The sequence below is a fragment of the Variovorax sp. AB1(2024) genome (assembly GCF_037482385.2).
Classification (GTDB): Bacteria; Pseudomonadota; Gammaproteobacteria; order Burkholderiales; family Burkholderiaceae_C; genus Variovorax.
In genome coordinates this window covers 511,517-566,935 of the sequence record NZ_JBBHKP020000002.1, presented here as the reverse complement: position 1 = coordinate 566,935, position 55,419 = coordinate 511,517, and the positions used below count along the sequence as shown (strand labels likewise).

Below are 55,419 nucleotides of genomic sequence, written 5' to 3'. Positions count from 1 at the left end.
CAACCTCTGGGGCGGCGTGAAGGAAGGAATGATCCGCGTGGGCGACTTCGGCACCAAGGTGCCCAAGTCCGTGCAGGACGAAGTGCTGGCGCGCCAGAACGACATCGCCGCGGGCAGGCTGCAGCCGTTCCGTGCGGTGGCGGCCGATGTGCGCGACAACGAGGGCCACGTCGTGATCGCCAAGGGCGCTCAGCTGGGCGACGAGCAGATCCTGAAGATGAACTGGCTGGTGGAGGGCGTGCAGGGGCGGGTGGGGCGCTGAAACACGTCGGCCCGGTGGCGCGACCACCGGTGGCCGCCGGTGCTGGATCGCACCATCATTCCCAACGGCGCAGCACCTGGTCCAGGCCTTGGGCCTGCGACGGCGCCGGTCCTTGAATGTTCGATGGTGTCCGCGAAAAACGCGGCGCTGGTGCGGGGTGTGCCACGCCGTCCACATCGACGAACGCATCGCGCGCGACCTGATGCGGGTGAGCGCGCGCCTCGCCGAGTGCGAGCACCGGCGCGAAGCAGGCGTCGCTTCCTTCCAGCAACGCAGTCCATTCGTCGCGCGTACGGCTCAGGAAGATGCGCTCCAGCTCCGCGCGCAATGCGGGCCAGCGCGCCCGGTCGTTCTGCGCATCGCGCAGGGCGGGGTCAACGCCGAGGCGTTCGCACAGGTCCGCAAAGAACTGGGGCTCGATGGGGCCTATGCACACATGCTGCGCGTCGGCCGTCGCGTAGGTGCCGTAGTACGGTGCCCCGCCGTCCAGCGTGTTGCGGCCGCGCTGCTCGACGAAGGTCCCGCGCAGTGCGCTGCTGGCGAACAGGCTCATCAGCGAGTTCACTCCGTCGGTGATGGCCGCATCGACCACCTGCCCCCGTCCCGAGCGCTTCGTCTCGTGCAGCGCCGCCAGGATGCCCACGACCAGATACAGGCTGCCGCCCCCGTAGTCCCCGACCAGATTGAGCGGCGGCACCGGCGCGCCACCCGGGGCGCCGATGGCGTGCAGGGCTCCGGTCAGCGCGATGTAGTTGATGTCGTGGCCGGCCGACTGCGCCAGCGGTCCGTATTGGCCCCAGCCGGTCATGCGGCCGTAGACCAGGCGCGGGTTGCGCGCCGCGATCACGTCGGGTCCCAGGCCCAGGCGCTCCATCACCCCGGGGCGAAAGCCTTCGACCAGCACGTCCGCGCGGTCCACGAGTTGCAGCACCTGCGCGCGGGCCTCGGGGCTCTTCAGGTCGGCGAGCACCACGCTGCGGCCCCGGCCGGTGATGTCGCTGCGGTCGCCGAGCTTGCGGCCCGGCCGGTCGATGGTGACCACGTCGGCGCCCATGTCGCTCAGCAGCATGCAAGCGAAAGGACCGGGTCCGAGCCCTGCGAACTCGACCACCTTCAAGCCTTCGAGAGGCCCGCTCATGACGCACCCCTCAGCCGCCATTGGAGCAACGAGAACGCCGGTTGCGCTTGCGGGTGATGCTCGTACACACCCTCGACCTCGGCGCCCATGGCCACTGTCTGCATCGGGTCGCCCAGCAGGTTGCCGACCATTCGCACATGGCCGGCGTCGGGCAGCTCGACGAGCACCACCAGGTAGGCGCCCCGCCCTTTCAGGGCCGCATGCGCCGGGTGCCATACACGCTCCCAGCTGAAGATGCGCCCGCGCGGCGCCACCTCTTCCCAGGCCGGGTCGAATGCGTGGCAGCGGTGGCACAGCCACTCGGGGCCGAATTGCCAGGTGCTGCATGCGGCGCAATGCTGCACGCGCAACCGGCCCTCGCGAAGGCCCGACCAATAAGGCGCCGAGAGGCCGTCGGGCTCCGGCACCGGAACCGGCAAGCCGGGCGGCAGGTAGTGCGTGGTCGTCGTGTCGTTCACAGCACGTTCTCCGATGCCAGCAGCAGGTCGCTCACGGGCGTGACCATCGGCCCGCCGATCACCAGGGCCACGTCGCTGCGCCGGGCCTGGCTGGTGGAGGTGCCGCGCACCTGACGCACGGCCTCCAGCACCAGCTCGAAGCCGTGCATGTAGCACTCCGCCAGGTTGCCGCCGCTGGTGTTCAGCGGCAGCCGGCCCGCGGGCGCGAGCAGGTTGTCGAGCGTGAGGAATTCGTTCGCCTCGTCGGGGCGGAAGAATCCGTGTTCGGCCAGCGCCATCGCCACGCCACCGGTGAAGTTCTCGTAGCTTTGCACCACGCCGACATCGGCGGGCGTGATGCCGGCCATGGCGTACAGCTCGGGTGCCACCGTGGTGAAGCTCGCGCTCGCGTAGTCCGGCGCATTGTGGGGAATGGCGCCTGCGCGGTAGCCCGAGCCGGTCGCCGCGCCGAGCAGGTAGGCAGGCTTGCACGCGAAGTCTTTTGCGCGCTCGGCGGCCACCAGCACGATGGCTGCGGCGCCGTCGTTTTCCATGCAGCAGTCGTACAGGTGGAAGGGCTCGCAGATCCAGCGGGAGGCGTCGTAGGTGGCTGCGTCCAGCGGCTTGCCGTGCATCACGGCACGTGGGTTGGCTTGCGCATGATGGTAGGAGGCCATGGCGATGGCGCGCATCGCTTCCTGCCGCACACCGTGCTCGTGCATGAAGCGTTGCACGCGCATGGCGAAGCGTTGCGGCGGCGAGAGCACGCCGTAGGGCATCAGGTAGGCCTTCTCGCCGGAGATGGTGTCCACGCCCTGCACCTGGCCGAAGCGGCCGTTCTGCCCTTGTGCCAGCGCGCGGAACACCACCACGCAATCGGCCAGCCCGGCGGCAATGGCTGCCGCGCCGTTGGCCACGGCCGCGCAGCACCCGCCGCCGCCGCCGCCCCATTGCATGGTCGCGCTGCGCAGGCGGTGTGTGCCCAGCGCTGCCGCCAGGCGCGATGCGTCGCTGCGGTCGTCGCTGTACGAGGCGAAGCCGTCAATGTCCCTCGGGTCGATGCCCGCGTCCGCGCAGGCCGCGATGATCGCCTTCAGCGCGAGCTTGAACTCGGCGTCGGGCGACTGCCCGTGCTTGTAGTAGGGCGTCTCGCCGATGCCGACGATGGCGACACGGCCGCGCAGCGACCTTGGCGTCATGCTGGCGCGCCAGCGGTCTCGTGCCGCACGGCTGGTGGACCGAAGGCGCCGGCCTGGGCCAGCCCTGCCAGCCGGACATCGTCGTAGCCGAGCGCCTCGCGCAGCACTTCATGCGTGTGCTGCCCGACGGTGGGAGCGGCCACCGGGTCGGCGATGGGCGTGCGGCCAAAGCGAATGGGCAGCGCCATGTTGGGCACCCAGCCGACGCCCGGGTGCGGAATGCGCGTGACCAGCCGCCGCTCGCGCGCTTCCGGAGAGCGAATCGCCTCGCCCACCGAGCGCACCTCTCCGCACGGCACGCCGGCCGCGCGCATGCGCGCCTGCCAGTGCGACCACGGCTGCAGCGCAAAGGCTTCGCCCAGGAGCGCAAAAAGTTCTTCGCGCCGCGCGGAGCGCTCGCGTCCGTTGGCGAAGCGCGGGTCGTCGGCCACGTCGGGCCGCTCGATCACTTGTGTCATCAGCCGCTGGAAGATCTTGTTGTTGCCGCAGTTGATGTAGAACGAACGGTCTTGCGCTTCGAACACGCCCGAAGGGCAGGTGTCGGGGCTGGTGTTGCCATGGCGCTGGGGCTCGGCGCCGCTGAACACATGCTGCAGCGTGGCGTAGCCCGTCATCAGCACGGCGTTGTCGAACAGCGCCACTTCCATCGACTGGCCGCGTCCGGTGCGCTCGCGCGCCACCAGTGCGCCGAGTATGGCGTTGGACGCCATCATCGCGGTGCTGATGTCCATCACCGGTGACAACGCGCGCACGCCCTGCCGGTCGGCATAGCCGTTCATCGACACGAAGCCGCTCTCGGCCTGGGCAATGGGGTCGAAGCCCAGGCGGTCGGCAAAGGCACCTTCGCGTCCATAGGCCGAGACCGAGCAATAGACCACCTCCGGGTTGGTCCTGCGGATGCTCTCGTAGTCCAGGCCGAAGCGCTCCATCACGCCGGTGGAGAAATTCTCGACCACCACATCGGCCGTGGCCACCAGCGCGCGCGCCACTTCCAGCCCTTCGGGTGTCTTCAGGTCGAGCGCCACGCTGCGCTTGTTGCGGTTCGACCAGAGAAAGGGCGCGCCCTGGGCGAGCTCGGGGTGTACCGGCGGGTATTGGCGAAAGTCGTCGCCCCGCCCGGGGGCCTCGATCTTCAACACGTCCGCGCCCATGTCGGCCAGCATCATGGTGGCGAACGGGCCCGCGATGAAGTGCGTGAAGTCGACCACCTTGATGCCTTCGAGCGCCTGCGGCGCGCCCGCGGGGCGGGGCGTGTGTTCGGGGAAATCGGTTTCGAGGTTTTCAAGCATGAAGGTGGTTCTCACATCTGTATGTTGGCTTTGCGCACGACCGGGCCCCACTGCGCCATTTCGTCGCGGATGAGCTTCTCGAGTTCCTGCGGCGTGCTGCTGCGCGCCTCGACGTTGCGCTCGGAGAACATCTTTCGCACTTCGGGTCGCGCGACAGCGGTGCTTACCGCGGCCTGCAGCCTGGCGATGACGTCCTGGGGGGTGTCCTTGGGCGCGAGCACGCCGAACCATGCCGAGCTCCTGAAGCCTGGCAGGTCGTCCGCGATGGCCGGCAGGCCCGGCACCGTTTCGGTGGGCTTGAGCGTGCCCACCGCGAGGTAGCGCACCTTGCCCGAATTGACGAGCGTGGCGCCGTCCAGGCCGGTGACGAAGGCGGCCTGAAGCTGGCCGCCGGCAAAGGCCGTCATCATCGGCGCGCCGCCGTTGTACGGAATGTGCTGCAGCTTCAGGCCCGCGGCCTCGTTGAAGTATTCGGCCGTGAGGTGCGACAGCGAACCGTTGCCGACCGAGCCGATGTTCAAGGACGTGCCGTTCTTCTTCGCGTACGCGAGGAACTCCTTCATCGTCCTGGCGGGGCTGTCGGCGGGCACGGCCAGGATCATCGGCGTGATGGCCACGGTGGAGACGGGCCGCAGGTCCTTCAGCTCGTCGTACGGCACCTTGCGCATCAGCCCGACCACGGCGTTGGGGCCGGTGTTGCCGAACACCAGCGTGTAGCCGTCGGCCGGGGCCTTCGCGACGTAGTCCACCCCGATGGTGCCCCCCGCCCCGGGTTTGTTCTCGACGATGACGGTCTGGCCCAGCGTCTCGCTCATCGACTGCTGGATGGTGCGCGCGAGCTGGTCGGTGCTGCCGCCGGCGGCATACGGCACGATCATGCGAATCGGCTTGCTCGGGTAGTTGCCTTGGGCGAATGCGGGCGACACGCCGGCCGCGAGCCACATGCACGCGGTGCACAGCAGGGTGCGTCGGGGGAGGAATGCGGGTTTCATGGTGAGGTCTCCTTGTTTTCGTGAATGCGTGGGCCGTTCGGGTCAGATCGATTCAGTTGCCGAGCACGGTCGACCAATAGCTGCGGGCGCGGCCCATGTGCTGCAGGATGAGCAGCTGCGCTTTGGCCGAATCTCTTGCGCGGATGTGCTCGAACAGCCGGCGGTGGTCGCGCAGCGAGGCCTTGCCTTGTGCCGTGTCCTCGAACATGGCCTGGCGGCGCTCGCCCGTGAACCGGTAGAAGGCATGCAGTACACGCACCAGCACCGAGTTGTGCGTGGCGTCGACCAGCGCGATATGGAACTCGGTGTCGGCGGCGGCGATGTTTCCGTGTTGCAACAGCACTTCTTCGGTACGTCGCAGCACGGCTTCCATGCACTCCAGGTCGGCGTCGGTGCGGCGCTGGCAGGCGAGGCCGGCGGCCAGCACTTCCAGGTGACCGCGCACTTCCATCGTCTCCGCCACCTCCACCGGTGTGGGCGTGCCGCCCATGTCGGTGAGCATCACCAGCGCTTCGAAGCTGGCTTCGCGCTCCACGTGCCGCAGATAGATGCCCGAGTTGGGCCGCGACTCGACGATGCGCAGCGTGACCAGCGTGGCGAGCGCCTCGCGCACGGCGTTGCGGCCCACGCCCAGGCGCTCGGCCAGGTCGCGCTCCGAGGGCAGCCGGTCGCCGGGTTGCAGGCGGCGGTCGCGCAGGTACGCCAGGATGCCGGCAATGGCGCCCTGGCCGGCGTGGCTGCCGGCAGGTTCCTGCGCATCGGCGGAGTGGGCGAGCTTGGTGGCCATGGTGTGCCTGCCGCTCAAAGGTCGAGCACCAGCGTCTTCGAGCGCGCGCCGGAGCAGCAGATCATGATGCTGTCGTTGGCCTGCTTTTCCTCGGCGCTCAGGAAGTCGTCGCGATGGTCGGGCTCGCCCGCGATCACCTTGGTGCGGCAGGTGCCGCACACGCCGGCGGTGCAGGCGTACGGAACGTCGACGGCGTGGTCGAGCAGCGTGTCGAGAATGGTCTTGCCCGGCGCCACGGCAAGGCGCTGGCCGCTGCGCTCCAGCACCACGTCATAGCCGCCTTCGGTGGCCGCCTCGCTGGCGGCGGCGAAGCGCTCGAAGTGCACCGTGGCCGCGGGCCGCGAACCACAGGCTGCGAGGAAGGCGTCGATCATGCGCGCCGGGCCGCAGCAGTACAGGTGCGTGCCCTGTGGCGCCTCGCGCACGATGGCGGCGATGTCGAGCCGGTCAGTGCGCGAAGAGCCGAAGCAGAAATCGACCTCGCGTCCGTCGCCCGCCATGGCGCGCAGTGCGTCGGCGTAGGCGGTCTCGCGCGGCGAGCGGCTCGCGTAGTGCAGGCGCCACGGCCGGCCGAGTTCGCGCAGCCGGCGCAGCATCGACATGATCGGGGTGATGCCGATGCCGCCCGCGATGAACACGGAATGCGCCGCGTCTTCCACCAGGGCGAAGTCGTTGCTCGGCGGCGTGGCGCGCAGGCGGTCGCCCACGCGCGGCGTGGCGTGCATCCACGCAGAGCCGCCCTGGCCTTCGGCGTCGCGCTGCACCGCCACCACGTAGCGGCCGCCGTCGGAGGGTGCGTTGACCAGCGAATAGCTGCGCACCATGCCGTGCGGCAGGTGCAGGTCGATGTGCGCGCCGGCGGTGAAGGCGGGCAGCGCGCAGTCGTTGGCCGAAACGAACTCGTACGACGCGATGCCCTCCGCCTCCAGCCGGATCTGGCGCAGGCGCAGGTCGATGGGAGCGGGCATGTTCATGGCGTGTAGCCGAAGTCGGCGCCCAGCCGCGCGGTCATTGCCTCGCGCCCCGAATCGTTCCACGACTCGCTGGCAGGCAGTGTGAGAGACACCGCGCGCACCATCGGCAGGTCGGGGTCTTCGATGCGCGGCGGGCGCTGCTGGCGCACCGAGAGGTTGCGCACGGTTTCCAGCAGCAGCCGGCGCGTCATGGCGATGCCGGTGTCGCTCATGCCCAGGTGCTCTTTCGATCGGTCGTAGATCGGCGCGACGCCCGACTGGCAGGCCGCGTCCTGCACCCACAACCCGGGCAGGCCGGAGAACCACGTCTTGGTCTGCGCGTCGTAGTTGAAGAGGAACGCGCTCTGCAGGTTGAATTTGGTCCAGTACTTCGCGTAGGGCTCGGTGGGCGGGCGCGGCGCATAGGCGTTGACGCTCGGGTGGCCGGTCTCCCGGCCCGCGTGGCCGTTGTCGAAGATCTTGCGGGTCTTCTCGTAGAACGGCTGCGTCGGGTGGTACGAGAACATGATGCACAGCGTGTGGTGATCGTCCAGCGGCACCCAGGCGTGGCCGCTGAGCTCGGGGTACTGCGACTGCGGCGGTACCAGCGTGTAGAAGGGCAGAAGGAACTGGTTCACGCGCCAGTAGTGCGTGCGCTCGTCGAGCACGCGCTTCGAAGCCACGCTCATGCCGAAGTCCTGCCGCTTGCATTCGAAGGTGGGACGCAGGTCTTTCTTGGCGGTCCAGTCGCTGATGGCGCCCTGCTGGTCGATGCGCCCGTGCAGGATGGGGGCGTGCGCCGAGTCGATCTCGCCTTCCACCGCCTGCAGCCAGTTGCACTCCTGCACGCGGAAGCTCACGTACACGTTCTCCTCAGGCACCAGGTTCCACTCCAGGTTGGGCAGCGGCGGCAGGTTGTCGCGGTCGGGCCCCATGTAGGTCCAGGCGATGCCGTTGCGCTCGCGGCAGGGGTAGTTCTTGATCTGGACCGTGTCCTTCAACCGGCTCTGCGCGGGCTCGGCCGGCGTATCGAGCACATGGCCGTCCACGCCGAACTTCCAGCCGTGGTAGATGCAGCGCACGCCGCAGTCTTCGTTGCGCCCGAAGACCAGCGGCGCGCCGCGGTGCGGGCAGGCATGGTCGATCAGGCCGACGCGGCCTTCGCTGTCGCGAAACGCCAGCAGCTCTTCGCCCAGCAGGCGCACGCGCTGGGGCTGCCCGTCGGCCTGGAGATCGCGGCTGGGCAGGAAGGGAATCCAGTAGAGGCGCATCAGTTGCCCCATCGGGGTGCCGGCGCCGACGCGGACCAGGGTTTCGTTGTCTTCGTGGGAGAGCATGGAAGCAGATTCCTTATGGAGCAGGTGCGGGGCGGACACGGGCCCTGGTTCTGGTGTGTCCACTTTGGAGAACCAAATTGGTAGAACCAATGCTAGCTTTCGGCAACGGGGCCTGTAAAGCTGGAAGATCAATAACCTTTAGAATGGATCAACCATAGGAGTTTTTATCGATGGACCCTGAGACAAGGAATGCGCACGACGCCGCCAATGCCGCGCAGGCCGCCGCCTTCGACGCCGTGCTCGACGCCCGCTACAGCTGCCGCGGCTATCTCGCGGAGCCTGTGCCGCGCGAGGTGATCGACGCCATCCTGCGGGCCGCGCAGCGCACCGCCTCGTGGTGCAACTCGCAGCCCTGGCAGATCGCGGTGACCAGCGCGGCCGCCACCGAGCGCTTGCGCCTGGCCATGGCCACCCCGGAGGCATCGGCCGACCCGTCCTTCGACATCGCGCCCCCCGCCGAATACCGCGGCGTGTACCGCGACCGGCGGCGGGAATGCGGCTTCCAGCTGTACGAAAGCGTGGGCATCGCGCATGGCGACCGCGAAGCCTCGGCACGGCAGGCTGCGTTGAACTTCGGCTTCTTCGGTGCGCCGCACATGGCGCTGGTCACCACCGAGGCGGTTCTGGGCACCTACGGCGTGCTCGACTGCGGCGCATACGTGAGCAACTTCATGCTGGCAGCCCGCGCGCGGGGCGTCGCGAGCATTGCGCAGGCGGCCATCGCTTCGCGCGCGAAGTTCCTGCACCGCTGGTTCGACGTTCCGGAAGATCGCCAGGTGGTCTGCGGAATTTCTTTCGGCTACGAAGATGCGGCACACCCCGCGAACCAGTTCCGCACCTCGCGCGCCACCCTCGGCGAAGCGAGCCGCTGGGTCGACTGAGCGAGGCGGTGGCCCGGCGGCGCGGGCTCTGGAATGACGCTCAGAGCTTGATGCGACCGGAAGCCACCAGCTTCTTGGTCAGCTCCAGCTGCTCGGCGAGAAAGGCCGAGAGCTTGGCCGGGCCCCACCCTGCGGGCTCGAAGCCCAGTTCGAGCAGCTTGGGAGCCACGTCAGGCAACTTGACGATGCGCGCCATCTCGGTCGAGAGCTTGTCGATGATCGCCTTCGGTGTGCCCGCCGGTGCAAACAGCGCGCCGAAACCCGGCATCACGACCTCGGGGTATCCGGCCTCCGCGAAGGTCGGCACGTCGGGATACAGCGGAAACCGGCTCGGGCTTGCGACTGCCAGCGCACGGATTTTTCCGGGGTAGCGGGAAACGCCCCCCAGCGACACGACTGCCGTGTCGATCTGGCCGCCGATGAGGTCCTGCAGCGCGGGCGCTTCACCCTTGTAGGGCACATGCACCGTCTCGATGCCCGCCGTCATGTTGAGCAACTCGCCGACGAAGTTGCCGCCCGATCCGGGTCCGTACGAGCCGTAGGAAATCTTGCCGGGCTTGCTCCTGGCGAGGTCCACCAGTTGCTTCAGCGTCTTGATGTTCAGCGATTCGCGTACCCCGATGGCAATGGGCGTGAGCGCCAGCATGCTGATGGGCGCGAGCTCCGACATTTTGTAGGTCTGGGTGGGTTGGAGCACCAGGTTGCTGATCAGCGCGCTGTAGTTGACCAGCAGCGTGTAGCCGTCGGGTGTGGCACGTGCCACGGTGGCGGCCGCAATGGCACCGCTCGCGCCGGCCCTCGATTCGACGATGCTCGGCTGGCCCCAGGCCTCGGTGAGCTTCTGCCCGATGACCCGCATCATGGTGTCGTGCCCCCCGCCGGCCGCCGTCGGGATGATGAACTTGATGACGTTGTTCGGATAGGCCGGGTCGGCCCAGGCGAACGAGGGCAGGGAGGCGGCCCCCGCGATGGCGAGGCCGGTGGCGAGGGTATGGCGGCGCGCTGGGTTCATCGGATGTCTCCTGGTTTGTCTTTGATTTGCATTGGTTGAACCATAATTAGTTCTGCGACAATGGTCAATCCGCACCTGCCCGGGCAGGCACACTGTCGGCTCCGAGCCCAGCGCTTTCATCGTTCGTGACCTAGAGGAGGAAAAAGCCATGTCGGAAACCACCCCCGTTTTTGCGCCCGTGCGCATGCGCCGCGCATTCGAAGCCATCTGCGACCAGATCCGCCAGCAGCTGGCGGACGGCCAGCTCGCCGCGGGTGACAGGCTGCCCAGCGAAAAGGAACTGTCGGAGCAGTTCGGCGTGAGCCGCAGCGGCGTGCGCGAGGCATTGCGAAGCCTCGAGATGGCGGGCATGGTGGAGGCGCTGACCGGCATCAACGGCGGCTTCTACATCAAGCAATCGCATCCCGACGGCATCACGCAGGCGGTGCGCGACATGGTGGCCCTCAACCAGGTTCCGGTGTCCGACGTGACCGAGGCGCGCATCCTGCTGTGCGACCTGGCGATCAAGCTGGCCTGCGAGCGCGCCACCGACGAAGATTTCGCGGCCATCGAGGCCGACATCGACCGCTTCGCGGAGCTGGTCAGGCAAGGCAAGCCGGTGCGCGACAGCGCGCTGATCACCGAGTTCTACCGGCTCATCGGCCGCGCGACGCACAACGAGGTGATCGTGATGCTGATCGACGCGCTGTCGGAGATATTGCGCGGGCTCATCGCGCAGCTGCAGGCGCCGCACAGCAACGTGGTGCAGGTGCGCCGCAAGGTGCTGCGCCTCATGCGCGATCGCGATGCGGCCAAGGCCAGCGCGGCGTTGGCCAAGCACCTGACTGCGCTGCACCTCCTGCTGGAAGACATGGAGCGCAAGAAGGCGCAGCGCTGAGCCGGTTCAGCGGGGCAGGCCGAGCCCGCGCTGGGCGATCAAGGTTCGCTGGATCTCGTTGGTGCCGATGCTGATCACCCACATCAGCGAATGGCGCAGGTTCTGCTCGATGCGGCCCTGGAGCAGGGCGCCGGGACTGCCTTCCGACAAGGTGCCTTCCATGCCGAGAATGTCGAGTGCCACCTCGCCGAAGCGCTCCATCAGTTCACCCGAGTACACCTTGCTGGCGGCCGCGTCGTGCAACGGTGTTTCGCCGGCGTCCACACGCTCGGCGCAATGCATCATCATCTGGCGCCCCACCTCGATCTGCGACGCCAGTTTGCCGATCTGTTCCCGTACCAGCGGATCCAGCCGCATCGCACGCCCATCCAGCTGCGCGCCGCGGATGTAGTCGCACAGCAGCTCGAAGGCGTGCGCAACCTTCATCACGATGCCCCCGCCGATGAAGCCGCGCTCCGTGGCCAGAGCACCCACCAGCACCTTCCAGCCGCCGTTCAGCTCGCCGACCATCGCGTCGGCGGGAACGCGCACGTTGTCGTAGAACACGTTGGCGAAACTGCCGCCGTACATGGTGGTCGAGGTCTTGACGGTGATGCCGGGCGTGTCCATCGGCACGATGAACAGGCTCAGCCCGGCGTGCGGTGGGCTGGCGTCGGGGTCGGTGCGGGTGGCCAGCAGCATGTATTCGCCCCAATAGGTGGTGGTCCAGATCTTCTGGCCATTGATGACGTAGTGATCGCCGTCGCGCACGGCGCGCGTGCGCATGGAGGCAAGGTCGGAGCCTGAGTCGGGTTCGCTGTATCCCATGCCGTAGATGGCCTCGCCGCGCAGGATCTGCGGGAGGTAGCGCTCCTGCTGCGCCGGCGTGCCGTGCACCTGCAGCATGGCCGCCTGCACGGGGGCGCCGGCACGCGGCGCTTCGGCGCGCTCCATTTCCTCGACGAACGCGAGCTGTTCGAACGCACCCCGCGCCTGGCCGCCGAAGCGCTCGGGCCAGCCCAGTCCGATCCAGCCGGTCTTCCCCAGGTCGCGCGCGAAGTCGCGGTCGTACTCTCGCTGCTTGAATCCCAGGCGGTCGTGCGCTGCCTTGCGTTCACCCGACCAATGCACCTTCAGCCATGCGCGCACCTCTTCGCGGAAGGCGTTGCCCTGGACCCCGAGGTCGTATTCGGGCAGCGCGTGGGGCACCTCGCCCAGGAAGTAGTCGGCAAGGTCCTCCTTGGCACGGCGCATGCCGCCGTGGCGCAGGACGTCGAGATGGACCTGCTTGAAATGCCGCGGCGCTTCGTGCTCTTCGCTGTAGCCGATGGCTCCGAAAGTGTGCTGGGTCTCGAGCGCCACCTGGCGAAGGGTGTCGCCGGCGACGGCGCAGGCGGCGTGCGCGAAGACGCGCCAGTTGCCGGTGCCCAGATCGTGCTGCCGCGCGGCATTGGCCAGCGTGAGCTGCGCGCCCATCAGCGCGATCTGGTTGTTCGCGAGCTTGTGCTGGATGGCCTGGAAGCTCCCGATCGGGCGGCCGAACTGCTTGCGCTCGCCGGCATACGCAACCGCCATCTCGAAGGCGCGCGCGGCGGCGCCCTCGGCGCGCGCGCACAGCGCCAGGCGGCTCATGAGCTGGAGGTCGTCCAGCGCCTGGGCCGATACGGGGAGCAGCGTGGCCGGCACGTCGCGCAGCGTGACGCGGCACATGCCGCTGGCGCCCATGGCCGGCGTGGCGTCGATTCGCACGCCAGGGGCGCCGGCGTCGACCAGCGCGAGGCCCGCGGCGGCCGCCGTGCCCGAGACAGCGACTGCGAAATGGGTGGCGCTGTCCGCCGCCTCCAGGAAAGAAAGCTCGCCGGTCACGCTGCTGCCGGCCAGGGTGGCGCTGCCCGCGCTGCGGTCGCCGTCGAAGGCGCCGAGTGCCAGTACCACGCGCGCCTGCCCGGTGCGCGCCGCTTCGAGCAGCGCGTGCTCGTCGCCAGCCGCGGTGCGCAGGGCGGCCAGATGGAGCAGTGCGATGTGATGCAGCGGCACCGGGCAGGCGGCGCGGCCCATCTCCTCCATCGTGATCACGATCTCTCGCAGGCCGCCCTCGCTGCGATCGCTGCCGAGCGCGGTCAGGCCCTGGTCGGCGAGCTGGCGCCACGCCTCTTTCACGCGTCCGGGGTCCCTCGCCCATTCCACGGCGTTGGCGCAGGGCCAGTGCCTGGACAGGAAGCCTCGCACCGAATCGCGCAGCATGGCGCGTTCTTCGTCACTGGGCATGTCGTGCTGCATCGTAGGATTCTCCTGAAATTCATCAATGGTACAACCATTGTTAATCTATAGGACGGGGGAGTGGACGCTCGGCGGTGCGAGTCCGCGCATTTATCATTGGCTCAAAGGTCCAACTTTTTATGGGTTCTCCGGGAGAAACAACATGAACGCCAAAGAATCGCAAACCACGCAGCCGCAGGCCGCAGCGCCGGTGTCGGCCGCGAGGTTCCAGGTCATCCGCTCGGCGCGAGCCTTCGAGGAAATAGCCCAGCAGATACGCACCGAGCTGGCGCAGGGGCGGCTCAAGGTCGGCACTCGGCTGCCGTCGGAGCGCGCGCTGTCCGAGCAGTTCGGCGTGTCGCGCAACACGCTGCGCGAGGCGCTTCGCTCGCTGGAGCACGCCGGGCTCATCCGGCTGCAGAAGGGGGCTACCGGCGGCGCCTTCATCAGCGGGCGCAGTGGCGACGCGATCGCCACAGGCCTGATGGACATGTATCACATGGGGGCCATCCAGCCCGAGCAACTGACCGAGGCGCGCATCTGGCTCGAGTCGATCCTGGTGCGCGAGGCCTGCGCGCGCGCCACGCCGGCCGACATCGAGGCGCTGAGCAGCAACATCGACGCGGCCGAGGAGGCCACGCGCAACGACGACTTTCCCGCGCGCGCCGCCACCAATCTCGAGTTCCACCGCATCCTGGCGCGAATGACGGGTAACCCGATCATGGTGATCGTGATGAACGGCGTGCTCAACGTGCTGGCGGAGTTCATCGGCCAGGTCGGCCACTACGAGAACGCCTACGTGCTGCCCTCTCGCCGCCGTTTCCTGAAGCACCTTGCCGCACGGGATTCGGACGCCGCGGTGGCGGAGATGGAATCCATCCTCAAGCGACTGCAGCGCAGCTACTTGTCGAAGATCGAGGGCGGCGATGCGCAGGAGGCCGAGGCAGCGCCGGCCGCCGCGAAGACGCGCGCCAGGCCGGCCGCCAAATCCACCGCCAAGCCGGCATCCAAGCCCGCAGCCAAGCCAGCCGCGAAGACGCCGCGCTAGCTGTTCCAGCAGCCCATCGCCAACCGCTCGCCGAAATGCGAGCGGTTTTTTTTGTCCGACCCGAGGCCAATCCCGCTTGACAGCGCGCGACCGAATTTCTAGCATTTAGCAATGGTTCAACCAAAAATAGGTTCTATGACGCAAGACAACGACAAGCCTTCGACGGGAGAGTTGCTCGCCGTGTTGCTGGCGCGTGATTTCGAGGACGGCGAAAAAGTCATCATCGGAACCAACTCCGATATCCAGCTGGCCGCCTGCAACCTCGCGCGAAAAATGCAGGCGCCGCGGCTGTGGTGGATATCGGGCCCCGGCGGCATGGTCAACCCGGTGCGCAACCACCTGCTGTCCACCGCCGACTCGGAGAACATCGAGTCTTCCGAGGCCTGGATGGACCTTCCGAACATGATCGACTTCATCGACTGGAAGATCCACTTCTTCGACTTCGCGATCCTGTCGGCGCTGCAGGTCGACCGTTTCGGCAACATCAACACGGTGGTGGTCGGCGACCAGGCAAAGCCGAAAGTGCGCGGCCCCGGCACGGTCGGCATCAGCGCACTGTGCGGGCTGGCCAAGCGCTTCTACGTGGCGCTCACGCGCCATGACAAGAGCGCCTTCGTGCCCCGCGTGGACTTTCTCTGCGGCCCCGGTCACATGGAAGGCGGCAACTCCCGCGAAGAGGCCGGCCTGCCCGCGGGCGGCCCGAAGCTGGTGGTGTCGCCGCTGGGCGTGTTCGACTTCGAGCCGGTTTCCAAGGCCATGCGCGTGCGCTCGGTGCATCCGGGCGTGACGCTCGAACAGATCCATGCCGCCACAGGTTTCGAGATGCGGGTCGACGGCACGCCGCCCGTCACCGCGATGCCATCCGCAGAAGAGCTCCATCTCCTGCGCACCCACGTCGACACCCGCGGCACCCTTCGCCGCAAATTTCCCTGACAAGGCGCCTCATGAGCAACAAGAGCAAACTGATTTCGCTGGACGAGGCCGTGGCGGTCGTCAAGGACGGGGACCGGGTGGGCCTGGGCGGCTGGATCTTCAATGCACAGCCGATGGCGCTGGTGCGTGCACTCATCCGCAAGGGCGTGCGCAACCTCGACCTGGTCCCCGCGCCCGGCTCCATCGCCCCCGACATGCTGATTGGCGCCGGTTGCGCGCGCAGCACCGCCTGCGTGTTCATCAGCTTCGAGCAGTTCGGCCTGGCCCCGCACTTTCGCCGCCAGGCCGAGGCCGGCACGCTGAAGGTGTACGAACTCGACGGCCCTGGCATTGCCGGCGGCCTGCGCGCCGGCATCTGCGACATGCCGTGGACCGCCATTCCGGACCTGGGCACCGACCTGCCGCGCCACACGCCCGAGCACTATTGGCCCCTGCCGTCGAAACCCGGCGAGCGCAGGATGCTGGCCGCCGCCGCCATCAAGCCGGACGTGTGCCTGCTGCATGCCCAGCAAGCCGACGAATACGGCAACGTGCAGTACCTGGCGACGCCGTTCTTCGACGCCATGCTCGCGCAGGCTTCGCGCCACGTGATCGTCTCGGTCGACCGCATCGTGTCGAGCGACACCATCCGCCGCTCGAACCACCTGACCAAGCTGCCGAGCGTGATGGTCGATGCCGTGGTGGAGGCGCTCTACGGCGCGCATCCCACGTCGTCGCCCTCGCTGTATCGCGCGGACGAGCGCCACCTGAAGGAGTACGTGAAGGCCAGCGTGAGCGACGAAGCCTTCGCCGCGTACCTGAAGCGATACGCCCGCGATGCGGGCACCCACGGTGACTACCTCGATACGCTCGGCGCGTCCCGCCTCGCGGGGCTTGCCGTGTCCGAGTCGAACCTCGCCTGAAAGCCACCCGATGAGCAACACCCCAGCCGCCAAGCCCGGCATCCTGGACGGCGTGCGCGTCCTCGACTTCACCGCGATGATGTCCGGCCCGTACTGCACGCGGCTCATGGCCGACCTCGGTGCCGAGGTCATCAAGGTCGAACCGCCCGAGGGCGACTACATCCGCCTGCGCGCCCCGCGCCGGGAAGGCAGAAGCACCTACTTCGCGCAACTCAACGCCGGCAAGAAGAGCCTGGCGCTCGACCTCAAGAAGCCCGAAGCCATCGCGCTGATCCGCGAGATGGTGTCGAAGTGCGACGTGGTCGTCGAGAACTACCGTCCCGGCGTCATGAAGCGGCTCGGGCTCGACTACGCCTCGCTCTCCGCGCTGAACCCGAAGCTGGTGTACTGCTCGATCTCGGGCTTCGGCCAGGAAGGCGACTGGGCGGGCCGAAGCGCCTACGCGCCGGTGTTGCATGCGGCCAGCGGCTACGACATGGCCAACCTCGACTACCAGGAAGGCGATGTGGAGCGGCCGTTGAAGAACGGCATCTTCGTGGCCGACGTGCTGGGCGGCTCGCTGGCGTTCGGGGCAGTGCAGAGCGCGCTGTTTCGCGCCGCGCGCACGGGCGAGGGCGACCACGTCGACCTGTCGCTGATGGATGCGATGCTCGGCATGCTGGTGTACGAATGCCAGGAGGCGCAGTTTCCGGCCGAGCGGCGCCGGCCGCTGTACCGCCCCACGAAGGCCAGGGACGGTTTCCTGCTGATCGCGCCGGTGAGCCAGAACAACTTCGAGGCGCTGGCGCGCGGCACCGGGCACCCGGAGTGGATCACCGATCCGCGCTTTGCCATCAGCCAGGACCGCGAGCACCACTGGGGCGAGCTGATGCAACTTCTGGACGACTGGGCCGGCCCGCAAAGCGCGGCCGAATGCGAGGCGGCCATGAACGCGGCCGGCGTGCCGTGTTCGCGCTACTTCACCGTGCGCGAGGCGATGCAACTGCCGCCGCTGCAGGAGCGCCAGGCATTCCAGACCATCGACGACGGCTCGGGGCCTTTCCAGGTTCCGAACCCCGCCTTTCGCTTTGCCCGGACCGCCGCGCATGCGCGCAACAGCGTGCCGGCGCTGGGCGGCGACGGCCCCGCGTTGCTCGGCAGCCTGCTGGGCCTGAGCGACGAGCGCGTTGCCGCACTGCGGGAAAGCCGCACGCTGCACGTGCATGGGTGACAAGGGCTTTTTTCGTGAACAAGAACAGGAGACAAGCATGCCGACGATCGAATGGAAGCGTCTTTTCAGACCAAGGGTGAACGCAAAGGCGAAGGCCAGGCTGCTGTGGACCGCGCTGCTGGCCGCGGGCGCGATGGCGTTGCCGCAGGCCGGCATCGCGCAAGCGTCGAGCTTTCCCAACAAGCCGATCACCATCATCGTGCCGTACCCGCCGGGCGGCACCACCGACGTGCTGGCGCGGGTGCTGCAGGAGCCGATGCAGCGCTTCCTCAAGCAGCCGGTGATCATCGAGAACAAGGCGGGTGCCTCCGCGGTGCTGGGCACCAAGTTCGTGGCGAAGTCGCCACCCAATGGCTACACACTGCTCTTCCCCAACAACGGCCTCGTGATCTCGCCGCAGGTGTCGAAGGATGCCGACTATGCGCCGCTGAAAGACTTCGCGCCCATCTCGCTGGTCTCGCTGCAGCCGATGATCCTGGTGGTGAACCCGGCGGTGCCCGCCAAGTCGGTGCAGGAGCTCATCGACTACGCCAAGGCCAACCCCGGAAAGCTCGACTTCGCAACCGCCGGGCCGGCCTCGTTCGGCCACCTGGCGACCGAACTGTTCAGCCGCAGGGCTGGCATCCGGATGACGCACATCCCCTACAAGGGGCAGGCGCCGACCACGCAGGCGATCCTCACCGGCGAATCGAAGGTGCTGCTGAGCACGAGTTCGTCGCAGATGAATGCGTTCATCAAGGACGGCAAGGTGCGGCTGCTCGGTGTTTCTTCACTGCAGCCGTCGCCGTTGGCGCCGGGCGCGCCGCCCATTGCGAACACGCTGGCCGGCTTCAATCCCGAAGTGTGGTTTGGGCTGTTCGCACCCGCCGGTACGCCGCGCGATGTGGTGGCCAAGCTCAACGAGGCCATCGTCAAGTCGCTGGCATTGCCTGAAGTCAAGGAGAAGTTCGAAACCGCCGGCGCCTTTGCGACCGGCAGCACGCCCGAGCAGCTCGGCGCGCGCATCGCCGAGGAATACGGCACCTGGACGACGGTGATACGCGAGGCGGACATCAAGTCCGAATAGGCACCTCGCTTCTTGCACCGGCAAGCAACAAGGGCCGCGACAATCGCGGCCCTTTTGTCGTCCGCGCCCGCTCAGGCAGGCTTGAACATCGGGATCGCGAAGCCGCCTTCTGCCGGCTTGAAGCTGACCTCGACCCGGTCACCGATGCGCAGCGCATCGAGGTCGCAGTCGACGATGTTGGTGAGCATGGTCAGGCCCTCGTCCAGCGTCACGTAGGCGAGCGCATAGGGAATGGGCCCGGCCCGCCGCGTCACGCTCACGCTGTAGATCGTGCCCTTGCCCGACGCGTCCACCCATTCGGTGTCGCCCAGGCAGTAGGGGCACAGCGCGCGCGGATACCAGTGCAGCTTCGCACAGGCGGTGCAGCGCTTGATGCGCAGCACGCCTTCCTTCGCGGCGCTCCAGTAGGCCTCGGTGGCCGCATCGACAATCGGCGCGCCCAACGGGCGCTCTTGGTACATCGTGGTCATTTCAGCTTCTCTCCATGATCAATGTGGCGCTGCCGTGGCGTGAGCCCAGCAGGCCGCCGGTGCCTTGGGCCAGCGCAAGGCGGCAGTCGGGCACCTGCACCTTGGGGTGCGCTTCGCCGCGCAACTGGCGAACCGCCTCGATCACCTTGGTGATGCCGCCGCGGTTGGCCGGATGGTTGTTGCACAGGCCGCCGCCGTCGGTGTTGAACGGGAGCTTGCCGATGCCGGAGATGAGGTTGCCGTCCATCACGAACTTGCCGCCTTCGCCTTTCTTGCAGAAGCCCAGGTCTTCCAGCTGCATCAGCACGGTGATGGTGAAGCTGTCGTAGATCGACGCGTATTGGATGTCCGCCGGCGTCACGCCCGCCTCCGCGAATGCGATGGGGCCCGACACGGCCGCGCCCGAGTAGGTGAGGTCGACCTGCCCGTTGGCCTGGCCCTTCACGGTTTCGCCCGCGCCGAGCACGGTGACGATGGGGCGCTTCAGCGCGCGCGCGATTTCGGGGCGCACCACCAGCAGCGCGCCGCCGCCGTCGCTCACCACGCAGCAGTCGAGCTTGTGCAGCGGGTCGGAGATCATGGGCGAAGCCAGCACCTCTTCCACCGTGACCGGTTCGCGCAGCATCGCATTCGGGTTGTGCTGCGCATGCGCCGCGGCCGCGACCTTGATCCATGCGAGCTGCTCGCTGGTGGTGCCGAACTCGTGCATGTGACGCGCCGCGGCCAGCGCGTACATGTTGACGGTGACGGGCGCATAGGGCATCTCCCAGGGCACGTCCGGCGTGGCCGCGGTCACGTTGCGCGGACCCGTGCCCACGGTGCTGGCCTCGCTGCGCGGGCGGCCGGCCAGCGTGATCAGCGCTACGTTGCACTTGCCCGCGGCAATCGCCTGCGCCGCATGGGAGACCTGGATCAGGTAGGCGGAGCCGCCCGTGTCGGTGGTGTCGACATGGCGCACCTTCAGCCCGAGGTAGTCGACCATGCTGAGCGGCCCGAGGCCGGGCGCGTCGCCAGCGCAGAAGTAGCCGTCGACGTCCTGCAGCGACAGGCCGGCGTCGGCCAGCGCGCCGCGCGCGCATTCGGCGTGCAGCTGCGCCACGGTCTTGTCGGGTGCCTTGCGCGTGGGGTGTTCGAAAGCGCCCGCGATGCAGGCCTGTCGTTTGATGCTCATTGATTGCTCCGTGTTCTTCCCCGTGCGGGGCCATGAAATCGACCGGATCCAGCGTCTCGCAAGGCTTGACGGTGTTTCGGTCTCTTCATTATCATTGGTTCAACCAAAATAAATCAAGACGCAAACGCGTTCAGCGATGAACCAGAACCTCTACGCGCAGTTCGAGCAGCGCTTTCCGCACGACGACGGCGCCCCCGCCATGGTGTTGCCGGGCGGGCGCCTCTACACCTACGGCCACTTGAAGAGCGAAAGCGCGCGCTACGCGCGGCTTCTCACGTCGCTGGGCGCGCAGCCCGGCGACCGCATCGCGGTGCAGGTGGAAAAGTCGGCGTCGGCCGTCTTCCTGTACCTGGGCGCGCTGCGCGCCGGTTGCGTCTTCGTGCCGATGAATCCCGCCTACCAAAGCGGTGAACTGGCCCACTTGCTGAGGGACGCGCGGCCGCATGTGTTCGTGGTCCGGCCGCAGGCCGCGGCCCAGGGGCGCGTGCTGGCCGCGGCGGCCGGCGTGCTCCATGTACTTGAACTGGGCGATGACGGGGAAGGCGAAATTGCGCAGGCGGCGGCCCGGCAGGTGCCGCGCTCGGCCATCGCGCAGCGCAGCGCTGACGACCTGGCGGCAATCCTGTACACGTCCGGCACGACGGGGCGGCCCAAAGGCGCCATGCTGACACACCGCAACCTGGGCGTGGGCGTGAGCACGCTGCATCGGTTCTGGGCGTTCGAGCCCGGCGACGTGCTGCTGCACATCCTGCCGATCTATCACTTTCACGGCCTGTTCGTTGCGTTGCACTGTGCGTTGTGGAACGGCAGCGCGACGCGGTTCGAGCCGCGATTCGATGCCGCGCGCGCCGTCGCGCTGCTCTCGTCGAGCACCGTGTGCATGGGCGTGCCGACGCATTACGTCCGCATGCTCGGCGAACCCGGGCTCGACGTCGCCGCATGCCGCGGCATGCGGCTGTTCGTCTCGGGCTCGGCGCCCTTGCTGGCGGACACCTTCAACGCGTTCCGGCGACGCAGCGGCCACGCCATCCTCGAGCGCTACGGCATGACGGAGGGCGGCATGTTCGCGTCCAACCCCTACCTCGGGGAGCGCCGCTGCGGCACGGTGGGCCGTGCGCTGCCCGGTGTATCGCTGCGCGTGGTCGATGCCGGGGGCGCGCCGGCGGCGCCGGGAGAGACGGGGCAGATCCAGGTGAGGGGCGCCAACGTCTTCGCAGGTTACTGGCGGCTGCCGGAGAAGACCTCCGAAGAGCACACGGCCGACGGCTTCTTCAAGACCGGCGACCTGGGCCGGTTGAGCGAAGACGGCTACCTCACCATCGTGGGGCGCGACAAGGACCTCGTCATTTCGGGCGGACTCAACGTCTACCCCAAGGAAATCGAGGAGGTCATCGACGCGTTGCCGGGCGTGCGAGAGTCGGCCGTCATCGGGCTGGCGCATCCGGACTTCGGCGAAGCGGTGGTTGCCGTGGTGGTGCGCGACACGTCGATCGACTGCACCGCGGTCCCGCAGGCCGCGGACGTTGTCGGTGCGGTGAAGGCCAGCCTGGCGGCGTTCAAGGTGCCCAAGACCGTTCATTTCGTCGAGGAACTGCCCCGCAACGCGATGGGCAAGGTGCAGAAGAACCTGCTGCGCGAACGCTTTTCTCCCGGCCCGGGTGCGAGTGCAGCAAAGAACACCAGAAAGAAGAGACAACATGACCCCGCATGAGCTCAGCACGTGGCCGCACAGCTTGCCGCGCGACATCGATATCCCACCCACCAACCTGTGTGCAAACCTCCTGGTGTCGGCCATGCGCTACCCCGACAGGGCCGTGCTGGTCGACGACTTCGGCAGCCTCGGCTACGCCGAGCTGGTCGATCAGGTCGAGTGCATCGCAGCCTTCCTGCAGAACGAACTGGGTGTGCAGCGCGGCGACCGGGTGCTGATCTACCTGCAGAACGGACGCGGCTGGATCGCGGCCTTCTTCGCCATCCTGCGCATCAATGCGGTCGTGGTGCCGGTGAATCCGATGAACAGGCGCGACGAGCTGCCGCACTACCTCAGCGACACGGGCGCTGTGGCTGCCTTCTGCAGCGCAGACAACGTGGCGGAACTGCTTGCCGCGCCTGCGGCCCAGCAACTGCGCCGCGTGATCGTGGTGGGCAACCCGGGGCCGGCCGAGATGCAGCCCGAATCCGCGCAAGGTCCGTCGCGCACGACCGGCCTGCGCCGCGTGCTCGCCGCGGCCTCCGGCGAGTTGCAGCCGCTGGAGCATCTGCCGGACGCGCTGGCCCTCATTCTCTACAGCTCGGGCTCCACCGGTGCGCCCAAGGGCTGCATGCACACCCACCGCACGCTCATGGCCAGCACCGTGATCGTCGCGCACTGGATGGGGCTTGTGCCGCACTCGGTCCAGCTGGTGGCGCTGCCTTACTTCCACATCACGGGCATGCAGAACCTGATGAACGCGCCCATCTACGGCGGCGGCACGCTGGTGCTGATGAAGCGCTGGAACCGCGACGAAGCTGCGGAGCTCATCGCGCGCCACCGCGTGAGCCATTGGACGGCGATGCCGACGATGGTGATCGACTTTCTCTCAAGCCCGCGCCTGGCGGAATACGACCTGAGCTCCGTGCGGCGCATCGGCGGCGGCGGAGCAGGCATGCCCGAGGCCGTGGGCGAACGCCTGAAGGCGCTGACGGGGCTGGACTTCCTGGAAGGCTACGGCCTCTCGGAAACCGCGCACGTGTCGGGCAATCCGCCTGCCGCGTTCAAGCGGCAGTGCCTGGGCGTGCCGCTGTTCAACACGGACCTGCGCATCGTCGACCCCGACACGCTGGCCGAGCTGCCGCCCGGCGAGGTGGGTGAGATCGTGATGGCGGGGCCGCAGGTGTTCGTCGGCTACTGGCGCAACGAGGAGGCCACGCGCACCGCCACGCTGGAGATGGACGGCAAGCGCTTCGTGCGCAGCGGCGACCTGGGCCGGCGCGACGAGCAGGGCTACTTCTTCATCGTCGACCGCCTCAAGCGCATGGTCAACGCGTCTGGCTACAAGGTCTGGCCGGCGGAGGTGGAGGCGATGCTTCACGAGCACCCGGCCATCGCCGAGGCATGCGTGATCGCGGCCGTCGACGCCTATCGCGGGGAGACGGTGAAGGCGGTGGTCGTGCTGCGCGATGCGCAGGCCGGCTTGCGAGAGGCCGACATCATCGAGTGGGCCCGCAACAAGATGGCCGCCTACAAGTACCCGCGCCTGGTCGAGTTCGTCGCGGAACTGCCGAAGTCGCCTACCGGAAAGATCGCCTGGCGCCAGCTGCAGGACGCCGAGCGCGCGAAAACCCTGCGTGCCGCGGCTTGATGCCGGCGCCCAATCCAAATATTATTGGTTCAACCAAAACGAAGCAACAGGATTTCCATGCAGAATCTAGTCACTCTCGAAGGCCGCACGATCGTCGTCACCGGCGCGGGGCAGGGCATTGGCAAGGCCATTGCTGAGCTGGTCGTCGACCTGGGCGGCAACGTGGTTGCCGTCGACCTGAATCCCGATACGCTCAAGTCCGCGATGGCCGAGCTTCCTTCGGCGCGCGTGCAGCAGGTGGTCGGCAGCGTCACCGACGCGGCGCTGGCGGCCAGCGCGATCGAGGAAGCGGTGGCCCGCTTCGGCGGCGTGCACGGCCTGGTCAACAACGCGGGCATCACACGCCCCGCCATGATCGAGAAGATGACGGCCCAGCAGTGGCAGGACGTGATCGATGTGCACCTGACCGGCACCTTCTTCTGGCTCCAGGCCGTGGGCCGCCACATGGTGTCGCGGGCCAAGAGCGGAGACACCAGCGGCGGCGCCATCGTCAACATTTCCTCGGATGCGGGCCGCAAGGGCTCCATCGGCCAGGTCAACTACGCAGCCGCCAAGGCCGGCATGCTCGGCGTCACCATGACGGCGGCGCGCGAATGGGGAAAGTACAACATCCGCACCAACTCGATCTGCTTCGGCGTGGTCGAGACGCCAATGACCGAGGTGGTGCGCGGCGAGAAATTCCGTGACGGCATGCTGGCGCAGATTCCGCTGGGTCGCTGGTCGACGCCGCAGGAAGTGGTGAAGACGGTGTGCTTCCTGATGTCCGATGCCGCCTCGTACATCACCGGGCAGCACCTGGGGGTGAACGGCGGCTTCCACATCAGCCTGTAGGCGCCCGACCGTGAAGACGCGCCTCACCGAACTGCTCGGTATCCGCTATCCGATCGTGCAGGGCGGCATGCAGTGGGTCGGCCGCGCCGAGATGGCCTCGGCCGTATCGAACGCTGGCGGCTTGGGCATGCTCACGGCGCTCACGCAGCCCACGCCCGAGGACCTGGCGCGCGAAATAGAGCGCTGCCGCGGCATGACGGACAAGCCTTTCGGCGTGAACGTGACCATGCTGCGCAGCGTGAACCCGCCTCCCTACGAGCGCATCTTCGCCACCATCGTCGAGAGCGGCGTGAAGGTCGTCGAGACCGCAGGCAACGTGCCCGCCGAGGTGGTCGCCCTGCTCAAGCGCAGCGGCATCGCCGTGCTGCACAAGTGCACCTCGGTGCGCCACGCGGTGGCCGCGGAGAAGCGCGGCGTGGATGTCATCAGCATCGACGGCTTCGAATGTGCCGGCCATCCGGGCGAGGACGATGTGCCGGGGCTGGTGCTGATCCCGGCCGCCACGCGTGCGCTCGAAATTCCCGTCATCGCCTCGGGCGGCATTGCCGATGGACGCGGCATGGCTGCCGCGCTGGTGCTGGGCGCCGAGGGCGTGAACATGGGCACGCGCTTCGTCTGCACGCAGGAGGCGCCTGTGCACGACGCCATCAAGCAGGCGCTGGTGAATGGCAGCGAGCGCGACACGCGTCTGATTTTCCGCAGCATGGGCAACACCGCGCGCGTTTTCGCGAACGCGGTTGCGAACGAGGTCATCGCCAGCGAGCGGCGCCCCGGCGGCTGCGCCTTCGAAGACGTTCGCGCGCTGGTGTCCGGCGCGCGCGGCAAGGCTGCGCTCGAATCCGGCGAGGTGGACGCCGGTCCCGTCTGGGCTGGCCAGGTGATCGGATTGATCGACGACGTGCCGACGTGCGCAGCGTTGCTGGAGCGCATGGTGGCCGAGTGCCGCCAGCAACTGGCACGCGCGGCTGCATTCTTCTAGGGCCGCCGACTCGCATGCGAGATCTTGGCACCGAAGCGCTCGCAGGCTTTATCCGCGCGCACGGCCGATGTTCACAGGGGCGGTGCCGTGCCCGGATGCATTTCGCTCCAAGGACCAGACCATGTTCATGCCCCCCGACAGCAGACTGCATCTCGATCCGCAGGACGAGTACACCCACGCGCCCGAAGCGGCCGGCAACTACAACGAGAGCATGTACTTCAACGCCTTCGACACGGCGCGAGGCATCGGCGCGTGGATGCGCCTGGGCAACCGGCCCAACGAAGGCCATGCCGAGATGACATGCTGCGTGTACCTGCCCGACGGACGCGTCGGCTTCATGTACGGGCGCCCGCCCATCTCCCACAACGAGGCCATGGACGCGGGCGGCCTGCGCTTCGAGGTGCTGGAGCCCTTCAAGCGCCTGCGCGTGAGTTACGAGGGCGAGCTGCTGATCATGGACGACCCGCATGCCATGGCCGACCCCGGCAGTGCTTTCAAAAGATATCCAAAGCGGTCCGCCACCATCTCGCTCGACTACGAGGGCATCTCGCCGATGCACGGTGGGGAAATCGTGGCGCTCGACGGCAGCCGGCTCGAGCTCCATCCCGAGCACTCGGTCTACCGCGGCCATACCGAGCAGAACATGGCGGTGCGCGGCCACATCACCGTGGACGGCGTGCGCCACGAGATCGACGGCTTCGGGTACCGCGACAAGTCGTGGGGGCCGCGCCACTGGCACAGCTTCTATTGGTACAAGTGGCTCCCCGTCACATTCGATCGCGACTTCGGCGTGCTGCTGTCCGTCAAGGGATGCAAGGGCGGCCTGCCCAACAACGTGAGCGGCAACGTGCTGCGCAACGGCCGCTACGAACCGGTGCTCGAAGGCCGCATCGCGACCGTCTACGACGACAAGTACTACCCGGTGCGCTTCACCGCGCTGGTTCGCACAGCGGAGCGCAGCTACACGCTCGAAGGCGAGGTCGGCGCGCTGGTGCCGCTGCGCCACAAGAGCGCCGGCGGGGAGCCGGGCGCCTACACCCGCATCACCGAAGGCATCACCACCTACCTGTGCGAGGGACGCACCGCGCTGGGCATGTCGGAGTATTGCGACGTGATGGTCAATGGCACGCCGATCTCGGTGCTGGAGGAGCCTGCATGAACACGCTGGTCTACGCCCTGGAAGACGGCGTCGCGACGCTGACGCTGAACCGGCCCGAATCGAAGAACGCGATCAGCCCCGAGATGGCCGACGAATTGGGCGAGCTGCTGGCACGCATTCGCGCGGACGAAGCGGTGCGTGTGCTCGTCGTCACGGGTGCGGCCGGCGCCTTCTGCGCCGGTGGCGACGTCAAGGCGATGGGCGAGGGCGGCCCGCGCACGCCCGAACAGCGGCGTGCCGGCATGGCGCGCTACACGCGCATCTGCACCGAGCTGATGGCGCTCGACCGGCCGGTGATCGCGGCGGTCGACGGCGTGGCCTTCGGCGCGGGTTTCAGCATCGCGCTGATGTGCGACATCGTGCTGCTGAGCGATCGCGCGCGGCTGTGCATGGTGTTCCAGCGCATCGGCCTGGTGCCGGACATGGGGGCCTACTACACGCTGCCGCGCGTGGTGGGCCTGCAGCGTGCGAAGGAGCTGATTTTCTCCGCGCGGGAGATCGACGCGGCCGAGGCGCGGCAGCTGGGCATCGCGATGGAGGTGCTGCCCGCCGAGAACCTGATGCCGCGCGCACTTGCCATTGCGCGCAGCTTTGCCGGGGCCTCGCCCGTGGCCATGAGCGTCTCCAAGCGGGCGCTCCAAAGCTCGCTCGGCAGCGACCTGCCGACCATGCTGGAGATCGAAGCCGCGGGCCAGGCGCTGGCTTCCAACAGCGAGTACGCCAAGGAAGCGGTGCGCCGCTTTGCCTCGCGCGAGCCCGCCCAGTTCCGCTGGCCGGCGGCAGGCTCGTGAACATCACATCGCTCCACACTGAAACACAAGGAACAGCAGATGCTCGACTATCGCAAGGCACGTGACTGGCACTCAGGCGACGTGCAGCACGTGTACACCCCCAAGGACACGATGCTCTACGCGCTGGGGCTCGGCCTGGGCGCCGACCCGCTCGACGAGAGGCAGCTGCGCTTCGTCTACGAAAAGGAACTGGTGGCGCTGCCGACCATGGCTGCCGTGCTGGCCTCGCCAGGTTTCTGGATGCGCGAGCGCAAGGAGATCGGCATCGACTTCATGAAGCTCGTGCACGGCGAGCAGTCGGTGCGCCTGCATGCGCCGCTGCCGCCGTCAGGCACTGTGGTCGGGCGCACGCGCGTGACTCGGGTGGTCGACAAGGGCGAAGGCAAGGGTGCGATCCTGCATGTGGAAAAGGAACTCGTCGGTGCCGCGCAACAGCCGCTGGCCACGGTCGAGAGCGTCTACTTCCTGCGCGGCGACGGCGGCTTCTCCAGTGCGGACGGCCAGGCCGACGAGCCCGCGCCCGCTGCGGCAGCCATGCCCGAGTCGGCGCCCGAACTCGTGCTCGACCTGCCCACGCGCGCTGACCAGGCCTTGCTCTACCGCCTGTCGGGCGACATCAACCCGCTGCATGCCGAGCCTGCCTTCGCGGCCAAGGCCGGTTTTGCACGGCCCATTCTTCACGGGCTTGCGACCTGGGGCATCGCCGGGCGCGGCTTGATCGCCGCGTTCGCGGATTTCGACGCGACGCGCCTGTCGGCCATGCGCGCGCGGCTGTCGGCACCGGTCTATCCCGGCGAAACCATCCGTCTGGAAGGCTGGCGCGACGGCGGCGAGATCGCCTTCCGCGCGCGTGTGGTGGAGCGCGATGTGCTGGTACTCACGAACGGCCGGGCCCAACTGCGAGGCACGTCGCGTTGAGAGCCTGGCTGGTCGAAGAACTGAGCGATCCGGGCCGGATGCGGCTGGCCGAGCTGCCGGTGCCCACGCCGGCGCACGACCAGTACCTGGTGAAAGTGGAAGCAGCGGGCCTCAATTTTCTGGACACGCTTGCCATCAAGGGCCGGTACCAGACCAAGCCGGCCCTGCCGTTCACGCCCGGCGTGGAGGTGGTAGGCACCATCGTCAGCGGCGAAGGTGCCGGCACGCGCGTGGCCTGCGCCACGCCGGCGGGCATGTTCGGCGGCTTCGCTGAATATGCGCTGGTGCCGCGTGCCGAGGCGATGCCCGTCGCGTCCGACGTGGCGCCCGGTGCCGCCCTGGCGCTGCGCGGCAACTACCCGACCTCGCTCTACGCCCTGCGGCATGCCGCGCGCCTGCGAGCAGGGGAAACCTTGCTGGTGCATGCCGGCGCCGGCGGTGTCGGCAGCGCGGCTGTGCAACTCGGCAAGCTGATGGGCGCGCGCGTGATCGCCACCGCGGGGCGTGCCGCCAAGCGCGACGCCTGCCTGGCGCTCGGCGCGGACGCGACCATCGACTACACCGACGCGAGGTGGGTCGACGAGGTGCGCAAGCTTGCACCGCAGGGTGTGGACGTGATCTACGACCCGGTCGGCGGCGACATCGGCGCGCAAAGCGTGCGCTGCCTGGCCTTTGGCGCGCGGCTGCTGGTGATCGGCTTCGCCAGCGGCGCGTTGACGCCGTTGCCCGCCAACCGCCTGCTGCTGGCCAATGCCTCGGCCGTCGGTGTGTTGTGGGGCGAGGTGCGCAAGCGCGAACCGGCGCTGGCGCGGCAACTGGGCGAAGAGATCCAGGGCTGGTACCTGTCGGGGCGGATTCGGCCGCTCGAGGCCTCGGTGTTCGACTTCGAGGATGCGCCGGCGGCGCTCGCGGCGCTGGAACGGCGGCAGACCTCGGGAAAGGCGATTCTTCTGTTGCGCCGCTGAGGCGTGCGTTCCCCCCGCGCCTGCGTCATAATCAATGGTTCTACCAAAGGAGATATCATGGATTTTGACCTGCCCCCCGAAGCGGAAGAAATGCGCGTGGCCACGCGTGACGCCGTCGATGCGTTGCTCAAGCTCGAAACGCGCTACCAGGAAACCGGCGAAGTGCCCGAGCAGGTGGAGGCCACGCTGCGCGAGATGGGCTTCTACGGCATGTCGATTCCCGAGGCCTATGGCGGCATGCCTGTCGACCACCTCACCAGCGTGGCGGTGCAGCTGGAGCTGGCGCGGCTGCCGCCGCAGTTCTGGCCCTTCGTGCGCTCCGCGCTCGGGCCTGGCGTGCACATCATCGTGGACCATGGCTCGGAAGCGATCAAGAAGAAGTGGCTGCCCGAGATTGCATCGGGACGTTCGCGCAACTGCATTGCCATCACCGAGCCGCACGCCGGCTCCGACGCCGCGAAGATGACGACCACGGCGCGCCGCGACGGCGACCACTACGTGCTCGACGGCGTGAAGACCTTCATCTCGAACGCCAACCATGCGCATTCGATCACCGTGCTCGCCTCCACCGACCGTTCGGCCGGCAAGAAGGGCATTTCGGCCTTTCTGCTGGACACGACCACGCCCGGCTTCAAGGTCACGCGGACCATGCCCACCATGGGCTGGATGGACGACAGCCTGTGCGAAATTTCTTTTACCGACTGCCGCGTTCCGGTGGAGAACCTGCTGGGCGAAGAGGGGCGCGGTCTTTCGTACGCGATGTCTGGGCTCAACGAAGGCCGGCTGAATGTCGGTTGCCAGGCGCTCGGGCCGGCCCAGATTGCGCTCGACGAAACCATCGAGCATGCCAAGACGCGTGTCACCTTCGGCCAGGCGCTGGGTGAGCACCAGGCCATTCAGCACATGATCGCCGACATGGCCATGGATCTGCATGCGGCGCGCATGGTGCTGTTCGAGGCCGTGTGGCGCGCCGCGCGCGGCGAAGACGCACGCATGAAGGCGTCGATGGTGAAGGTGATCTGCACCGAGGCCGCATGCCGCATCGCCGACAAGGCGCTGCAGATCTTCGGCGGCTCGGGCTATTGCCGCGGCACCATCGTGGAGCGGGTATACCGCGACCTGCGCGTGCTTCGCATCTATGAGGGCGCGTCGGAAATCCACCGCAACATGATCGCCAGGCAGCTGCTCGCCTGAACGTGGCGCCGTCCGTGCCCGGCGCGCTGCCGGGCGCGGGCCTCAGGCCGTCAACGCATCAGCTCGCGTGCGATCACCACGCGCTGGATCTGGTTCGTGCCCTCGAAGATCTGGTTGAGCTTGGCGTCGCGCATCATCTTTTCCACGGGGTAGTCCTTCACGTAGCCGTAGCCGCCGAAGACCTGCACCGCGTCGGTGGTCACCTTCATGGCCACGTCGCTCGCGAAGCATTTGGCCATGCTCGCGAACTTGGGCAACTGGTTCCAGTCGCCGATGTCGGCGAGCCGCGCGGTTTCGTACACCAGGCAGCGCGCGGCCTCGATCTGCATGGCCATGTCGGCCAGCATGAACTGGATGCCCTGGAACTCGATGATCGCCCGCTTGAACTGCTTGCGCTGTTTGGCGTAGCCCAGCGCCGCATCGAGCGCGCCCTGGGCCAGGCCGACCGACGCGGCGGCGATGGCAGGGCGATTGAGGTCCAGCGCGCGCATGGCCGAGCGGAAGCCCTTGCCTTCCTCGCCCAGGCGGTTTTCCGCCGGCACGCGCACGTTGTCCAGGTACACCGGCACGTTGATCGTGCCCTTCATTCCCATCTTGCGTTCGTTGCGGCCGAAGGTGAGGCCCTTGCTGTTCTTCACGTCCACGATGAAGGGGCTGATATCGTCGGCGCCGCCGCGCTCACCGGTCTTGGCGAACACCAGGATGTAGTCGGCGCGGCTGCCGAAGGTGCACCACTGCTTCTGCCCGGTGAGCACGTAGCTCTCGCCGTCGCGCACGGCGCGCGTGCGCATGCCGCCGACGTCGCTGCCGCAGTCGGGCTCCGAGATGGCGATGGCGGTCACGGTGCGGCCTTCGGCCAGCAGCGGCAGAAAGCGCTGCTTCTGATCCTCGGTGCCGAAGTGCATGATCGGCAGCGCGAACATGGTGTTCATGCCCGCCATGAGCGCGCACGACTCCGACACGCGTGAGATTTCTTCCCGCGCGATGCACACCATCGTCAGGTTCGCGCCCGGGCCGCCGTATTCCTCCGGCACCCAGAGCTGCAGCAGGCCCATGTCGCCGTAGACCGGAATCAGCTCCTCGGGAAAGCGGTCGTTCTCGTCGATCTCCGCGGCGATGGGCGCGACGTGGCGCTCGACCATGCGGCGCACGCCGTCGCGGAATGAAATCTGTTCTTCGGTGAAGTTCATGCAGGTCTTTCGGTATGTGGCCACTTCGGGTTGTTGATGGCGAGCGCCTCGCCCAGGCCTTGGCGCAGCTGCGCGGCCAGGTCGGCGTCGATGGGTATCTCGCCTGCGCGGATGGCGTCGGCCAGCTCGCGGCTCACGGCCGTGGAGGCTTCATCGTGCGGCTGACCGAGGCGCAGTTCGCGCTCCACGATGCGCAGCACGTTCACCGTCACGCGCGCCTGGAAGCGGTGATAGCCGTCCAGCGTGGGCAGCAGTTCGTCTTCGAGGTAGCGGGCGGCGGCCAGCAGCAGGGTGCCGGCGGGAGGTACGGAGTTCGGCATGGTGGGGTCAGGCCTCGATGAGTTGGAAGAAGTCCCACAGCGGCTCTTCCATGCGCCGGCCGACCGCGCACAGTTCCAGGCTTGCGGGGCTGCCGTCGGCTCGCACCGAAAGCCCGCGCCGCACGCAGCCGATGGCCCACTTGAGGTTGGAAAAGGCCTCCCAGAAGCGCACGCGCAGCGGGTCCGCCGGCTTGCCGCTCGCGCGCTCGTAGGCCGCGTACAGGTCTTCGCGCGCCCCGAAACCGCCCGCCTCGCCCGCGCCGCCGAAGCGCCAGGTGCGCATGCACAGCACGCCCAGGTCCTGCATCGGGTCGCCGACCCGGGCGATCTCCCAGTCGAGCACGCAGCGGATGCCTTCGCTGCCGACGATCAGGTTGCCCGTGCGAAAGTCGGAATGCACGAGTGCGTCGGGCCAATCGACCGGCAGGTTCTTGCGCACCCATTGCACCGCGTACTCGAGCGCCGGATGGCTGAAGCCCGTGCGCGCCAGCAGGCCGGCGTACACCTCGAGCTCCCGCGCGGGCGAGAGCCGCTGCAGAAAGGGAAGCTCGGCGACCGGCATCGAGTGGATCGCCGCGAGGATGGTCCCGGCCTGGGCGGCCATCGCGCGACGGGCCCCGGCATAGGCCGGGTCGGACACGAGCTTTCGGCCCAGCGTCTCGCCCTCGACGCGTTCGGTAACGTAGCCGCGCTCGAGGCCGTCGTGCACGTCGAGCACGGCGAGCACCGCGGGTGCCGGCACGCCGTGTGCGCGCGCCGCGATCATCACGCGCGCGTCTTCGGCCGCGTCGAGCTTGGGCGCAGCGAGGCCGGGGGATGCCGATGCCGACGCGGTCATTGTGGGCATCTGCTGCAGGATCATCGGGCGGCGCCCGTCAGCCGTGAGCAGGTCGAACGACCAGGTCGTCTTGGTCGCGCCGCCGGTGAGCCGGCGCAATTCCTCGACGCTGCCATGCAGGCCCGCATGGCGCTGGAGCGCGAGGGTGAGGCGGCGCGCGATGTGCGGGGCGTCCACGTCAGATCTTCCGGCCCGCGGCCTGCCAGAACGGGTCGCGCAGCCGGCGCTTGAAGATCTTGCCGCTGTCCTCTCGCGGCAGCGCGGCATGGAAGTCGAAGCGGCGCGGCACCTTGTACCTGGCGATGCGGTCCTCCAGAAAGGCGCGCAGCGCATCGGCGTCGGGCGCGGTGCCGGGCATCGGCTCGACGGCCGCGGCCAGCGATTCGCCCATTTCCTCGTCGGGTATGCCGAAGACGGCGCAGTCGCGCACGAGCGGACACTGCAGCAACACGGCCTCGATCTCGGCCGGATAAATGTTCACGCCGGCCGAAATCACCATGTCGGAGCGGCGGTCGCACAGGTAGAGGTGGTCGTCCTTCACGTAGCCGACGTCGCCGCAGCTGATGAGGCCGTCGCGCTCCACCTCTTTCCGCTTCTCGGGATGGTTGTGGTACGTGAAGTCGGCATAGGCCGGCACGCGCACGAAGATCTCGCCGACCTCGCCGGGCGCCACCGGCTGGCCGTCTTCTCCGTAGAGCACCATGCGCGCATCGGGGTTGAGCCGGCCCACGCTGCCGGGGAAGGCGAGCCAGTCTTCGGGCGTGCTGAGCGTGGCGGTGCCGACCTCGGTGCCGCCGTAGGTCTCGTAGACCACCGGGCCCCACCAGTCCATGAGGGCGCGCTTGGTCTCGGCCGAGCAGGGCGCGCCGGTGTGCGTCACCCACTTCAGGGAACTCACGTCGTAGCGCTCGCGCACGTCTTCGGGCAGCTTGAGCATGCGCACGAACATGGTGGGCACGGCCACCATGTGGCTGATGCGGTGCCGCTCGATGGCGGCGAGCACGGCCTCGGCGTCGAACCGGGTCTGCATCACCAGCAGGTCGCAGATCGGCAAGGCCTGGCGTGCGTAGGCGTTGGGCGAGGAGTGGTACAGCGGGCCGCCGATGAGCGCACGCACGCCCGGCTGCAGGCCGTAAACGCGGCGCATCAGTTGCACGTAGGCGGCAGCCTGCTCCGGCGTGGCCGCGTCGCGTTTCACGCCCTTGGCCCGGCCGGTGGTGCCCGAGGTGTAGATCATGGTCGCGCGGCTGCGCCGCGGCGGGCCGTCCCATGGCGCGAAGGCTCCGAGCCAGGCGTTCCATTCCGCCGCATCGGCCGGCACTTGCGTCGCGGCTTCGGCCGGCGAGAAGGCGCGGACCGCCTCGGGCGGCGTGGGCACGGTGATGACCACGGTGCCAGCGGGAAGGTGTTCGCGCACCGGCGCGAGAAGGTCGGCATGCCCGACCAGCACCTTCGGCGCCACATCGTTCAGTATGTAGAGCACCTCTTCGGGTTTGCCGTGCCAGTTGATGGGCACCGCGTAGGCGCCGAGCGCGGCGGCCGCCTGCTGCGCTTCGAAGAAGGCGAAGTCGTTGCGCAGCAGCAGCGCGATGGCATCGCCTTCTCGCACGCGCCCGCCGTATCGAAGCCGCGCGCGGCGCGCAGCGCGCGCTGCATCAGGGCGTCGCGCGCCATGCTGCGCTGGTCGAGGAACACCTGGCTCATGTCTTCGTGTCTCCGTGGTCTGCGATCGAAGAAGCGGAAAAGGCCGGGTCCGTCCACCACGGATAGAAGTCGGGCATGCCGGTGCTCACCTTGTCCGGGAACCTGGCGGGCCGCCTCTCCTTGAACGAGGTCACGCCCTCCGCGCTGTCGGCGGAGCCGCCGCGCGATTCGAGCGCCGCGCTCTCCAGCCGGTGCGCTTCCATGGGGTGGCTGGCGCCCAGCATGCGCCACATCAGTTGCCGCGTGAGGGCCACGGACACCGGCGCGGCGTTCTCCGCGATGTCCAGTGCCTTTGCCTGCGCGCGCGCAAGCAGTTCGCCCGGTTCGCACACCTGGCTCACGAGCCCGCCGGCCAGTGCCTCGGCCGCATCGAACACCGTGCCGCCCAGACTCCACTCGAGCGCCTTCGAAATGCCCGCCACGCGCGGCAGGAACCAGCTGGCGCACGCGTCGGGCACGACGCCCCGGCGCGCGAACACGAAGCCGAAGCGCGCGTCGCTGGACGCGATACGCACGTCCATCGGCAGCAGCATCGATGCGCCGATGCCCACGGCCGCGCCGTTGATCGCACCGATCAGCGGTTTGGTGCAGGCAAACAGGCGCAGCGCGAGCACGCCGCCACCGTCGCGGCCGGGCTCCTCCCCCGGCTCGGGCGCGCGTGCCGGCGACGACGTATCGAAAGCCCGCGCGCCTTCCGACAGGTCGAACCCCGCGCAGAAGGCGCGGCCCGCGCCGGTGACGACGATGGCGCGCACGGCGTCGTCGGCGTCGGCCAGGTCGAGCGCCCGGCACAACTCGCGACGCATCAGGCGCGTCATGGCGTTGAGCTTCTCGGGGCGGTACAGCGTGAGCGTGAGGACCGGCCCGGAAAGATCCCGGCGAATGGTTTCGAACACTGCCTCGCTCATTGCATCTCCGCCAGCCGCGTCGCCTGGGCCTCGACGTCGCCGAAGAGCTGGTCGATCAGCGTCACGCGGCGCAGGCAGTGGCCCACGGCGTATTCCTCGGTCATGCCGATGCCGCCGTGAAGCTGAATGGCTGCGTGGCAGAGGCTGCGGCCATGCCGGCCGATCATCAGCTTGGCGCGCGCGAGGTCGGCGCGTGCATCGTGCGCATCGAGGCCGTCCGCTGCAATGGCCGCGGCCATCGCCATGCTGCGGCACATCTCGAGGCTGACCAGCATCTCCGCCGCCCGATGGCGCAGCGCCTGGTTCTCGCCGATCAGGCGGCCGAACTGCTTGCGTGTGTTCAGGTAGTCGATGGCGAGCCGGTAGGCCGATTCCATGGCGCCCACGGCGTCGGCGCAAACCGCTGCGGTGCCAGCCGCCAGGGTGCCCTCGATGGCCTTCAGCGCAGCGGCGCCGTCGCGCGGATCGCCGAGCGGCAAGGCCGCTGCCGCGCTGAAATGGAGTTCACCGCACGGCGTGTCGTCCACCAAGCGGTGGGGGCGGCAATCCACGCCTTGGGCGGAGGCGTCGACCAGGAAGAGGGCGAGGCCGTTCGCATCGCCCGGGGCGCCCGCGGTGCGCGCGCTGACCACGAACCGGTGCGCGGCCGTGGCGTGCAACACATTGCACTTGGCGCCGTCGAGGCGCCATTGGCCGCCGTCCTGCCGTGCCGTGGTCTCCACCCACAGTGCAGCCGGGTGCCCGCCGGCTTCGTCGTGCGCCCAGGCCAGGCGAACCTCGCCGCTGGCCACATCGGGCAGCAACTGCGCCTGCACGGCGTCGTTTCCGGCCAGCCGCAGTGCGGTGCCGCCGAGCACGATCGATGCGAGAAAGGGCTCCAGCGACAGCGCGCGGCCCAGCTCCTGCATCACCGGCAGCAGGTCGACCGCGCCGCCGCCGAAGCCGCCGTGCGCCTGCGGCAACGGAAGGGCGGTGAGCCCGAGCTCGCCGAGTTGCCGCCACACGGGCTGGCTCCAGCCGGCGGGCGTGGCGGCGATGGCGCGGCGCTGCTCGAAACCGTAGACGTCGCCCAGCAGGCGGGCCAGGCTGCCCTGCAGCGCTTGCTGCTCTTCGTTGAGTTCGAAGTTCATCGTGACCTACCCCAGGATCGTCTTGGAAAGAATGTCCTTCTGGACCTCGCTCGTACCGCCGTAGATGCTGGCCGCGCGGCTGTAGAAATAGCGCATGGCCAGCGGGCCCGCCCAATGCCCGGCGCCCTCGCCGTCGTGCGGGCGGCGCTCCATGGCCGCGGGCCCCGCGATGCGTTGCAGCAGCTGGGCGATGTCCTGCTGCAGCTCGGTGCCCTTCAGCTTCAGCACGGAAGCGAAGCCGGGTACCTTCTGCGCGGTGTCGGGCGACAGCAGAAAGCGCCAGTTGGTGATTTCGAGCGCGCGGATCTCGGCGTCGAGCATGGCGATTTCGCTGCGCAGCCTGGGGCTGTCGAGCAGCGGCTTGCCGGCCTGGGTGCGCTTGCCCGCGAGTTCGCGGGCATAGTCCAGCCGTTCCCTGCACAGACCCACGTTGGCGATGCCCGTGCGCTCGTTCATCAGCAGGTATTTGGCGCAGTCCCAGCCGCGGCCTTCCTCGCCGACCAGGTTGTCGAGCGGCACGCGAACCTCGTCGAAGAAGACCTCGTTCAGGTGATGCTGGCCGTCGATCGACGTGATCGGTCGAATGGTGATTCCCGGCGTGCGCAGGTCGATCAGCAGGAACGAGATGCCGTGCTGCTTCCTGCCCTCGCTGTCCGTGCGCACCAGCGCGAACACCCAGTCGGCCAGGTGCGCCGTGGTGGTCCAGATCTTCTGGCCGTTGACGACGTACTCGTTGCCTTCGCGCCTGGCGGAGGTGCGCAGCGAGGCCAGGTCGGACCCCGAGCCCGGCTCGGAGAAGCCCTGGCAGAACCAGATGTCGAGGTTCGCGAGCTTCGGCATGAAGAAGCGCTTCTGCGCCTCGGTGCCGAACTTCAGCAGCACCGGCCCGAGCATGCCGACATTGAACACCTGCGGCAATGGCGCGGGTGCGCGAAACAGCTCGTCGAGCAGGATCAGCCGCTCGGCCTGGCCGAGCTCGGCGCCGCCGAACTCGCGCGGCCAATGCGGCGCCGCCCAGCCTTTCTCGTTGAGGATGCGCTGCCAGGTCACGGTGTCCTGTTTGCGCGGCGGATGGCCCAGGCGCAGGCGCTCGCGAATGTCTGCGGGGAGCCGGTCTTTCACGAACTGGCGTACTTCGTCGCGGAACGCGGCTTGGTCGGGGGTGAGGTCTAGATCCATCGAGCGGGTGGCTGTGCCTGAGAGTTGCCTCGAAGGATCATAGCCGAGGACTCGTCATTGGATCAACCATTTGAGGATGTGGTGGCGGATGGGCTCCGCATTCGGCAATGCCGGGAGTGCGTTCGGCATATAGCACTCATATGCGCATGGAAATTGCGGTTGTCCGGGGCTGCATTACCCTCCGCAACCACGATGAAAAAAGCCTACCGCGCCTCCCTCCTGCGATTCGACGCCCACGGCCAGCCTGTTTTCGATGAAGACGGCCTGCTGGTCGTCGCCCCCGACAGCACCGGCCGCCAGCGCGTGCTCGATGCGGGCAGCCATGCCGCCGTCGCGCCGCGCCACCCGGACGCCCACACGACCCACCTGCCCGGGCGCATCCTCGCGCCGGGCTTCGTGGACATGCACATCCACTTCCCGCAGACGGACATCATCGGCTCGCCCTCGCCGGGGCTGCTGCCCTGGCTCGAGAACTACACCTTCCCCGAGGAAAGCCGGTTCGCCGACCCCGCGCACTCGAACGAAGTGGCCGACGTGTTCTTCGACGAGCTGCTGCGCAACGGCGTCACCACCTCGCTGACCTTCGCGACCTCGCACGTGGCCTCGGTGGATGCCTTCTTCGAGGGCGCCCGGCGCCGCGGCCTGCGCATGATCACGGGCAAGGTGCTGCAGGACCGCAACTCGCCCGACGGCGTGCGCGACCAGACCGAGCAGAGCCTGATCGACAGCGAGGCGCTGATCCGCAAGTGGCACAACACCGACCGGCTGGGCTATGCCATCACGCCGCGTTTCGCGCCCGCGAGCACCGATGCGCAGATGCGCGGCGCGGGCGAACTGGCGGCCAGGTACGCCGACACCTGGATCCAGTCGCACGTGGCGGAGAACCGCGACGAAGTGAGCTGGGTGCGCGAGCTCTACCCGAAGGCGCGCTCCTACCTCGACGTGTACGCCGGCTTCGGCCTGATGCGCGAGCGTGCGGTGTACGCGCACTGCATCTACCTCGACGACACCGACCGCGCCCTGCTGCGCGACACGAAGACGGCCGCCGCGGTGAGCCCGACCAGCAACCTGTTCCTGGGCAGCGGCTTCTTCGACTTCGGCGCGGCCGACCGCGTGGGCTACCCCTACGGACTGGCCAGCGACGTGGGCGGCGGCACCAGCTTCAGCCCGTTCCACACCATGATGGCCGCCTACTACGTGGGCCGCGAGGGCCAGACCAAGACCGGCCTGAGCATCGCGCCATCGGAGCTCTGGTGGCGCCACACCGGCGGCGCCGCGCGCGCTCTGGGGCTCGACGGCGTCATCGGCAACCTGCAGCCCGGCTGCGAAGCCGACTTCCTGGTGCTCGACCCGGCGGCCACGCCGCTGCTGGCGCGCAAGACGAAACGCGCCGACACCCTGGAGGAAATGCTCTTCGCGATGATCGTGCTCGGCGACGACAGGCTGGTCGAGCGCACGGTGATCTCGCAGGCTGGCTGAGGCTCGAAAGGGCGAGCCCACCCATGCCACAATCGCCGACCCAGCGAGCGCGGCGCAACCTCTTCCAGGAACACCGCGGAACCGGCTTTGCCGGGCCGCTGGTGTTGCCCCTTGAGGGGTTGGCGTAGCGACACGAAGTGCGCGAAGACTGGGGTGTTTTTCAATGTCTATCAAGAGCGACAAATGGATCCGGCGCATGGCCGAGAACGAAGGAATGATCGAGCCCTTCGAACCGGGCCAGGTGCGCGAGTCCTCTGGCCACAAGATCATCAGCTACGGCACCTCGAGCTACGGCTACGACATCCGGTGCGCGCCCGAGTTCAAGGTCTTCACCAACATCCACAGCACCGTGGTCGACCCCAAGAATTTCGACGAGAAGAGCTTCGTCGACATGCATGGCGACTACTGCATCATCCCGCCCAACAGCTTCGCGCTGGCGCGCACCGTCGAGTACTTCCGTATCCCGCGCAACGTGCTCACCATCTGCCTGGGCAAGAGCACCTACGCGCGCTGCGGCATCATCGTCAACGTCACGCCCTTCGAGCCCGAATGGGAAGGCTACGTGACGCTCGAATTCAGCAACACCACGCCGCTGCCCGCGAAGATCTACGCAGGCGAAGGCTGCGCGCAGGTGCTGTTCTTCGAGAGCGACGAGGTCTGCGAGACCAGCTACAAGGACCGGGGCGGCAAGTACCAGGGCCAGCGCGGCGTGACTCTGCCGAAAACCTGACCCGCCGCCGCGCCTTTCGCTGACGGCCGGTTACCCCGGTGGCCGCCGGGCCAAGTACCATCCTCCGGTCACCGGCGACAACTCCTGCAAAAGGCCGGTAAGGAGCGTGCGATGAGATGGGAAGGCAACGAACAATCGGACAACGTCGAGGACCGCCGCGGTGAAGGCGGCGGTGGTGGCGGCGGCTTCATCGGCGGGCGCAGCATCGGCATCGGCACCGTCGCGGTCGCGCTGATCGCCGGCTGGGTCTTCGGCATCAACCCGCTCACCGTGCTGAGCCTGCTCAGCGGCGGTGGAGGGCCTGCGCAGGTGCAGCAGCAGCCCCAGCAGGGGCCGGCACCAAAGCCGCCGGCGAACGACCGCGAAGCGGCCTTCGTCTCGACCGTGCTGCGCAACACCGAGGTGGTCTGGACCGACATCTTCAAGCAGAACGGCGGCACGTACCACGCGCCGCGCCTCGTGCTGTTCCGCAATGCCACGCCCACGGCCTGCGGCACGGGCCAATCGGCGATGGGGCCGTTCTACTGCCCCGGCGACCAGAAGGTCTACATCGACCTCGGTTTCTACGACACCCTGAAGAACCAGCTCGGCGCACCGGGCGAGTTCGCGCAGGCCTACGTCATCGCGCACGAGGTCGGCCACCATGTGCAGGACGAACTCGGCATCACCGCCAAGGTCGACGGCATGCGCAATCGCCTGAGCCAGACCCAGAACAATGCCATGAGCGTGCGCGTGGAGCTGCAGGCCGACTGCTTTGCGGGCGTGTGGGCCCACCATTCGCAGGAGTCGAAGAAGTGGCTCGACCCGGGCGACATCGAGTCCGCCATGAACGCCGCGCAGAAGATCGGCGACGACGCCCTGCAGCGCTCCGCGGGCCGTGCGGTGGTGCCCGACAGCTTCACCCACGGCACCAGCGCACAGCGCCAAAGATGGTTCGGCGCGGGCTACCAGAGCGGCGACATCAAGGCCTGCGACACCTTCAACGCGCGCAGCCTTTGAGATCGACGGGCCCACACGGCCCGCGCCTGCTGTCTTGTTTGCTATGAAATAAATAGCAATTCCGCCGGCACGGACGTTGTCACGGCGCGGTCACTGCTGTTTTTTGCGGCAGTGCGACAATAGAGGGCTCAATGACAAGTTCCTTCTCCAATCTATCGCTGGCGGAACCGCTGGCGCGCGCCGTGGCCGAAATGGGCTACGAGACCATGACACCGATCCAGGAGCAGGCCATTCCGGTCGTGCTTTCCGGGCAGGATGTGATGGGCGCCGCCCAGACCGGCACCGGCAAGACCGCGGCGTTCTCGCTGCCGTTGCTGCAGCGCATGCTCAAGCATGAAAACGCCTCGACCTCGCCCGCGCGGCATCCGGTCCGGGCCCTGGTGCTGCTGCCCACGCGCGAACTGGCCGACCAGGTCGCGCAACAGGTCAAGCTGTACGCCAAGTACACCAACCTGCGCAGCACCGTCGTGTTCGGCGGCATCGACATGAAGCCGCAGACGCTGGAGCTGAAGAAGGGCGTCGAAGTCCTGGTGGCCACGCCGGGCCGGCTGCTCGATCACATCGAGGCCAAGAACGCGGTGCTCAACCAGGTCGAATACGTGGTCCTCGACGAAGCCGACCGCATGCTCGACATCGGCTTCCTGCCCGACCTGCAGCGCATCCTGAGCTACCTGCCCAAGCAGCGCACCACGCTGCTGTTCTCGGCCACGTTCTCCCCCGAAATCAAGCGGCTGGCCGGCAGCTACCTGCAGAACCCGGTCACCATCGAGGTGGCGCGCCCCAACGAGACAGCTTCCACCGTCGAGCAGCACTTCTATAGCGTGAGCGACGACGACAAGCGGCGCGCGCTCAAGCAGATCGTGCGCCAGCGCGGCATCACGCAGGCGTTCGTGTTCGTCAACAGCAAGCTCGGTTGCGCGCGCCTCGCACGCTCGCTGGAGCGCGACGGTCTGCGCACCACCGCGCTGCACGGCGACAAGAGCCAGGACGAACGCCTGAAGGCGCTGGCCTCGTTCAAGGCCGGCGAGGTCGACCTGCTGGTGTGCACCGACGTCGCGGCCCGCGGCCTCGACATCAAGGACGTGCCCGCCGTCTTCAACTTCGACATTCCGTTCAACGCCGAAGACTACGTGCACCGCATCGGCCGCACGGGCCGCGCCGGCGCTTCGGGGCTGGCCGTGAGCTTTGCCAGCGGCGGCAACGACGTGCGCCTGGTGGCCGACATCGAGAAGCTGATCAAGAAGAAAATCGATCTCGAGCCCGTCGAGTTCGAGGAAGACCGCCCGCGCGGCCGCATCAACGACGGACGCCGCCACTGGCGCGAGGAAGGCGAAGCGGGCGACGCACGCGACGTGCTCGACCAGCCGCGCGAACGCGCCAGCCTGGGCGGTGATGCTCGCCGCGGCGGCGGACGCCCGCACCGTGCGCCCGCGGCGCCGCGTGACCCGTTCTTCGACAAGCCCTACGAGCCGGGCGAACCCGACGCGACGCCGGCCTGGGAAGCCGCCGCCAAGGCCACTCCCGCGCGCGGCATCTCGAGCAACATCAAGAGCAAGCGCAAGGTTGCTGCGCTGTTCAAGAGCGCCGAGCCGAGCTGACCGGGCGGGTTCCACGTAAAAAAAGCGGCGCTCTCGAGCGCCGCTTTGCATTTCGGCTCAACGCCAGCCGCGGTGCCAGCCGTACTGCGGGTGGTGCCAGCCCCAGCCGTAGCGCGGGTGATAGGCCCAGACAAAGCCGACGCCCGGCGAGACATACGTCGGCGCCACGTAGGCCACGCCTGGAGGCGCCGAGTAGACGGGGGCGGCCGGGGCGACCACGCAGCCGGTCAGGACTGCTGCGGCCAGCGTGGCGGCGGACAGGGCAAGGATCGGGACTCTCATGGCGAAGCTCCTTTGATGAGTTGTTGTGCGCTATGCACAACCAACGCTTCGGCCTTTTGCCGGATGACGGCCCTGGCCGCCTTTACCCGGCCTACACAGTGTCACCGCCGTGTTGTGATCCTTTCAAAACGCTTGCACTTCGAGCACGCTGAAATGATGGGTTCCATCGCGTTCCAGCTGCGCCACCAGGCCGTACTCCCAATCGAGATAGGCCTGCATCGCCTCCGCGGGCGCATCGGTGCCTTCGTAGGGCCGGCGGTAGCGGTCGGTGCGCGGTGTCGCAAGGCGTGTTTCGCCGCTCTCGGCTTCGAGGCCCGCGGCAAACCAGGCGGCGTTGCCGCCCGCCAGCACCAGCACTTCGACATCGGCCTTGCCCCGTGCATCGAGCAGGGCGCGGACATCGGCCGCCGCATAGCGCGCGAGCAGGCTGCTGCCGCAGGTCAGCACGTAGCGGCGCGACGCGGGAATGACCGCGTCCAGCGCATGCGCCAGCTGCGCACGGATCGCGTACCACGCGCCCGGGATGTGGCGCCGGACATAGTTGGCGCTCGTGGTCACGTCGATCACTGCCGTGGCGGACGAAGTCTGCCCAAGCAGCGCGGAGAGTTCGCCAGGCGTGATCTCCGCCACCACAGCCGCGACGGGCGGGTAGGCGGGCGCGGGGAGCTCCTTCTCGCTGAACGCAGCGGCCTCGGGCACGGCGTGCGGCACATAGGCCTCCCATCCCATCTGTGCGAGCCACGAGGCGCTCATCGATGCGCGCACTCCGTCGTCGTCCACCAGCACGATGCGTGCGCCGCGTACCGGCACCTGGTGATCGGTCTCCTGCACCAGCTGGCCGCCGGGCGCGTTCGCAAAGCCCGGCAGATGGCCCGCGGCGTATTCCTCGGGCGTGCGCACGTCGAAGCGGTACACGGTGCGTCCTGGCGCCTCCAGGGTCTGCAGCGCGGCCAGGTCGATGCGCCGCACGCCGGCCGCATCGGCCACGCGGCGCGCATCGGCCTGCGCCTGAGCGCGATGCGCGTCGGACACCGTGGCGGGCGCCTGCCGGCCGGCGCCGTGGTCCAGCACCTGGCCCGCCAGCTTCCAGCCGATCGTGCCGTTGCGCAGGGCCGCCACCGGGTTCGGAATGCCGGCGTTCACCAGCGACTGCGTGCCGATGATGCTGCGCGTGCGGCCCGCGCAATTCACGATCACCCGCGTGGCCGGGTCGGGCGCCAGCTCGCGCACCCGCAGCACCAGTTCCGCCCCGGGCACGCTGGTGGCCGACGGAATGCTCATCGTCTGGTATTCGTCGAAGCGGCGCGCGTCGAGCACCACCACGTCGGCCCGGGCATCGATCAGCGCCTTCACCTCGGGTGCCGACAGGGACGGCGTCTGCCGCTCGTGCTCGACCAGTTCGCCGAAGGACTTGCTCGGCACGTTCACGTCGCGGAACAGTTCGCCGCCCGCCTTGCGCCAGCCCTCGAGGCCGCCGTCGAGCAGATGGACCTGGGTGTAGCCCAGCGCGGCGAATGCCTTGGCGGCCAGCGGCGCGAGATCGGTGCCGCCGTGTTCGCCGTACAGCACGATCAGCGTGTCGCGCCGCGGAATGCGCCGCCACGCCTCGATCTCGATGCGCGAGAGCGGCAGGTTCGCGGCCCACAGCGGGTGTTCCTGCGCGAACGGGTCTTCCTCGCGCACGTCGAGCAGCGCGGTTTCTTCGCGGGACAGCAGGCGCTCGCGCACGGCGGCGAAGGACAGGAGGGGAAAGGAAGCAGTCGTCATGCGGCGGTCGGCGAGGATCTGAGTTCGGCGCTGCGGTCCCACAGGTTGGGCAGCAGCGTGTTGGAGTATCCGGAGACGAAGGGCTTGCGTCCGCCCTCCGGCGGGTAAGTATGACGCCGCACGGCGCCGATGTTCGCGCCGTAGACGTGGATGCTGATCGACACCCGGTCCGCATGCGCGTTGTGCACGCGGTGCAGGTCGCCGACGGTGGGCGACACCGCTTCCACGTCGCCGGCATCGAGCCGCACCGCCTCGCCCTTCGGCTGTGCACGGCCTTGCGCATCGAGCGCATGGCCCTGGCTGTACTCGGCACCGCGCAGCATGCCGATCAGTCCCCACACCGTGTGGTCGTGCACCGGCGTGGCCTGCCCCGGCCCCCACACGAAGCTCACGACCGAGAAGCGCTCGGTGCTGTCCGCATGCAGCAGGAACTGCTGGTAGCGCGTCGGGTCGGGTTGCGCGAAGGCCTCGGGCAGCCAGTCGTCGCGCGCCACCAGCGTGCGCAGCAGCGCGCCGCCCTCCGAAAGAATGCGGGGCTCGTCGGGTGCGCCGTCGAGCAGCCGGCCGAAGGCGCCGACGAATTCGCGAAGCGGCGCGATCATGTGGCGCGCTTCCAGAGCTGCGTGTCGGTGATCGCGCGCACGTCCACCCGCACCGGCAGGATGCCGTCGCGCGCCGAGCGGTCGGCCACGACCTGCAGCGCGGCGATGTCCGCCTCGCTCACCGGCCGCCCCGCCACCGACGCCCGCGCGGTGATGATGCGGGAAGCCTCGATCGGCAGCCGCGTGAGCTGGCTGTAAGCCTGTGCATAGGCCTCGGGGTTGGCCAGCGCCCAGTCGCCCGCGCGGCCCAGCCGGTCGAGGAACTGCACGATGGCCGCGCGCCGGGCCGGTTCGGCCAGCGAATGTTCGCTCGCGGTGATGAAGCCCAGCGCGGTGTTGATGCCGCGCCCGTCGCGCAGGATGCGCCCGCCCTGCTGCACCGCGATGGTGTAGTACGGATCGAAGATGGCCCAGGCGTCGATCTGCCTCGATGCGAAGGCGGCGGCGGCATCGGTCGGCAGCACGAACTTCACCGTCACCTCGTCGCGCTTCACGCCGGCCTCCTCGAGCGCGCCGTACAGCTGGTACTGCGAGATGCTGCCACGCGCCGACGACACGATCACCGTCTTGCCGCGCAGGTCCGCCACGCTGCGCACCGGCGAATTGGCCTGCACCACGATGCCCAGCGAATCGGCCTTGCCGACGCGGGTGGCGACGATCTTCAGCGGCGTCTTGCCGACGGCGGCGGCCAGCACCGGCAGGTCGCCGGCCATGGCCGTGTCGACCGCCGCGCCGCGCTGCGCCTCGAACAGCGGCGCGGCGCCCTGGAAGTTGGCCCAGCGATAGGCGAACGGCGCGCCTTCGAGCGCGCGCGAGGCCTCGAACAGCGAGCGCAGGCCGCCGGCCTGGTCGCCCAGCACCAGCGTGGCCTGCGGCGGCGTTTGCGCAAATGCACGCAGCGAACCGGTGGCGGCCAGCGACAGCGCGGCGCCTTGTTTGAGCCAGCCGCGGCGCGAGGCGCTGGAGAAGAGCAGGGACGTCATGCGGCGCCTCCCGAAGGCAGCAGCGCGCGCTTGCCCGCTGCAACCAGGATCGCGTCGTTCTGCGGCGTATGGATGCGGCTGCACAGCACGTCGCGGTAGTGCCGCTCCAGCGGGTTGTGCCTTGTCAGGCCATGGTTGCCGCTGAGCTGCAGCGCGAGTTCGACCGCACGCACCGCATTGCCCGTCACCGTGTATTTCAGCAGGCCGCTGTCGGCCGCGGGTTGGGCATGGCCGTCGTCGACGGCGGCGGTGGCGTCGTCGAGCAGCACGCGGTTGGTTCGCAGCAGCGCTTCGATCTCGCCCACGTGCTCCTGCACGCGCGGCAGGCTCGCGAGCGGCGCGCCGAGACTGCCGGGCGCGCGCTCGTTCAGGAAGCCGACCAGCCAGTCGCGCGCGGCCGTGGCCACGCCGTCGTAGAGGGTGCCGAGCAGCACGGTCATCCAGGCCTGCTGCGTGGCGTGGGCGTCGATGTCGGTCTGGCTGCCGGCGTCGGGCGCCCAGTCGGACGGCGCGCGCAGGTCGACCGCGTGGTCCGCGCCGACGGCGACGTTCTCGAACACCACCTCGTGGCTGCCCGATGCCCGCAGGCCCAGGTGGTCCCAGCTGGCGATCACCCGCACGCCGGGGGCCTGGCGCGGCACCAGGAACACGCCGGTGCGCGGTGCGGGCTCGTCGGTGCGGGCCCACACCGCGAGCCACGAGAGGCCCTCGATGCCGGTGGTGTAGAGCTTGTGGCCGTCGATCTTCCAGCCTTCGACATCGCGCCGCGCCACGGTGGCCGGCAGGCCGCCGCGCGCGGGGGAGCCCAGCGCGGGCTCCACGCGCAGCGCGTTGATCAGCGCGCCGTGCTCCACCGCGTCGCGCGCCACGCGTTCGCGCAGGTGCGGCGGCCAGCGGCTGTCGCCGCGCGTCAGCGCATGGTGCTGCAGATAGGTCATGGTGAGGATCAGCGCGGTGGCCGGCTCGCCGCGCGACACGGCCGCGATCACGCGCCGCGCCGTGGCCAGCGTGGCGCCGCCGCCACCGTAGGCGGCGGGCGCCACCAGGCCGATCAGGCCGTGCGCCTGCAGCGCGTCGAAGTTCTCGCGCGGGAAAGCGCCGCTGTGGTCGTGATCGGCCGCGGTGGCGGCGAATCGGGCCGACAGCTGCGCCAGCAGCGCGGGCGCGGCCAGGCCGCCCGGGGGCGTGGATGGATGTTCCCCGGCCGTGGCCGAGGGGCGTCGCAAAGGGAGTGCACTCATGGTTGCGGACGGTAGCCGGCCGGCCGGCGCCGTAAAACGATGCATCCCGCATATGCAAACTCGTTTTTCTGTGTTTGCATCAGTGCCGCCTCTGGGTACGGTCCGGTGCATGAAACCAGATCTCTCGTTGGAACGGCGCCGCCTGCTGCAGGCAGCCGCCGCATGGGGCGCGGCGGCTTCGGCCGGCTGGGCCCGGGCCGCCGCGCCGTCGGCCGACCTGTCGGGCGTCACGCTGCGCGTGGGCACGTACAAGGGGCTCTGGCGGCCGCTGCTGGCGGCATCCGGCCAGGCCAACACGCCCTACAGGATCGACTGGCGCGAGCTCAACAACGGCGTGCTGCACATCGAGGCCATCAACGGCGACGCGCTCGACCTGGGCTCGGGCAGCGAGATCCCGCCGGTGTTCGCGGCGCGGCAGAAGTCCAGCGTGCGGCTGGTGGCCGTGACGCACGAAGACCTGAACAACCAGGCCACGCTGGCGCGCAAGGACGCGCCGATCCGCACCATCGCAGATTTCAAGGGCAAGCGCGTGGGCTATGTGCGCGCCACCACCTCGCACTACTACCTTGCCAAGCAGCTGGCCGAGGCGGGCCTGTCGTTCAGCGACATCCAGGCCGTGAGCCTCACGCCGTCGGACGGCCTCTCGGCCTTCGCGCGGGGCGATCTGGATGCCTGGGCCATCTACGGCTACAACGGCCAGCTTGCGCGCACGCAGTACGGCGCGCGCACCATCAAGACCGGCGTGGGCTACCTGTCGGGCAACTTTCCCATCTACGCCAACCCGCGCGCGCTGGGCGACGCACCGCGCCGTGCCGCGCTGGCCGACCTGCTGCAGCGCCTGCAGCGGGCCTTCGCGTGGAGCAACGGCAACTTCCTGGCGTACGCCCGCGCGCAGTCGGCCGAGACGCGCGTGCCGGTGGGCGACATCGTCGAGCTCTTCAACGGCCGCAGCGGCGACTACAGCCTGGGCCCCGTCAGCGACGCCGTGGTGCGCAGCCACCAGGACGTGGCCGACACCTTCCTGAAGATCGGCGTGCTCGACGGCCCGGCCGACGTGAAGCCCCTGTGGGACCGCAGCTTCGAGAACCTGCTGCGCCTGCCCGCCGCCTGATTTCCCTCTCCCAACCCAGACAAGGACAACGACATGAGCCAGCCACAGCAAGACGGTGCCGTCGAATTCATCGGCATGATCCAGGGCCAGAAGGTCTCTGAAATCCACGCGGCAAAGGGCCCGGCGCTCGACCGCGACTACGTGCGCGCCTTCGCGCAGGCGCACGAGACCGCCGGCTTCGACCGCGTGCTGGTGCCGCATCACTCGACCAGCCCTGACGCCACGCTCACGGTGGCGCATGCCGCCTCGGTGACCGAGCGCATCCACTTCATGCTCGCGCATCGCCCCGGCTTCGTCGCGCCCACGCTGGCGGCGCGGCAGTTCGCCTCGCTCGACCAGTTCAGCGGCGGCCGGCTCGGCGTGCACTACATCTCCGGCGGCTCCGACGAGGAACAGCGCCGCGACGGCGACTGGCTCGACCACGACCAGCGCTATGCCCGCACCGACGAATACCTCGAAGTGCTGCACAAGGTGTGGACGGCCGAGAAGCCCTTCGACCACGAAGGCGCGCACTACCGCTTCCAGAACGCGTTCTCCGAAGTCAAGCCGCTGCAGACGCGCAACGGCAAGCCGCACGTGCCGGTGTATTTCGGCGGGGCCTCGGAGGCCGCGATTCCGGTGGCAGGCAAGTACGCCGACGTGTATGCGCTGTGGGGCGAGTCGCTCGACCAGGCGCGCGAGCTGACCACGCGCGTGCGCGCCGAAGCGGCGAAGCACGGTCGCAGCGTGCGTTTCTCGGTGTCGTTCCGCCCGATCCTGGCGCAGACCGAAGAGGCTGCATGGGCCCGCGCGGAGAACATCCTGGCCGAGACCAGGCGCCTGCGCGTGGTGCAGGGCTACAACCGCGGCGGCCCGCAGCAAAGCGAAGGCGCCAGGCGCCTGCTGGCCGCGGCCGAGAAGGGTTCCCGGCTCGACAAGCGCCTGTGGACGGCCGTGGCGCAGGAGATCGGCGGGCGCTCGAACAGCACCGCGCTGGTCGGCACGCCCGAGCAGGTGGCCGATGCGCTGCTCGACTACTACGACCTGGGCGTGACGACCTTCCTGATCCGCGGCTTCGATCCGCTGGAGGATGCGCTGGACTACGGGCGCGAGCTGATTCCGTGCACGCGCGAACTGGTGGCGCAGCGCGCCGCGTCCATCCGCAAAGCCGCCTGATCTGACTTTCTCCCTCCCCCTCTGGGGGAGGGCAGGGGTGGGGGCAGGCGGCGTCGAACGCCGTCATGGCGTTGAAGCTGTCGAGCCCCCATCCCAACCTTCCCCCAGAGGGGGAAGGAGCCAAAACCGAACACGTAGGAAACCCCATGAGCGCCGTTCTCTCCATCGACCGCAACGCCCCCCAGCCGCTGAAGCTCAACCCGAACCCGCAGCAGAAGTACTGGTTCGATCCCGTGCCCCCGCGTCCCACCGTGCAGGCCGAGCGCCGCCATCGGCAGGAGCGCCTGGCCGGTGCCTTCCGCCTGTTCGCGCGCTTCGGCTTCGCGCAGGGGCTGGCCGGCCACATCACCGCGCGCGACCCCGAGCTGACCGACCACTTCTGGGTCAACCCGCTGGGCATCCATTTCTCGCGCATCCGGGTGTCCGACCTGCTGCTCGTCAATTCGAAGGGCGAGACCGTCATCGGCGATCGCCCGCTCAACAAGGCCGCCTTCGCCATCCATGCGGCCATTCACGAGCACAACCCGAAGATCATCGCCGCGGCCCACACCCACTCGACCTACGGCAAGGCCTGGTCCACGCTGGGCCGCAAGCTCGACACCCTCACGCAGGACAGCTGCGTGTTCCACGACGACGTGGCGCTGTTCGACGACTTCACCGGCATGGTGGTCGACACCAGCGAGGGCGAGCGCATCGCGCATGCGCTGGGCGACAGGAAGGGCGCGATCCTCAAGAACCACGGCATCCTGACGGCCGGCCCCACGGTGGAGGCCGCCGCGTGGTGGTACATCGCGCTGGACAACGCCTGCCACACGCAACTGCTGGCCGAGGCCGCCGGCAAGCCGCAGCCTATCGACGAGGCGACCGCGCGCCACACGCACAGCCAGATCGGCGGCCCCGAAGGCGCGATCCACTCCTTCGACAGCCTCTACGAAGGCCTGGTCGAGGCCGAGCCGGAGCTGCTGCTGTGAAGACGAACGCCACCCTTTCCCGCCGCGGCATGCTGCGCGCCGGCGGTGCGGCCGCAGTGGTCGCATCGGGCGGCCTGATCGCCTCGCAAGCCTTCTCGCAGTCTTCGCGCAAGCTGACCTTCGCATGGAACGCTGCCGCTTTCTGCCTGTCGCCCGTGGTCGTGGCGCAGGAGCGCGGCTACTTCGAGCGCAACGGCCTGCAGGTCGAGCTCATCAATTACACGGGCTCCACCGACCAGTTGCTGGAGTCGCTGGCCACCGCCAAGGCCGATGCGGCCGTGGGCATGATCCACCGCTGGCTGAAGCCGCTCGAGGCGGGCTTCGACGTGAAGATCGTCGGCAGCTCGCACGGCGGCTGCGTGCGGCTGGTGGGCGCGAAGAGCGCGGGCGTCACCAATCTTGCGAGCCTCAAGGGCAAGGTCATCGGCGTGTCCGACATCGCGAGCCCGGGCAAGAACTTCTTCTCGATCCTGCTCACGAAGAACGGCATCGATGCCGACAAGGACGTCACCTGGCGCCAGTACCCGGCCGACCTGCTCGACGTGGCGGTGAAGAAGGGCGAGATCCAGGCCATTGCCGACGGCGACCCCAACATCTACCTGATCGAGAAGCGCAACCAGGGCGCCTACGTCGAGGTGGCGAGCAATCTTTCGGGCGAGTACAAGGACAAGGTGTGCTGCATCGTCGGCGCGCGCGGCGAGCTCGTGCGCAAGGACAAGGCGACCGTCGCCTCGCTGGTGCGCGCGATCGCCCAGGCTTCCGACTACGTGGCCGAGAACCCGAACGAGTCGGCCAGGCTTTTTGCCAAGTACTCGCCCAACGTGGCGGTGGAAGACCTGCGTGCGCTGCTGGGCACGCTCACGCACCAGCACCATCCGCTGGGCCGCAGGCTGCGCGACGAGGTCGAGTTCTACGCGCGCGATTTCCGCGGCGTGGGTGTGCTCAAGAAGAGCACTGACCCGGTGCGCTTTGCCGACCATGTTTCCTTCGATCCGCTCGCATGAGCAACAACAGCACGTTCATGACTCTCCATAGTTCACGCCGCCGGTTTCTCGTCCAGGGCGCATCGGCGGCCGCCGCCGTCGCCGCTGCGCCCGCCCTGGTTCACGCACAGGGCCGGCCGGTGCTCAAGGCCGGCGACCAGAAGGGCGGCCTGCGCGCGCTGCTCGAAGCGGCGGGCGGGCTGGAAGGGCTGGGCTACGACATCCAGTGGTCGGAGTTCCCGGCCGCCGCGCCGCTGGCCGAGGCGCTCAACGCGGCCGCGGTCGATTCGGGCCCCATCGGCGACGCACCGCTGATCTTCGCGCTGGCAGCCGGCACGCGCGTGAAGGCCATCGGTGCGAACCGCTCCGACTCCTACGGCACGGCGGTGCTGGTGCGTCCCGATTCGCCGCTGAAGACCGCCGCCGACCTCAAGGGCAGGAGCGTCGCGACCAACCGCGGATCCATCGGCCACTACGTCACGCTCAAGGCCATCACTTCGGCTGGCCTGAAGCCCGAGGACGTGAACATCCGTTTCCTCGCGCCCGCCGACGCGAAGCTTGCGCTGACGCAGGGCTCGGTCGATGCCTGGGCCACCTGGGAGCCGTACACGGCGCTGGCCGAGGTCAGCAACCATGCGCGGGTGCTCGTCAGCGGGCGCGGGCTGCTGCCGGGCCTGAGCTATCTCGCGGCCACCGACAGCGCCATCGCCGCCAAGCGCCCGGTGCTGCAAGACTTCCTGCAGCGCGTGGTGAAGGCACAGCTCTGGTCGTACCGCAACGTCGACGCCTATTCGGCCGCGCTGGCGCGGATCATCGGCATTCCGCCCGAGGCGGCAAAGCTGCAGTTCGAACGCCGCCAGCAGAAGTGGGTGGCCATCGACGCGCAGGTCATTGCGGACCAGCAAGGGACGGCGGACTTCTACCGGCGGGTCGGCCTCATCAAGCAGCCGCTTGATGTGAAGGGGACGTTCGATACGGGCTTCGGGGTGGCTGGCTAGCTTGCTGCCCCGCGTCGAGCGAGCACCACGCGGGCCCCGTCTTGTCCGCTTCGAGCGAACACCATGCCGCCGCGGGCTTGCCCGCCTCCAGGGAGCACCACGCGGCCGCGTTCGTGGCCGCCGGCTCGCCGAATTCCTCGACGCACAGGCGCTGCATCTCCTGGTAGGCCGCCTGCAGGGCCTTGGCGTCTTCCTCTCCGCGCAGGCCAAGGTACGGGAAGTGGTGCAGGAAGTAGCCGAAAGTGGCCTCGCAGTCGGCCGCGTACTTTCTCGTGTCGAGAATGTGCATGTGCCAGAACCGGTCCACGTCCTGCTCCGGCGCGAGCGTCAGTTCGGGGTGCCTGGCGTGCAGCATCAGGTAGTGCTTGTAGGCCACTTCCATCCGGTCCGCGTAAGCCGCCGGCCAGCCGTAGCCGTCTTCCTTGCGGCAGGCCTTGAACTTGATCAGCGTGAGGTCGAGCGCCTCGATCGCGGCGATCGTCTGCGCCAGAGTCCTGGCTTGGGTGGAATGAGTCATGAATGCTCCTGTTGAGTGACTGGAAGGTCCGGGCGAACGTGCCCGGGGACGATTGCTCCGAAGATCCGGCCGTCAGGCCGCCACCGACGGAACAAACTGGTTGCGCAGGTGACGCGCCATGAAATCGCGCACCTCGTCGCAGGTCACGGGCTTGCACAGCCAGTAGCCCTGGGCCTCGTCGCATTCGTGGCTGCGCAGGTAGTCGAGCTGGGCCATGGTCTCGATGCCCTCGGCCACCACCTTCATCCGCAAGCCGTGGGCCAGGGTGATGATGCCGTCGATGAGCGCTCGCGCGTCGGCGTCGCGCGTCAGGTCGTTGATGAATGAGCGATCGATCTTCACCGTCGACAGCGGGAAATGCTTCAGGTAGGAAAGCGAGGAGTAACCCGTTCCGAAATCGTCGATGGCCAGGCCGATGCCCATGTCCCGGATGGTGCGCAGCAGCTTCGTCGCATGCTCGGGGTTCGCCATCACCGCGCCTTCGGTGATCTCCAGCTCCAGCAGCGCTGGCTCCAGGCCCGAGGCTTCCAGGGCGGCCCGTATGTCGGCGATGAGCGTGCGGCTTTCGAATTGGCGCGGCGACAGATTGACGCTCACGAGCACCGCAGGCAAGCCGAATTGCTGCCACGAACGCGAATCGGCGCATGCCTGCTCCAGCGCCCACTTCCCCATGGACACGATCAGGCCGGTCTCTTCGGCGATCGGGATGAACTGTGTCGGCGAAATCGTGCCCAGAAGCGGGTGGTGCCAGCGCATCAGGGCCTCGACACCGGAGATGTGCTGGCTCTGCAGGTTCATCTTCGGCTGGTAGTACATCTCCAGCTCGCCACGCTCCTGGGCATGGCGCAGCGCGCTTTCGAGCATCAGCTGTTCGGTGCTCCGTGCATTCATCTTCGCCGCGTAGAACCGGTAGGTGTTGCGGCCCTTTTCCTTGGCGCGGTACATCGCGGTGTCGGCGTTTTTCAGCAGCGCCTCGGCGTCGTTGCCGTTCTCCGGATAGAGACTCACACCGACGCTGGCACTGACGTGCAGTTCGCGTCCCTCGATGACGAACGGCGCTGCGCAGCAGGCCAGTACTTTCTCGGCAAGCACCTCGGCATCCTTCGTGGCGGACAGGTTCTCCAGCAGCAGCACGAATTCGTCGCCGCCAAAACGCGCCACGACGTCGGTGTCGCGCAGCAGCGCCGTCAGGCGCTCGCCGCAGATCCTGATCATCTGGTCGCCCACGCCGTGGCCCAGCGTGTCGTTGATGTGCTTGAAGCGATCCAGATCGACGAACATCACCGCGAACGGCTTCTGCTGGCGGTTGCTGCGCCTGATGGCGTGGGCGAGCTCGTGCTGCAGCGCGGCGCGATTGAGCAGCCCGGTCAGCTCGTCGTGGCTGGCGATGAAGCGAAGGCTCCGCTCGGCCAGCTTGCGCTGCTTGTACTGGGCGATCTGCAAGGTGATCACGCGCAGGGATTCCAGCGTCTCGGCGTCGGCCACCTGCGGATTGGAGCCGAAGAGCTCCAGCGCCGCGGTCGTGTCGGCGGTGGTGATCGGCACGATGAGGCCGGCGGCCAGTCCGGCCTGGCGGGCCATTGCATCGCGCGCGAAATGGCCCGGAGCCGCCAGCGTGTCGATGCGCACGACGCCGCCGATTCCCCATGCGCGACCCAGCGAACCTTCGCTTGGCCGGTAGGTGAGCGTGCGGCTGGCGTCGACGAATTGCCGCAGCGCCGGGTCGTCGCCGGCGTGCCAGGCTGCCGCACAGCGAGCTTGGCCGTCTTCGCCGACGCTCCACAACGCGCCGCAGTCCCAGCGCAGGTCGGTGCATACCGCCTCCAGCGCCAGCGCGATCACCGTCTCGGTCCTGCCGTCGCCGGCGAGCAGCCGTGCGATCCTGTATTCGAGCTTCTGGCGCAATGCGTCCTTGCGCAGCCGCGTGGCGTCGCGCACGGTGCCGCGCACCCATCGCCTGCCTTCATCTTCGGCCGACTGGGCGATGACATGGAGCCAGCGTTCGGTGCCGTCGGGCAGGCACAGGCGGTGCTCGAATTCGCTGCGTTCCGTGGACTGGGAGGCCCAGGCGATCCGCTGTTCCACCTCAGGGCGTTCCGTGGCTGGAACGCGCGAGAGCAGCGCGTGCAGGTCCGGCTGCGAGGCTTCGGTCTCGAAGCCCAGGATGCGCCGGGCTTCTTCGGAGCACTGCAGCTCTCCGGTCTCGGGATCGAGGATCCAGCTTCCCAGGCTTGCCAAGTGCTGGGCTTCCTCCAGCTGCCGCTCGCTCCTGCGAAGGTGGTGGGTCATCTCGTTCGCCAGGACTTGGGCCCGGCTGCGCGAGGCGGTCAGCGAGAGGACGATGCCGGCAAGCA

Annotated in this window: 52 protein-coding genes (2 of these 52 only partly in view); 26 read left to right on the top strand and 26 right to left on the bottom strand. The window is 68.4% G+C overall.

What is annotated here, in order from left to right; genetic code table 11:
- Positions 1-262, top strand: partial view of a BMP family ABC transporter substrate-binding protein gene (locus tag WIX39_RS29585; protein WP_409196695.1) — the end only. 845 nt of this gene lie to the left of the window's left edge; 262 of the gene's 1,107 nt are visible here — the last part of the coding sequence; its start codon lies beyond the left edge, outside the window; the stop codon is at positions 260-262.
- Positions 263-317: 55 nt separating this feature from the next.
- Here WIX39_RS29585 and WIX39_RS29580 read toward each other — a convergent pair whose 3' ends face one another.
- From WIX39_RS29580 to WIX39_RS29545, 8 genes are read right to left on the bottom strand one after another with little or no spacing between them, the layout of a single operon-like run.
- Positions 318-1,400: a CaiB/BaiF CoA transferase family protein gene (locus WIX39_RS29580; RefSeq protein WP_409196694.1), complete on the bottom strand. Its 1,083-nt coding sequence runs from the start codon at positions 1,398-1,400 to the stop codon at positions 318-320.
- The gene (locus WIX39_RS29575) at positions 1,397-1,858 is read right to left on the bottom strand and encodes a Zn-ribbon domain-containing OB-fold protein (RefSeq protein WP_409196693.1); all 462 of its coding nucleotides are present in this window, start codon (positions 1,856-1,858) and stop codon (positions 1,397-1,399) included. The genes WIX39_RS29580 and WIX39_RS29575 overlap by 4 nt, the downstream gene beginning before the upstream one ends.
- A complete protein-coding gene (locus tag WIX39_RS29570; protein ID WP_285411167.1) occupies positions 1,855-3,036 on the bottom strand; it encodes a thiolase C-terminal domain-containing protein in 1,182 nt (393 codons plus the stop codon). The genes WIX39_RS29575 and WIX39_RS29570 overlap by 4 nt, the downstream gene beginning before the upstream one ends.
- Complete coding sequence (locus WIX39_RS29565; protein ID WP_409196692.1) at positions 3,033-4,325, bottom strand: CaiB/BaiF CoA transferase family protein; 1,293 nt, start codon at positions 4,323-4,325, stop codon at positions 3,033-3,035. Before WIX39_RS29565 ends, WIX39_RS29570 begins: the two co-directional genes overlap by 4 nt.
- An 11-nt stretch (positions 4,326-4,336) precedes the next feature.
- Positions 4,337-5,317: a Bug family tripartite tricarboxylate transporter substrate binding protein gene (locus tag WIX39_RS29560; RefSeq protein ID WP_409196691.1), complete on the bottom strand. Its 981-nt coding sequence runs from the start codon at positions 5,315-5,317 to the stop codon at positions 4,337-4,339.
- Positions 5,318-5,369: 52 nt separating this feature from the next.
- A complete protein-coding gene (locus WIX39_RS29555) occupies positions 5,370-6,104 on the bottom strand; it encodes a FadR/GntR family transcriptional regulator (RefSeq protein WP_409196690.1) in 735 nt (244 codons plus the stop codon).
- A 14-nt stretch (positions 6,105-6,118) separates the two neighbouring features.
- The gene (locus WIX39_RS29550) at positions 6,119-7,072 is read right to left on the bottom strand and encodes a PDR/VanB family oxidoreductase (protein WP_409196689.1); all 954 of its coding nucleotides are present in this window, start codon (positions 7,070-7,072) and stop codon (positions 6,119-6,121) included.
- A 2-nt stretch (positions 7,073-7,074) separates the two neighbouring features.
- Positions 7,075-8,394 carry a Rieske 2Fe-2S domain-containing protein gene (locus WIX39_RS29545; protein ID WP_081268896.1) on the bottom strand — a complete coding sequence of 440 codons (1,320 nt, stop codon included), beginning with the start codon at positions 8,392-8,394 and terminating at the stop codon, positions 7,075-7,077.
- Positions 8,395-8,564: 170 nt separating this feature from the next.
- Between WIX39_RS29545 and WIX39_RS29540 the strand changes: the two genes are divergently transcribed.
- On the top strand, positions 8,565-9,275 hold the full coding sequence (locus WIX39_RS29540; protein ID WP_409196688.1) for a nitroreductase: 711 nt from the start codon (positions 8,565-8,567) through the stop codon (positions 9,273-9,275).
- Between the two features lie 40 nt (positions 9,276-9,315).
- On the opposite strand, the gene WIX39_RS29535 is transcribed toward WIX39_RS29540, so the two are convergent.
- Positions 9,316-10,287, bottom strand: coding sequence for a Bug family tripartite tricarboxylate transporter substrate binding protein (locus WIX39_RS29535; RefSeq protein WP_172839873.1), 972 nt, complete (start codon positions 10,285-10,287; stop codon positions 9,316-9,318).
- Positions 10,288-10,435: 148 nt separating this feature from the next.
- Between WIX39_RS29535 and WIX39_RS29530 the strand changes: the two genes are divergently transcribed.
- On the top strand, positions 10,436-11,164 hold the full coding sequence (locus WIX39_RS29530; RefSeq protein WP_106938179.1) for a FadR/GntR family transcriptional regulator: 729 nt from the start codon (positions 10,436-10,438) through the stop codon (positions 11,162-11,164).
- A gap of 6 nt (positions 11,165-11,170) precedes the next feature.
- Here WIX39_RS29530 and WIX39_RS29525 read toward each other — a convergent pair whose 3' ends face one another.
- On the bottom strand, positions 11,171-13,411 hold the full coding sequence (locus WIX39_RS29525; protein WP_409196687.1) for an acyl-CoA dehydrogenase: 2,241 nt from the start codon (positions 13,409-13,411) through the stop codon (positions 11,171-11,173).
- Positions 13,412-13,565: 154 nt separating this feature from the next.
- On the opposite strand from WIX39_RS29525, the gene WIX39_RS29520 reads away from it, so the two are divergent.
- From WIX39_RS29520 to WIX39_RS29500, 5 genes are all read left to right on the top strand, one after another.
- Positions 13,566-14,450, top strand: a complete 885-nt coding sequence (locus WIX39_RS29520; RefSeq protein WP_409196686.1) for a FadR/GntR family transcriptional regulator — start codon at positions 13,566-13,568, stop codon at positions 14,448-14,450.
- Positions 14,451-14,585: 135 nt separating this feature from the next.
- Positions 14,586-15,383, top strand: coding sequence for a CoA-transferase subunit beta (locus WIX39_RS29515; RefSeq protein ID WP_285411173.1), 798 nt, complete (start codon positions 14,586-14,588; stop codon positions 15,381-15,383).
- Between the two features lie 11 nt (positions 15,384-15,394).
- Positions 15,395-16,285 (top strand): CoA transferase subunit A, encoded by an 891-nt coding sequence (locus tag WIX39_RS29510; RefSeq protein ID WP_409196685.1) that lies wholly within the window; start codon positions 15,395-15,397, stop codon positions 16,283-16,285.
- Between the two features lie 10 nt (positions 16,286-16,295).
- Positions 16,296-17,495 (top strand): CaiB/BaiF CoA transferase family protein, encoded by a 1,200-nt coding sequence (locus tag WIX39_RS29505; protein WP_409196684.1) that lies wholly within the window; start codon positions 16,296-16,298, stop codon positions 17,493-17,495.
- 37 nt (positions 17,496-17,532) lie between these two features.
- Positions 17,533-18,561 carry a Bug family tripartite tricarboxylate transporter substrate binding protein gene (locus WIX39_RS29500; protein WP_081268889.1) on the top strand — a complete coding sequence of 343 codons (1,029 nt, stop codon included), beginning with the start codon at positions 17,533-17,535 and terminating at the stop codon, positions 18,559-18,561.
- A gap of 71 nt (positions 18,562-18,632) precedes the next feature.
- Here WIX39_RS29500 and WIX39_RS29495 read toward each other — a convergent pair whose 3' ends face one another.
- Together WIX39_RS29495 and WIX39_RS29490 are read right to left on the bottom strand one after the other, a co-directional pair.
- Entirely contained in the window at positions 18,633-19,031 is a 399-nt protein-coding gene (locus WIX39_RS29495) for a Zn-ribbon domain-containing OB-fold protein (protein WP_285411175.1), read from the bottom strand.
- 1 nt (position 19,032) lies between these two features.
- Positions 19,033-20,202, bottom strand: a complete 1,170-nt coding sequence (locus tag WIX39_RS29490; protein WP_409196683.1) for a thiolase domain-containing protein — start codon at positions 20,200-20,202, stop codon at positions 19,033-19,035.
- A 136-nt stretch (positions 20,203-20,338) separates the two neighbouring features.
- Here WIX39_RS29490 and WIX39_RS29485 point away from each other — a divergent pair, with 136 nt between their 5' ends.
- From WIX39_RS29485 to WIX39_RS29445, 9 genes are all read left to right on the top strand, one after another.
- Positions 20,339-21,913, top strand: a complete 1,575-nt coding sequence (locus tag WIX39_RS29485; protein ID WP_409196682.1) for an AMP-binding protein — start codon at positions 20,339-20,341, stop codon at positions 21,911-21,913.
- On the top strand, positions 21,900-23,543 hold the full coding sequence (locus WIX39_RS29480; RefSeq protein ID WP_409196681.1) for a long-chain-fatty-acid--CoA ligase: 1,644 nt from the start codon (positions 21,900-21,902) through the stop codon (positions 23,541-23,543). Before WIX39_RS29485 ends, WIX39_RS29480 begins: the two co-directional genes overlap by 14 nt.
- 57 nt (positions 23,544-23,600) lie before the next feature.
- Positions 23,601-24,374, top strand: a complete 774-nt coding sequence (locus WIX39_RS29475; RefSeq protein WP_409196680.1) for an SDR family NAD(P)-dependent oxidoreductase — start codon at positions 23,601-23,603, stop codon at positions 24,372-24,374.
- Positions 24,375-24,384: 10 nt separating this feature from the next.
- The gene (locus tag WIX39_RS29470; protein ID WP_409196679.1) at positions 24,385-25,353 is read left to right on the top strand and encodes an NAD(P)H-dependent flavin oxidoreductase; all 969 of its coding nucleotides are present in this window, start codon (positions 24,385-24,387) and stop codon (positions 25,351-25,353) included.
- Positions 25,354-25,474: 121 nt separating this feature from the next.
- Entirely contained in the window at positions 25,475-26,512 is a 1,038-nt protein-coding gene (locus tag WIX39_RS29465; RefSeq protein WP_409196678.1) for a DUF7064 domain-containing protein, read from the top strand.
- Positions 26,509-27,303, top strand: coding sequence for an enoyl-CoA hydratase/isomerase family protein (locus tag WIX39_RS29460; RefSeq protein ID WP_409196677.1), 795 nt, complete (start codon positions 26,509-26,511; stop codon positions 27,301-27,303). The genes WIX39_RS29465 and WIX39_RS29460 overlap by 4 nt, the downstream gene beginning before the upstream one ends.
- Positions 27,304-27,342: 39 nt before the next feature.
- Positions 27,343-28,221 (top strand): MaoC family dehydratase, encoded by an 879-nt coding sequence (locus WIX39_RS29455; RefSeq protein WP_409196676.1) that lies wholly within the window; start codon positions 27,343-27,345, stop codon positions 28,219-28,221.
- Positions 28,218-29,186, top strand: a complete 969-nt coding sequence (locus tag WIX39_RS29450) for an NADPH:quinone oxidoreductase family protein (RefSeq protein WP_409196675.1) — start codon at positions 28,218-28,220, stop codon at positions 29,184-29,186. Before WIX39_RS29455 ends, WIX39_RS29450 begins: the two co-directional genes overlap by 4 nt.
- A 57-nt stretch (positions 29,187-29,243) precedes the next feature.
- On the top strand, positions 29,244-30,380 hold the full coding sequence (locus tag WIX39_RS29445) for an acyl-CoA dehydrogenase family protein (protein ID WP_409196674.1): 1,137 nt from the start codon (positions 29,244-29,246) through the stop codon (positions 30,378-30,380).
- Positions 30,381-30,430: 50 nt separating this feature from the next.
- Here WIX39_RS29445 and WIX39_RS29440 read toward each other — a convergent pair whose 3' ends face one another.
- From WIX39_RS29440 to WIX39_RS29410, 7 genes are all read right to left on the bottom strand, one after another.
- Complete coding sequence (locus WIX39_RS29440) at positions 30,431-31,570, bottom strand: acyl-CoA dehydrogenase family protein (RefSeq protein ID WP_409196673.1); 1,140 nt, start codon at positions 31,568-31,570, stop codon at positions 30,431-30,433.
- Complete coding sequence (locus tag WIX39_RS29435) at positions 31,567-31,890, bottom strand: DUF6285 domain-containing protein (protein ID WP_409196672.1); 324 nt, start codon at positions 31,888-31,890, stop codon at positions 31,567-31,569. Before WIX39_RS29435 ends, WIX39_RS29440 begins: the two co-directional genes overlap by 4 nt.
- Before the next feature lie 7 nt (positions 31,891-31,897).
- Positions 31,898-32,905 carry a phosphotransferase family protein gene (locus tag WIX39_RS29430; protein ID WP_409196671.1) on the bottom strand — a complete coding sequence of 336 codons (1,008 nt, stop codon included), beginning with the start codon at positions 32,903-32,905 and terminating at the stop codon, positions 31,898-31,900.
- Position 32,906: 1 nt separating this feature from the next.
- The gene (locus WIX39_RS29425) at positions 32,907-34,337 is read right to left on the bottom strand and encodes an acyl-CoA synthetase (protein ID WP_409196670.1); all 1,431 of its coding nucleotides are present in this window, start codon (positions 34,335-34,337) and stop codon (positions 32,907-32,909) included.
- A 91-nt stretch (positions 34,338-34,428) separates the two neighbouring features.
- The gene (locus WIX39_RS29420) at positions 34,429-35,340 is read right to left on the bottom strand and encodes an enoyl-CoA hydratase-related protein (RefSeq protein WP_409196669.1); all 912 of its coding nucleotides are present in this window, start codon (positions 35,338-35,340) and stop codon (positions 34,429-34,431) included.
- A complete protein-coding gene (locus WIX39_RS29415) occupies positions 35,337-36,470 on the bottom strand; it encodes an acyl-CoA dehydrogenase family protein (RefSeq protein WP_409196668.1) in 1,134 nt (377 codons plus the stop codon). Before WIX39_RS29415 ends, WIX39_RS29420 begins: the two co-directional genes overlap by 4 nt.
- A gap of 6 nt (positions 36,471-36,476) precedes the next feature.
- Entirely contained in the window at positions 36,477-37,649 is a 1,173-nt protein-coding gene (locus WIX39_RS29410) for an acyl-CoA dehydrogenase family protein (RefSeq protein WP_409196667.1), read from the bottom strand.
- Between the two features lie 192 nt (positions 37,650-37,841).
- Between WIX39_RS29410 and guaD the strand changes: the two genes are divergently transcribed.
- The 4 genes from guaD to WIX39_RS29390 all read left to right on the top strand — a co-directional run bounded on the left by guaD (position 37,842) and on the right by WIX39_RS29390 (position 42,455).
- Positions 37,842-39,128 (top strand): guanine deaminase, encoded by a 1,287-nt coding sequence (gene guaD, locus WIX39_RS29405; RefSeq protein ID WP_081268871.1) that lies wholly within the window; start codon positions 37,842-37,844, stop codon positions 39,126-39,128.
- 163 nt (positions 39,129-39,291) lie between these two features.
- Positions 39,292-39,858: a dCTP deaminase gene (gene dcd / locus WIX39_RS29400; RefSeq protein ID WP_056519644.1), complete on the top strand. Its 567-nt coding sequence runs from the start codon at positions 39,292-39,294 to the stop codon at positions 39,856-39,858.
- A gap of 111 nt (positions 39,859-39,969) precedes the next feature.
- Complete coding sequence (gene ypfJ, locus WIX39_RS29395; protein ID WP_081268870.1) at positions 39,970-40,857, top strand: KPN_02809 family neutral zinc metallopeptidase; 888 nt, start codon at positions 39,970-39,972, stop codon at positions 40,855-40,857.
- A gap of 131 nt (positions 40,858-40,988) precedes the next feature.
- On the top strand, positions 40,989-42,455 hold the full coding sequence (locus WIX39_RS29390) for a DEAD/DEAH box helicase (RefSeq protein WP_081268869.1): 1,467 nt from the start codon (positions 40,989-40,991) through the stop codon (positions 42,453-42,455).
- Positions 42,456-42,512: 57 nt separating this feature from the next.
- Here WIX39_RS29390 and WIX39_RS29385 read toward each other — a convergent pair whose 3' ends face one another.
- The 5 genes from WIX39_RS29385 to WIX39_RS29365 all read right to left on the bottom strand — a co-directional run bounded on the left by WIX39_RS29385 (position 42,513) and on the right by WIX39_RS29365 (position 47,330).
- Positions 42,513-42,737 (bottom strand): hypothetical protein, encoded by a 225-nt coding sequence (locus WIX39_RS29385; protein WP_081268868.1) that lies wholly within the window; start codon positions 42,735-42,737, stop codon positions 42,513-42,515.
- Positions 42,738-42,860: 123 nt separating this feature from the next.
- Positions 42,861-44,504, bottom strand: coding sequence for a rhodanese-related sulfurtransferase (locus WIX39_RS29380; protein ID WP_409196666.1), 1,644 nt, complete (start codon positions 44,502-44,504; stop codon positions 42,861-42,863).
- A complete protein-coding gene (locus tag WIX39_RS29375) occupies positions 44,501-45,106 on the bottom strand; it encodes a cysteine dioxygenase (protein WP_106938220.1) in 606 nt (201 codons plus the stop codon). The genes WIX39_RS29380 and WIX39_RS29375 overlap by 4 nt, the downstream gene beginning before the upstream one ends.
- A complete protein-coding gene (locus tag WIX39_RS29370) occupies positions 45,103-46,089 on the bottom strand; it encodes an ABC transporter substrate-binding protein (RefSeq protein WP_409196665.1) in 987 nt (328 codons plus the stop codon). The genes WIX39_RS29375 and WIX39_RS29370 overlap by 4 nt, the downstream gene beginning before the upstream one ends.
- Entirely contained in the window at positions 46,086-47,330 is a 1,245-nt protein-coding gene (locus WIX39_RS29365) for an acyl-CoA dehydrogenase family protein (RefSeq protein ID WP_409196664.1), read from the bottom strand. The genes WIX39_RS29370 and WIX39_RS29365 overlap by 4 nt, the downstream gene beginning before the upstream one ends.
- Positions 47,331-47,439: 109 nt before the next feature.
- On the opposite strand from WIX39_RS29365, the gene WIX39_RS29360 reads away from it, so the two are divergent.
- The 5 genes from WIX39_RS29360 to WIX39_RS29340 all read left to right on the top strand — a co-directional run bounded on the left by WIX39_RS29360 (position 47,440) and on the right by WIX39_RS29340 (position 52,548).
- A complete protein-coding gene (locus WIX39_RS29360; protein WP_409196663.1) occupies positions 47,440-48,441 on the top strand; it encodes an ABC transporter substrate-binding protein in 1,002 nt (333 codons plus the stop codon).
- A 33-nt stretch (positions 48,442-48,474) separates the two neighbouring features.
- Positions 48,475-49,596 carry an LLM class flavin-dependent oxidoreductase gene (locus WIX39_RS29355; RefSeq protein ID WP_409196662.1) on the top strand — a complete coding sequence of 374 codons (1,122 nt, stop codon included), beginning with the start codon at positions 48,475-48,477 and terminating at the stop codon, positions 49,594-49,596.
- A 146-nt stretch (positions 49,597-49,742) separates the two neighbouring features.
- Positions 49,743-50,567 carry a class II aldolase/adducin family protein gene (locus tag WIX39_RS29350; protein ID WP_081267552.1) on the top strand — a complete coding sequence of 275 codons (825 nt, stop codon included), beginning with the start codon at positions 49,743-49,745 and terminating at the stop codon, positions 50,565-50,567.
- 29 nt (positions 50,568-50,596) lie between these two features.
- A complete protein-coding gene (locus WIX39_RS29345; protein ID WP_409196884.1) occupies positions 50,597-51,571 on the top strand; it encodes an ABC transporter substrate-binding protein in 975 nt (324 codons plus the stop codon).
- A 17-nt stretch (positions 51,572-51,588) separates the two neighbouring features.
- On the top strand, positions 51,589-52,548 hold the full coding sequence (locus WIX39_RS29340; protein ID WP_409196661.1) for an ABC transporter substrate-binding protein: 960 nt from the start codon (positions 51,589-51,591) through the stop codon (positions 52,546-52,548).
- On the opposite strand, the gene WIX39_RS29335 is transcribed toward WIX39_RS29340, so the two are convergent.
- Both WIX39_RS29335 and WIX39_RS29330 read right to left on the bottom strand, forming a co-directional pair.
- Positions 52,490-53,065 (bottom strand): glycine-rich domain-containing protein, encoded by a 576-nt coding sequence (locus WIX39_RS29335; protein WP_409196660.1) that lies wholly within the window; start codon positions 53,063-53,065, stop codon positions 52,490-52,492. The two genes, WIX39_RS29340 and WIX39_RS29335, sit on opposite strands and share 59 nt — an antisense overlap.
- A 72-nt stretch (positions 53,066-53,137) precedes the next feature.
- Positions 53,138-55,419 carry the 3' portion of a bifunctional diguanylate cyclase/phosphodiesterase gene (locus WIX39_RS29330; protein ID WP_409196883.1) on the bottom strand. Its footprint extends 1,039 nt past the window's final position, so 2,282 of the gene's 3,321 nt are visible here — the last part of the coding sequence; its start codon lies beyond the right edge, outside the window — the gene reads right to left on this strand; its stop codon occupies positions 53,138-53,140.

What these genes read in the sequence shown, in the direction of transcription:
- WIX39_RS29580 (WP_409196694.1), bottom strand. Translation starts at nt 1,400, where the DNA reads ATGAGCGGGCCTCTCGAAGGCTTGAAGGTGGTCGAGTTCGCAGGGCTC.
- WIX39_RS29570 (WP_285411167.1), bottom strand. Translation starts at nt 3,036, where the DNA reads ATGACGCCAAGGTCGCTGCGCGGCCGTGTCGCCATCGTCGGCATCGGC.
- WIX39_RS29565 (WP_409196692.1), bottom strand. Translation starts at nt 4,325, where the DNA reads ATGCTTGAAAACCTCGAAACCGATTTCCCCGAACACACGCCCCGCCCC.
- WIX39_RS29560 (WP_409196691.1), bottom strand. Translation starts at nt 5,317, where the DNA reads ATGAAACCCGCATTCCTCCCCCGACGCACCCTGCTGTGCACCGCGTGC.
- WIX39_RS29555 (WP_409196690.1), bottom strand. Translation starts at nt 6,104, where the DNA reads ATGGCCACCAAGCTCGCCCACTCCGCCGATGCGCAGGAACCTGCCGGC.
- WIX39_RS29550 (WP_409196689.1), bottom strand. Translation starts at nt 7,072, where the DNA reads ATGCCCGCTCCCATCGACCTGCGCCTGCGCCAGATCCGGCTGGAGGCG.
- WIX39_RS29545 (WP_081268896.1), bottom strand. Translation starts at nt 8,394, where the DNA reads ATGCTCTCCCACGAAGACAACGAAACCCTGGTCCGCGTCGGCGCCGGC.
- WIX39_RS29540 (WP_409196688.1), top strand. Translation starts at nt 8,565, where the DNA reads ATGGACCCTGAGACAAGGAATGCGCACGACGCCGCCAATGCCGCGCAG.
- WIX39_RS29535 (WP_172839873.1), bottom strand. Translation starts at nt 10,287, where the DNA reads ATGAACCCAGCGCGCCGCCATACCCTCGCCACCGGCCTCGCCATCGCG.
- WIX39_RS29530 (WP_106938179.1), top strand. Translation starts at nt 10,436, where the DNA reads ATGTCGGAAACCACCCCCGTTTTTGCGCCCGTGCGCATGCGCCGCGCA.
- WIX39_RS29525 (WP_409196687.1), bottom strand. Translation starts at nt 13,411, where the DNA reads ATGCCCAGTGACGAAGAACGCGCCATGCTGCGCGATTCGGTGCGAGGC.
- WIX39_RS29520 (WP_409196686.1), top strand. Translation starts at nt 13,566, where the DNA reads ATGAACGCCAAAGAATCGCAAACCACGCAGCCGCAGGCCGCAGCGCCG.
- WIX39_RS29515 (WP_285411173.1), top strand. Translation starts at nt 14,586, where the DNA reads ATGACGCAAGACAACGACAAGCCTTCGACGGGAGAGTTGCTCGCCGTG.
- WIX39_RS29510 (WP_409196685.1), top strand. Translation starts at nt 15,395, where the DNA reads ATGAGCAACAAGAGCAAACTGATTTCGCTGGACGAGGCCGTGGCGGTC.
- WIX39_RS29505 (WP_409196684.1), top strand. Translation starts at nt 16,296, where the DNA reads ATGAGCAACACCCCAGCCGCCAAGCCCGGCATCCTGGACGGCGTGCGC.
- WIX39_RS29500 (WP_081268889.1), top strand. Translation starts at nt 17,533, where the DNA reads ATGCCGACGATCGAATGGAAGCGTCTTTTCAGACCAAGGGTGAACGCA.
- WIX39_RS29495 (WP_285411175.1), bottom strand. Translation starts at nt 19,031, where the DNA reads ATGACCACGATGTACCAAGAGCGCCCGTTGGGCGCGCCGATTGTCGAT.
- WIX39_RS29490 (WP_409196683.1), bottom strand. Translation starts at nt 20,202, where the DNA reads ATGAGCATCAAACGACAGGCCTGCATCGCGGGCGCTTTCGAACACCCC.
- WIX39_RS29485 (WP_409196682.1), top strand. Translation starts at nt 20,339, where the DNA reads ATGAACCAGAACCTCTACGCGCAGTTCGAGCAGCGCTTTCCGCACGAC.
- WIX39_RS29480 (WP_409196681.1), top strand. Translation starts at nt 21,900, where the DNA reads ATGACCCCGCATGAGCTCAGCACGTGGCCGCACAGCTTGCCGCGCGAC.
- WIX39_RS29475 (WP_409196680.1), top strand. Translation starts at nt 23,601, where the DNA reads ATGCAGAATCTAGTCACTCTCGAAGGCCGCACGATCGTCGTCACCGGC.
- WIX39_RS29465 (WP_409196678.1), top strand. Translation starts at nt 25,475, where the DNA reads ATGTTCATGCCCCCCGACAGCAGACTGCATCTCGATCCGCAGGACGAG.
- WIX39_RS29460 (WP_409196677.1), top strand. Translation starts at nt 26,509, where the DNA reads ATGAACACGCTGGTCTACGCCCTGGAAGACGGCGTCGCGACGCTGACG.
- WIX39_RS29455 (WP_409196676.1), top strand. Translation starts at nt 27,343, where the DNA reads ATGCTCGACTATCGCAAGGCACGTGACTGGCACTCAGGCGACGTGCAG.
- WIX39_RS29445 (WP_409196674.1), top strand. Translation starts at nt 29,244, where the DNA reads ATGGATTTTGACCTGCCCCCCGAAGCGGAAGAAATGCGCGTGGCCACG.
- WIX39_RS29440 (WP_409196673.1), bottom strand. Translation starts at nt 31,570, where the DNA reads ATGAACTTCACCGAAGAACAGATTTCATTCCGCGACGGCGTGCGCCGC.
- WIX39_RS29435 (WP_409196672.1), bottom strand. Translation starts at nt 31,890, where the DNA reads ATGCCGAACTCCGTACCTCCCGCCGGCACCCTGCTGCTGGCCGCCGCC.
- WIX39_RS29420 (WP_409196669.1), bottom strand. Translation starts at nt 35,340, where the DNA reads ATGAGCGAGGCAGTGTTCGAAACCATTCGCCGGGATCTTTCCGGGCCG.
- WIX39_RS29415 (WP_409196668.1), bottom strand. Translation starts at nt 36,470, where the DNA reads ATGAACTTCGAACTCAACGAAGAGCAGCAAGCGCTGCAGGGCAGCCTG.
- WIX39_RS29410 (WP_409196667.1), bottom strand. Translation starts at nt 37,649, where the DNA reads ATGGATCTAGACCTCACCCCCGACCAAGCCGCGTTCCGCGACGAAGTA.
- guaD (WP_081268871.1), top strand. Translation starts at nt 37,842, where the DNA reads ATGAAAAAAGCCTACCGCGCCTCCCTCCTGCGATTCGACGCCCACGGC.
- dcd (WP_056519644.1), top strand. Translation starts at nt 39,292, where the DNA reads ATGTCTATCAAGAGCGACAAATGGATCCGGCGCATGGCCGAGAACGAA.
- ypfJ (WP_081268870.1), top strand. Translation starts at nt 39,970, where the DNA reads ATGAGATGGGAAGGCAACGAACAATCGGACAACGTCGAGGACCGCCGC.
- WIX39_RS29390 (WP_081268869.1), top strand. Translation starts at nt 40,989, where the DNA reads ATGACAAGTTCCTTCTCCAATCTATCGCTGGCGGAACCGCTGGCGCGC.
- WIX39_RS29385 (WP_081268868.1), bottom strand. Translation starts at nt 42,737, where the DNA reads ATGAGAGTCCCGATCCTTGCCCTGTCCGCCGCCACGCTGGCCGCAGCA.
- WIX39_RS29380 (WP_409196666.1), bottom strand. Translation starts at nt 44,504, where the DNA reads ATGACGACTGCTTCCTTTCCCCTCCTGTCCTTCGCCGCCGTGCGCGAG.
- WIX39_RS29375 (WP_106938220.1), bottom strand. Translation starts at nt 45,106, where the DNA reads ATGATCGCGCCGCTTCGCGAATTCGTCGGCGCCTTCGGCCGGCTGCTC.
- WIX39_RS29370 (WP_409196665.1), bottom strand. Translation starts at nt 46,089, where the DNA reads ATGACGTCCCTGCTCTTCTCCAGCGCCTCGCGCCGCGGCTGGCTCAAA.
- WIX39_RS29365 (WP_409196664.1), bottom strand. Translation starts at nt 47,330, where the DNA reads ATGAGTGCACTCCCTTTGCGACGCCCCTCGGCCACGGCCGGGGAACAT.
- WIX39_RS29360 (WP_409196663.1), top strand. Translation starts at nt 47,440, where the DNA reads ATGAAACCAGATCTCTCGTTGGAACGGCGCCGCCTGCTGCAGGCAGCC.
- WIX39_RS29355 (WP_409196662.1), top strand. Translation starts at nt 48,475, where the DNA reads ATGAGCCAGCCACAGCAAGACGGTGCCGTCGAATTCATCGGCATGATC.
- WIX39_RS29350 (WP_081267552.1), top strand. Translation starts at nt 49,743, where the DNA reads ATGAGCGCCGTTCTCTCCATCGACCGCAACGCCCCCCAGCCGCTGAAG.
- WIX39_RS29345 (WP_409196884.1), top strand. Translation starts at nt 50,597, where the DNA reads ATGCTGCGCGCCGGCGGTGCGGCCGCAGTGGTCGCATCGGGCGGCCTG.
- WIX39_RS29340 (WP_409196661.1), top strand. Translation starts at nt 51,589, where the DNA reads ATGACTCTCCATAGTTCACGCCGCCGGTTTCTCGTCCAGGGCGCATCG.
- WIX39_RS29335 (WP_409196660.1), bottom strand. Translation starts at nt 53,065, where the DNA reads ATGACTCATTCCACCCAAGCCAGGACTCTGGCGCAGACGATCGCCGCG.